This window comes from Rhizobium sp. 1399 (assembly GCF_031455475.1).
GTDB lineage: Bacteria > Pseudomonadota > Alphaproteobacteria > Rhizobiales > Rhizobiaceae > Rhizobium.
Window position 1 is genome coordinate 340,528 of record NZ_JAVDSU010000005.1, and the last position, 57,671, is coordinate 398,198.

52 protein-coding genes and 2 riboswitches (2 of these 54 only partly in view) are annotated in these 57,671 nt (G+C 60.0%); of the genes, 15 read left to right on the plus strand and 37 right to left on the minus strand.

Features of this window, described 5'->3' with window-relative positions:
* Together J2X71_RS19030 and J2X71_RS19035 are read right to left on the minus strand one after the other, a co-directional pair.
* Positions 1-6 carry the start of a bifunctional helix-turn-helix domain-containing protein/methylated-DNA--[protein]-cysteine S-methyltransferase gene (locus J2X71_RS19030; protein ID WP_310383860.1) on the minus strand. Its footprint begins 867 nt before the window's first position, so the window shows 6 of its 873 coding nt (coding positions 1-6); its start codon is at positions 4-6; its stop codon lies off the left edge, out of view.
* Positions 7-89: 83 nt separating this feature from the next.
* The gene (locus tag J2X71_RS19035) at positions 90-587 is read right to left on the minus strand and encodes a DUF2244 domain-containing protein (RefSeq protein WP_310383994.1); all 498 of its coding nucleotides are present in this window, start codon (positions 585-587) and stop codon (positions 90-92) included.
* 22 nt (positions 588-609) lie between these two features.
* On the opposite strand from J2X71_RS19035, the gene nth reads away from it, so the two are divergent.
* Complete coding sequence (nth, locus tag J2X71_RS19040) at positions 610-1,392, plus strand: endonuclease III (RefSeq protein ID WP_310383862.1); 783 nt, start codon at positions 610-612, stop codon at positions 1,390-1,392.
* Here nth and J2X71_RS19045 read toward each other — a convergent pair.
* Positions 1,357-1,935, minus strand: coding sequence for a TetR family transcriptional regulator (locus J2X71_RS19045; RefSeq protein WP_310383864.1), 579 nt, complete (start codon positions 1,933-1,935; stop codon positions 1,357-1,359). The two genes, nth and J2X71_RS19045, sit on opposite strands and share 36 nt — an antisense overlap.
* Before the next feature lie 81 nt (positions 1,936-2,016).
* On the opposite strand from J2X71_RS19045, the gene J2X71_RS19050 reads away from it, so the two are divergent.
* Entirely contained in the window at positions 2,017-2,442 is a 426-nt protein-coding gene (locus J2X71_RS19050) for a VOC family protein (RefSeq protein WP_310383866.1), read from the plus strand.
* Between the two features lie 53 nt (positions 2,443-2,495).
* Here the strand turns inward: J2X71_RS19050 and J2X71_RS19055 are convergent, their stop codons facing one another.
* Positions 2,496-3,209 (minus strand): sulfate transporter family protein, encoded by a 714-nt coding sequence (locus tag J2X71_RS19055; protein ID WP_310383868.1) that lies wholly within the window; start codon positions 3,207-3,209, stop codon positions 2,496-2,498.
* Positions 3,210-3,444: 235 nt separating this feature from the next.
* On the opposite strand from J2X71_RS19055, the gene J2X71_RS19060 reads away from it, so the two are divergent.
* Entirely contained in the window at positions 3,445-4,299 is an 855-nt protein-coding gene (locus J2X71_RS19060) for a MurR/RpiR family transcriptional regulator (protein ID WP_310383870.1), read from the plus strand.
* 1 nt (position 4,300) lies between these two features.
* Here J2X71_RS19060 and J2X71_RS19065 read toward each other — a convergent pair whose 3' ends face one another.
* The 9 genes from J2X71_RS19065 to J2X71_RS19105 form a co-directional block, all read right to left on the minus strand.
* Positions 4,301-5,884 (minus strand): FGGY-family carbohydrate kinase, encoded by a 1,584-nt coding sequence (locus J2X71_RS19065; protein ID WP_310383872.1) that lies wholly within the window; start codon positions 5,882-5,884, stop codon positions 4,301-4,303.
* On the minus strand, positions 5,884-6,573 hold the full coding sequence (locus J2X71_RS19070) for an HAD family hydrolase (RefSeq protein ID WP_310383874.1): 690 nt from the start codon (positions 6,571-6,573) through the stop codon (positions 5,884-5,886). Before J2X71_RS19070 ends, J2X71_RS19065 begins: the two co-directional genes overlap by 1 nt.
* A 91-nt stretch (positions 6,574-6,664) precedes the next feature.
* Positions 6,665-8,146: a mannitol dehydrogenase family protein gene (locus tag J2X71_RS19075; protein ID WP_310383876.1), complete on the minus strand. Its 1,482-nt coding sequence runs from the start codon at positions 8,144-8,146 to the stop codon at positions 6,665-6,667.
* Positions 8,147-8,251: 105 nt separating this feature from the next.
* Positions 8,252-9,250 (minus strand): ABC transporter ATP-binding protein, encoded by a 999-nt coding sequence (locus J2X71_RS19080; protein WP_310383878.1) that lies wholly within the window; start codon positions 9,248-9,250, stop codon positions 8,252-8,254.
* Positions 9,251-9,268: 18 nt separating this feature from the next.
* Positions 9,269-10,099 (minus strand): carbohydrate ABC transporter permease, encoded by an 831-nt coding sequence (locus J2X71_RS19085; RefSeq protein ID WP_113325006.1) that lies wholly within the window; start codon positions 10,097-10,099, stop codon positions 9,269-9,271.
* A gap of 1 nt (position 10,100) precedes the next feature.
* Complete coding sequence (locus tag J2X71_RS19090; protein ID WP_310383880.1) at positions 10,101-10,973, minus strand: sugar ABC transporter permease; 873 nt, start codon at positions 10,971-10,973, stop codon at positions 10,101-10,103.
* A gap of 132 nt (positions 10,974-11,105) precedes the next feature.
* Positions 11,106-12,416, minus strand: a complete 1,311-nt coding sequence (locus J2X71_RS19095; RefSeq protein WP_310383882.1) for a sugar ABC transporter substrate-binding protein — start codon at positions 12,414-12,416, stop codon at positions 11,106-11,108.
* Between the two features lie 145 nt (positions 12,417-12,561).
* Positions 12,562-13,515 carry a sugar-binding transcriptional regulator gene (locus tag J2X71_RS19100; protein WP_310383884.1) on the minus strand — a complete coding sequence of 318 codons (954 nt, stop codon included), beginning with the start codon at positions 13,513-13,515 and terminating at the stop codon, positions 12,562-12,564.
* 99 nt (positions 13,516-13,614) lie between these two features.
* Positions 13,615-14,193, minus strand: a complete 579-nt coding sequence (locus J2X71_RS19105; RefSeq protein ID WP_310383995.1) for an exopolysaccharide biosynthesis protein — start codon at positions 14,191-14,193, stop codon at positions 13,615-13,617.
* Between the two features lie 261 nt (positions 14,194-14,454).
* Between J2X71_RS19105 and J2X71_RS19110 the strand changes: the two genes are divergently transcribed.
* Entirely contained in the window at positions 14,455-15,366 is a 912-nt protein-coding gene (locus tag J2X71_RS19110) for an ROK family protein (RefSeq protein WP_310383886.1), read from the plus strand.
* 54 nt (positions 15,367-15,420) lie between these two features.
* Here the strand turns inward: J2X71_RS19110 and J2X71_RS19115 are convergent, their stop codons facing one another.
* The 5 genes from J2X71_RS19115 to J2X71_RS19135 all read right to left on the minus strand — a co-directional run bounded on the left by J2X71_RS19115 (position 15,421) and on the right by J2X71_RS19135 (position 23,043).
* Complete coding sequence (locus J2X71_RS19115) at positions 15,421-17,334, minus strand: family 20 glycosylhydrolase (protein WP_310383997.1); 1,914 nt, start codon at positions 17,332-17,334, stop codon at positions 15,421-15,423.
* A gap of 153 nt (positions 17,335-17,487) precedes the next feature.
* A complete protein-coding gene (locus J2X71_RS19120; protein WP_310383888.1) occupies positions 17,488-20,637 on the minus strand; it encodes an efflux RND transporter permease subunit in 3,150 nt (1,049 codons plus the stop codon).
* A 26-nt stretch (positions 20,638-20,663) separates the two neighbouring features.
* Entirely contained in the window at positions 20,664-21,803 is a 1,140-nt protein-coding gene (locus J2X71_RS19125) for an efflux RND transporter periplasmic adaptor subunit (RefSeq protein WP_310383890.1), read from the minus strand.
* Between the two features lie 50 nt (positions 21,804-21,853).
* A complete protein-coding gene (locus J2X71_RS19130; protein WP_310383892.1) occupies positions 21,854-22,462 on the minus strand; it encodes a TetR family transcriptional regulator in 609 nt (202 codons plus the stop codon).
* A 149-nt stretch (positions 22,463-22,611) separates the two neighbouring features.
* Positions 22,612-23,043 carry an OsmC family protein gene (locus J2X71_RS19135; protein ID WP_310383894.1) on the minus strand — a complete coding sequence of 144 codons (432 nt, stop codon included), beginning with the start codon at positions 23,041-23,043 and terminating at the stop codon, positions 22,612-22,614.
* Positions 23,044-23,233: 190 nt separating this feature from the next.
* Between J2X71_RS19135 and J2X71_RS19140 the strand changes: the two genes are divergently transcribed.
* From J2X71_RS19140 to J2X71_RS19155, 4 genes are all read left to right on the plus strand, one after another.
* Positions 23,234-23,974 carry a FadR/GntR family transcriptional regulator gene (locus tag J2X71_RS19140; RefSeq protein WP_310383896.1) on the plus strand — a complete coding sequence of 247 codons (741 nt, stop codon included), beginning with the start codon at positions 23,234-23,236 and terminating at the stop codon, positions 23,972-23,974.
* A gap of 78 nt (positions 23,975-24,052) precedes the next feature.
* Entirely contained in the window at positions 24,053-25,201 is a 1,149-nt protein-coding gene (dgoD, locus tag J2X71_RS19145) for a galactonate dehydratase (protein ID WP_310383898.1), read from the plus strand.
* A 95-nt stretch (positions 25,202-25,296) separates the two neighbouring features.
* Positions 25,297-25,692, plus strand: coding sequence for a DoxX family protein (locus J2X71_RS19150; RefSeq protein ID WP_310383900.1), 396 nt, complete (start codon positions 25,297-25,299; stop codon positions 25,690-25,692).
* A gap of 77 nt (positions 25,693-25,769) precedes the next feature.
* A complete protein-coding gene (locus J2X71_RS19155) occupies positions 25,770-26,549 on the plus strand; it encodes an SDR family NAD(P)-dependent oxidoreductase (protein ID WP_310383901.1) in 780 nt (259 codons plus the stop codon).
* A 487-nt stretch (positions 26,550-27,036) separates the two neighbouring features.
* On the opposite strand, the gene J2X71_RS19160 is transcribed toward J2X71_RS19155, so the two are convergent.
* Together J2X71_RS19160 and J2X71_RS19165 are read right to left on the minus strand one after the other, a co-directional pair.
* On the minus strand, positions 27,037-28,254 hold the full coding sequence (locus tag J2X71_RS19160) for an adenylate/guanylate cyclase domain-containing protein (RefSeq protein ID WP_310383902.1): 1,218 nt from the start codon (positions 28,252-28,254) through the stop codon (positions 27,037-27,039).
* A 71-nt stretch (positions 28,255-28,325) separates the two neighbouring features.
* The gene (locus J2X71_RS19165; protein WP_310383903.1) at positions 28,326-29,348 is read right to left on the minus strand and encodes a LacI family DNA-binding transcriptional regulator; all 1,023 of its coding nucleotides are present in this window, start codon (positions 29,346-29,348) and stop codon (positions 28,326-28,328) included.
* Between the two features lie 106 nt (positions 29,349-29,454).
* Between J2X71_RS19165 and J2X71_RS19170 the strand changes: the two genes are divergently transcribed.
* The 3 genes from J2X71_RS19170 (at position 29,455) to J2X71_RS19180 (ending at position 32,609) form a co-directional block, all read left to right on the plus strand.
* Positions 29,455-30,642, plus strand: a complete 1,188-nt coding sequence (locus J2X71_RS19170; protein WP_310383905.1) for a phytanoyl-CoA dioxygenase family protein — start codon at positions 29,455-29,457, stop codon at positions 30,640-30,642.
* Between the two features lie 79 nt (positions 30,643-30,721).
* Complete coding sequence (locus J2X71_RS19175) at positions 30,722-31,543, plus strand: SDR family oxidoreductase (protein WP_113320438.1); 822 nt, start codon at positions 30,722-30,724, stop codon at positions 31,541-31,543.
* 154 nt (positions 31,544-31,697) lie between these two features.
* Positions 31,698-32,609, plus strand: a complete 912-nt coding sequence (locus J2X71_RS19180; protein WP_310383909.1) for an SMP-30/gluconolactonase/LRE family protein — start codon at positions 31,698-31,700, stop codon at positions 32,607-32,609.
* 2 nt (positions 32,610-32,611) lie between these two features.
* On the opposite strand, the gene J2X71_RS19185 is transcribed toward J2X71_RS19180, so the two are convergent.
* The 6 genes from J2X71_RS19185 to J2X71_RS19210 form a co-directional block, all read right to left on the minus strand.
* Entirely contained in the window at positions 32,612-32,893 is a 282-nt protein-coding gene (locus J2X71_RS19185) for a MurR/RpiR family transcriptional regulator (protein ID WP_162747911.1), read from the minus strand.
* Between the two features lie 71 nt (positions 32,894-32,964).
* Positions 32,965-33,714 (minus strand): ThuA domain-containing protein, encoded by a 750-nt coding sequence (locus J2X71_RS19190; protein ID WP_113118099.1) that lies wholly within the window; start codon positions 33,712-33,714, stop codon positions 32,965-32,967.
* Between the two features lie 46 nt (positions 33,715-33,760).
* Complete coding sequence (locus tag J2X71_RS19195; protein ID WP_310383912.1) at positions 33,761-34,843, minus strand: sn-glycerol-3-phosphate ABC transporter ATP-binding protein UgpC; 1,083 nt, start codon at positions 34,841-34,843, stop codon at positions 33,761-33,763.
* A 19-nt stretch (positions 34,844-34,862) separates the two neighbouring features.
* On the minus strand, positions 34,863-35,774 hold the full coding sequence (locus J2X71_RS19200) for a carbohydrate ABC transporter permease (RefSeq protein WP_310383914.1): 912 nt from the start codon (positions 35,772-35,774) through the stop codon (positions 34,863-34,865).
* Position 35,775: 1 nt separating this feature from the next.
* Positions 35,776-36,663: a sugar ABC transporter permease gene (locus J2X71_RS19205; protein WP_310383916.1), complete on the minus strand. Its 888-nt coding sequence runs from the start codon at positions 36,661-36,663 to the stop codon at positions 35,776-35,778.
* Positions 36,664-36,751: 88 nt separating this feature from the next.
* Positions 36,752-38,044, minus strand: coding sequence for an extracellular solute-binding protein (locus J2X71_RS19210; RefSeq protein ID WP_310383918.1), 1,293 nt, complete (start codon positions 38,042-38,044; stop codon positions 36,752-36,754).
* Positions 38,045-38,246: 202 nt separating this feature from the next.
* Here J2X71_RS19210 and J2X71_RS19215 point away from each other — a divergent pair, with 202 nt between their 5' ends.
* The 3 genes from J2X71_RS19215 to J2X71_RS19225 all read left to right on the plus strand — a co-directional run bounded on the left by J2X71_RS19215 (position 38,247) and on the right by J2X71_RS19225 (position 42,609).
* Positions 38,247-39,251: a Gfo/Idh/MocA family oxidoreductase gene (locus J2X71_RS19215; RefSeq protein ID WP_310383920.1), complete on the plus strand. Its 1,005-nt coding sequence runs from the start codon at positions 38,247-38,249 to the stop codon at positions 39,249-39,251.
* A gap of 10 nt (positions 39,252-39,261) precedes the next feature.
* Entirely contained in the window at positions 39,262-40,260 is a 999-nt protein-coding gene (locus tag J2X71_RS19220) for a LacI family DNA-binding transcriptional regulator (RefSeq protein WP_007820370.1), read from the plus strand.
* Positions 40,261-40,365: 105 nt separating this feature from the next.
* Entirely contained in the window at positions 40,366-42,609 is a 2,244-nt protein-coding gene (locus J2X71_RS19225) for a glycoside hydrolase family 2 TIM barrel-domain containing protein (RefSeq protein WP_310383923.1), read from the plus strand.
* A gap of 108 nt (positions 42,610-42,717) precedes the next feature.
* On the opposite strand, the gene J2X71_RS19230 is transcribed toward J2X71_RS19225, so the two are convergent.
* From J2X71_RS19230 to J2X71_RS19245, 4 genes are all read right to left on the minus strand, one after another.
* On the minus strand, positions 42,718-43,833 hold the full coding sequence (locus tag J2X71_RS19230; RefSeq protein ID WP_310383925.1) for an ABC transporter ATP-binding protein: 1,116 nt from the start codon (positions 43,831-43,833) through the stop codon (positions 42,718-42,720).
* 3 nt (positions 43,834-43,836) lie between these two features.
* Positions 43,837-44,784, minus strand: coding sequence for a carbohydrate ABC transporter permease (locus J2X71_RS19235; RefSeq protein ID WP_310383927.1), 948 nt, complete (start codon positions 44,782-44,784; stop codon positions 43,837-43,839).
* Positions 44,781-45,734 (minus strand): sugar ABC transporter permease, encoded by a 954-nt coding sequence (locus J2X71_RS19240; protein ID WP_310383930.1) that lies wholly within the window; start codon positions 45,732-45,734, stop codon positions 44,781-44,783. The genes J2X71_RS19235 and J2X71_RS19240 overlap by 4 nt, the downstream gene beginning before the upstream one ends.
* Before the next feature lie 76 nt (positions 45,735-45,810).
* Positions 45,811-47,070: an ABC transporter substrate-binding protein gene (locus tag J2X71_RS19245; protein WP_310383932.1), complete on the minus strand. Its 1,260-nt coding sequence runs from the start codon at positions 47,068-47,070 to the stop codon at positions 45,811-45,813.
* Positions 47,071-47,380: 310 nt separating this feature from the next.
* Here J2X71_RS19245 and J2X71_RS19250 point away from each other — a divergent pair, with 310 nt between their 5' ends.
* Positions 47,381-48,433, plus strand: coding sequence for a LacI family transcriptional regulator (locus tag J2X71_RS19250; RefSeq protein ID WP_310383934.1), 1,053 nt, complete (start codon positions 47,381-47,383; stop codon positions 48,431-48,433).
* Here J2X71_RS19250 and J2X71_RS19255 read toward each other — a convergent pair.
* The 7 genes from J2X71_RS19255 to J2X71_RS19285 form a co-directional block, all read right to left on the minus strand.
* A complete protein-coding gene (locus J2X71_RS19255) occupies positions 48,430-49,677 on the minus strand; it encodes an adenylate/guanylate cyclase domain-containing protein (protein WP_310383936.1) in 1,248 nt (415 codons plus the stop codon). The two genes, J2X71_RS19250 and J2X71_RS19255, sit on opposite strands and share 4 nt — an antisense overlap.
* A gap of 93 nt (positions 49,678-49,770) precedes the next feature.
* On the minus strand, positions 49,771-50,745 hold the full coding sequence (gene nrdF, locus J2X71_RS19260) for a class 1b ribonucleoside-diphosphate reductase subunit beta (protein ID WP_310383938.1): 975 nt from the start codon (positions 50,743-50,745) through the stop codon (positions 49,771-49,773).
* A 16-nt stretch (positions 50,746-50,761) separates the two neighbouring features.
* On the minus strand, positions 50,762-52,966 hold the full coding sequence (gene nrdE, locus J2X71_RS19265; protein ID WP_310383940.1) for a class 1b ribonucleoside-diphosphate reductase subunit alpha: 2,205 nt from the start codon (positions 52,964-52,966) through the stop codon (positions 50,762-50,764).
* Complete coding sequence (nrdI, locus tag J2X71_RS19270; RefSeq protein ID WP_310383942.1) at positions 52,945-53,358, minus strand: class Ib ribonucleoside-diphosphate reductase assembly flavoprotein NrdI; 414 nt, start codon at positions 53,356-53,358, stop codon at positions 52,945-52,947. Before nrdI ends, nrdE begins: the two co-directional genes overlap by 22 nt.
* Before the next feature lie 13 nt (positions 53,359-53,371).
* Entirely contained in the window at positions 53,372-53,593 is a 222-nt protein-coding gene (gene nrdH, locus J2X71_RS19275; RefSeq protein WP_310383943.1) for a glutaredoxin-like protein NrdH, read from the minus strand.
* Between the two features lie 266 nt (positions 53,594-53,859).
* Positions 53,860-54,088: riboswitch (cobalamin riboswitch) on the minus strand.
* A 176-nt stretch (positions 54,089-54,264) separates the two neighbouring features.
* A complete protein-coding gene (gene metE, locus J2X71_RS19280) occupies positions 54,265-56,589 on the minus strand; it encodes a 5-methyltetrahydropteroyltriglutamate--homocysteine S-methyltransferase (protein ID WP_310383944.1) in 2,325 nt (774 codons plus the stop codon).
* Positions 56,590-56,695: 106 nt separating this feature from the next.
* Positions 56,696-56,901, minus strand: a riboswitch (cobalamin riboswitch).
* 41 nt (positions 56,902-56,942) lie between these two features.
* Positions 56,943-57,671 carry the end of a heavy metal translocating P-type ATPase gene (locus tag J2X71_RS19285; protein ID WP_310383946.1) on the minus strand. The gene runs 1,581 nt beyond the window's last position, so 729 of the gene's 2,310 nt are visible here — the last part of the coding sequence; its start codon lies off the right edge, out of view — the gene reads right to left on this strand; it ends in the stop codon at positions 56,943-56,945.

Consider the following 57,671-nt stretch of genomic DNA (forward strand, 5'->3'; position numbering starts at 1 on the left):
GTTCATCGTCTTTCTCCTTTACAAAGGAGATAATCAAGGGCGGGCAGCCAAACCACCCGTTTCTTGCGCCCCGATTCTTACGCAATGCCTCAGATACGCTGTTTTACCGTTGCCAGCGCGCGCTTGAAAGCCTTGGCGAAGCTCTCCCGATCGTCGGGATTGAGGAAGGAGCCGACATCCGTACGTTTGCCCTCCCCGAAAATATGCATGGAGAGAATGCCGATTTCCTGATGCCGCCGCACGAGGAAGCGCGTCCAGAATGGATTGAAGTGGTGCTCGATCATACGGCCGGACGGAGAGAACTTGCGCACGGACACATCTGTGCGCGAAACCGTCACCTCTTCCCGCACCCTGCCGGATCGGTAGCTCAGCCAGAAGGCGCCGTAGAGCAGCAGGAAATCCAGCCCGAAAAAGAAGCCGATCGGCCAAGCACCGGTGACGATGAAAAACATGCTGTACACGAAGCAGATGGCGCCGGAAACACTGAGCAACACCTTGAAGCCCTTCCGGCCGAGCGAGCGGTAGGGAAAGAGTTCGGCTGCGAAAACAGGCTGATCGTTACGGCTGTCGGCGTTGCTTTCCATCATGGCCAGTGAGTATAGATTTTCCATGGCGAATCCGAAACTCAAATCCGTTACCAAATCGTCGCAAAACTCGAATGTGATCGTCCGCCGCAAGCCAGCGGCGGCGGTGAAAACCGCCTATTCATTGGCCGAGCGCGAGGAAATCTTCCGGCGTTTCTCCATCCAGCGTCCCGAGCCGCGAGGTGAGCTGGAACACACCAATCCCTTCACCCTCGTCGTGGCAGTGGCACTCTCTGCGCAAGCGACGGATGCCGGCGTCAACAAGGCGACTCGCGCGCTCTTCAAGATCGCCGATACGCCGCAGAAAATGCTCGATCTTGGCGAGGAGAAGGTTCGCGAATACATCAAGACGATCGGCCTATACCGCAACAAGGCGAAGAACGTCATCGCGCTTTCGCAGATGCTGGTCGATGAATTCGGCGGCAAGGTGCCGGAGACGCGCGAGGAACTGGTTCGCCTGCCGGGCGTCGGCCGCAAGACCGCCAATGTCGTGCTCTCCATGGCCTTCGGCCAGGCGACGATGGCGGTTGACACCCATATCTTTCGCATCGCCAACCGCATTAGGCTGGCACCCGGCAAAACGCCGGACGAGGTTGAAGATCGGCTGATGAAGGTGGTGCCGAAGCAATACCTCTATCACGCCCATCACTGGCTCATCCTGCATGGCCGCTATACCTGCAAGGCCCGTCGCCCGGAATGCGAACGCTGCGTGATCGCCGATATCTGCAAGTCGCCGGAGAAGAGCGGCGATATCCCCGCACCGCTGGTCGAGCTACCGCCGCAGGTGATCGGCGAGGCCGTCGAGTAGGGCAGCGATCCCCCGCTCGTAGTCCTCACGACTGCCGCCTGCTTCGATGGCGATCGCCGCGCGATCGAAAGCCGCTGACAGCATCGTCGTCAGTGGTCCGAGCAAAGCACTGGCCTGCGGCAGCAAGGCTTCGAGCCCTACCCGCAATGTCGCCTCTGCACTCTCGACATCGATCTGCGCAGTCGCGGGCAAGCCGATGACCGCCGGCGCCTCGAGCAGAAGCAGCCGCGTCCGCCCTTCCACTTCCATTGCATCGAAATAGGCGGCCGCGCCTTCAAGCAGCGCGTCACGCGGTTCGGTTTGCCGCTTTGTGCGCCGCTCGATCTCGTCGGCGACATCAGTCGCCTCCCTTTCAATCACGGCCCGGAAGAGCGCTTTCTTGTCTTCGAAGTGATGATAGAGCGCACCGCGCGTGACACCGGCCTGTGCCACGATATCGAACGTGGCCGTCTCTGCATATCCCTTCTCGACGAAAAGCCGGCGCGCGGCATCCATCAGGGCCTGCCTGGTCTGTTCGGTTCTTTCGCGATTGCTGCGGCTCATCACTCCTCTTTACATACAATCTGCCTGTATGTTAAATACAAAAACATACAGAGTGTACGTAAAATCAAAGGAGGAAAGACGATGAAATCGACGAGCTATTATCCCGTCATCATGACGGACGATGTTGCCGGCACTGCGGCCTTCTATTGCTGTCATTTCCGCTTTCAGCCGCTGTTCGAAAGCGACTGGTATGTCCATCTGCAATCGACGGAGGATGAGCATGTGACGCTTGCCGTGCTCGACGGCAGCCACGAAACCATCCCAGCCGCCGGCCGCGGCAAGGTTTCCGGCCTTCTCCTGAATTTCGAGGTTGAGGATGTGGACGCGATCTACGCCGTCTGCACAGAGGCGGGGTTGCCGATCCTGCGCGAGATCCGCGACGAGGATTTCGGCCAGCGCCACTTCATTACCGCCGATCCCAACGGCGTCTTGATCGACATTATCAAGCCGATCCCGCCGAGCGCCGAATATGCGGCTATGTATGAGACGACAGCGCTGCCCGGCTAAAGCAATTCCAGCAAAAGTGTCGCGCGGTTTTGCGTTCGGAATTGCGTGAAAAACTAAGCTCGGAAATCGGGATCACGCGCCGAGATCAGCTTATGCAGATGCACCATCATGCCGGCGGCAAAGAGCGGCGTGAGCAGATTGACGATCGGGATCGCCAGGAAAAGCGCAATCACCAGACCGCCAAGAAAGACGGTCGGGCCATGCTTGGCGCGAAACAGCCGCGCCTCCGGCGGCGAACGGAAGCGCATCGCCGCGAATTCGAAGAATTCCCGCCCGAGCAGATAGCCGTTCACCAGGAAGAAGGCCACGATATTGACGCCGGGAATGAAGAGCAGGAAGAGCGCGATAATATTGCCGATGATCACGACGCCGAGGAATTTGATCGAGCTCGCCATCGCAGGGCCGAGCGGCATGGCCTTGCCCAGCGCATCCTGTGGATAGTCCCTTTTTTCGATCACCTCGGCGACATCGTCGAGAAAGAGGCCGGCAATCAGCGCCGTGACCGGCGACAACAGCAGCGCCAGCCCGAGCGCAAGGCCGATCCCGGCGGCAATCAGGAAAACGAAGCTGAGCCAGCCGGCCCAGTCGGGCATCTCGGGAAAGAACCCGACCACCCAGGGAAATATAAAACTGATGAACAGGCCGCGCAGCGCAAACCACAAGCCGATCAACACCAGCACCGTCAGTCCCAGAACCTTCCAGAAAGCCGACCGGGTCTCCGACGCAAACAGGTTGGCAAGCGAAAGGCGAGCGGCGTCAAGGATCATTCTCTGGCGTCTCCGTTACGCAGCGTGATGTAGGGAGCCGGTGCCCTCCCGGCAAGTCAGTTGAAAATTACATGCTTGAATAGAAAACTTGTCGAAAATTACATGCTAATATATAGTTCGTAATGTTGGAAATACGTGTGGGCCTAAGAAGAGCTTCCGGAAAATATTAAGAAACAAGGATTCGGCTCTGCATGAATCCGCGGAAGGCCTCTGAGGAAATGGGGGAGGCTGCGACGTGGAAGACTTTGTAGAGAAGCTTAGGCAATACGCGAAATCCGGCACGCCTGCCGAACGACGCATCGCGAAATATTTCACCGAACATTTGAACGATCTGCCGTTCGAAACCGCTGCGTCGGTTGCCGACCGGCTTGATCTTTCGCCGATGACGGTCGGCCGTTTCCTGCGAGCGCTCGGCTACCAGGGGCTGGACAGCGTCAAGGTGGAGATCCGCGAGACGGCAACGACCTCACCCGTCCAGTTCCAGAGCGCGATGACCGAGCTGCAGACGGATGCATCGGAAGGCAAGCCGCTCGCCGTTCTCGTGGCGGAGCAGATACAAGCGCTGCATCACATCTATCATCTGACCGCACAGCCGCATTGGGGTGAAGCCGTCGCGATGATCGGCGCCTCCAGAGAGGTTTTCGTCGCCACCCATGCCAGACTTGCCGGCTTCTCCAATCATTTCTGCCAGCGACTGACGCTGGCCCGCGACAGCGTGCGTGCGATCGACGGCGCGGGTAACCGCTTTACGGAGCTTTTCGCCCGTTCCTTCGTCGAGGACGCCGTGCTCGTCATCATCGATTGCCGGCGCTTCGCCAGGTCACGACTGCTTGCGCGCACTGCCCGGCGTTACGGCTACAAGGTGATCCTGATTTCCGCTCAGCATGCGGACTGGCTGCCAGAACAATCAAACGTCGTCCTGCCTTTGCCGCCTGCCCGTGCGCCCGACATGGATAACCTGCCGCCGCTGATCGCCTTGCTCGACTGTCTGTCCGAGGCGGTCATTTTGGGCGCCGGCGAAGAGGCGAGCCAGCGGCGCCGACGCATGGTGGAATTTGCAGCCATCCTCGGCGAAACGGCAAATCGCTGAACTATTCCACCGCTTCCAGTTCCGCCCGATGGCGATACATGGCAAGAAACCGGCGATAGTCGCGGTCGTAAAGCGCCTGCTTGCTCCTGTCGGGAAGCCGCACAGAGCCGCCAGGATACATCGCCTTGCCAGCCGTCGCCAAATCCTTGTGTAAGCCGCAGGCAACCGATGAGGCGATCGCGGTGCCGAGCAGTACCGCCTCGTTCATGTCAGGTACGATGACCTTGCAGCCCGTCACATCCGAATAGAGCTCCATCAGAACGGGGTTCTTCACATGCCCGCCGGCCACATGCAGCGTATCCGGCACGTAGCCGTGATCTCTCATCTTTTCGAGGATGTGGCGGATGCCGAGCGCAATCCCGACCGCGGTTCGCCAATAGAGCGCGCAGAGCCCGTCAAAGGACGTGTCAAGCGTCAGGCCGCTGATGACGCCGACAGCATGCGGGTCGGCCAGTGGTGACCGATTGCCGTGAAAATCCGGGAGAACGAAGATCCGCGCACCAAGCGCGTCACCCTCTTCTGTTCTGAGTTCAGCGATGCGGGCGACGATCCTTTGATGCAGCGCAGCGGTCGGCTCACCGCCGGCCGCGTGCATGCGCACGATATGATCGAGCAGCGCACCGGCGGCCGATTGGCCAGCCTCGACGAGCCACGATTGCGGAAAAACCGCCTCGTAATAGGGGCCCCACATTCCCTCGCTCGGCTTTCGCTCGAGGGAAAAGGCGACGATGCAGCTCGATGTTCCTGCAATCAATGCAAGCTGCTGCTCGAGCTTCGCCGGATTGCCAGCATAGCCGCTGAGTGTACCAAGGGCGCCGGCATAGGCATCGATCATCCCGGCCGAAACATGGCAATCGGTGGTCAGGCCCAACGCCTCGGCGGCCTGCGGCGTCAGTTTAGCGATGCTCTCCCCAACTGCCACCGTCTCCTCCGGCAGCCTGCCGCGCGGCAATAAATCCTCAAGACCGATCTGCTGCAGGAAATCCTCCTGCCAGCCCCTCTCCTGATGAGCTAGGTAATTCCATTTGGCCGTCAGCGTGCAGCGGGATCGGGCAGGCGAACCAGTTGCCTTCCAGGTCAGGAAATCGGCAAGGTCGAAGAAGTATCCGGCTTTCTCCCAGGTCGCCGGCAGCTTCTTCTTCAGCCAGATCAGCTTGGGCATTTCCATTTCCGGCGACATGACATTGCCGGAATGTTCCAGCACTTCATGCTTCGTCGCCGTACAGAAATCGGCTTCCTTCAGCGCCCGATGATCGAGCCAGACGATCGTATCGAACCGCGTTTCGCCGCCGGTGGAAACGCTGATCTGTCTTCCTTCGGTATCGCGCACCACAAGCGAACAGGTGGCGTCGAAACCGATCGCGCCGATAGCGGCAGCACCGATGCCGGACTGGCCCATAGCCCTACGCACGGCAGTGCAAACGGCCGACCATATATCCTCGGAATCATGTTCGGCATGGTTCTCGCGCGGCCGGTTCATGACGATCGGATGTTCAGCCTTGGCAAGCAGGCGGCCATGCGTATCGAAGACACCGGCGCGTGCGCTGCTCGTGCCGATATCCACCGCAACCACATGATCACGCATCAATGCTGAGTCCCGTCCAGCTTTTGTTTGCGGACAAGGTGTATCAATTCCGGCATGGCGTCAAACACGACTTCCGGTGAAAGACGGTCGAGTTCTTCACGGTAGCCGGCAAAGTTTGCATGCGAGCCGCCGGTAAAGGCAAAGACCGTCATGCCCGCCGCTTTGGCTGCAGCAATACCCGCCGGACTGTCCTCGATGACGATGCAGTCACGAGGCTCCACATGCATCTGGTCGGCCGCATAGAGGAAGAGATCAGGCGCTGGCTTGCCGCGCTTGACCATGCTGGCGCTGAAGATGTTCGGCAGCTTCGGCAGCAGCCCGGTGACAGAGAGCGACAATTTGATCCGCTCGACCTGGCTGGACGAGGCAACACAACAGGGAAGGCCAAGCGCATCGATCGCATCGCCAATACCTGGCATGGCCTTCAGCTCGGTGCGGAAACGGGCATAGAGATTGGTGCGGATGCTTTCCAGGAATTCCTCGTTGGCATGCACGTTGAATTCCGTCTCCAATATGGAGATGAGGGTTGCGAGGCTCTTGCCGAGGAAGCGTTCATAGGCCTGGTCCTCGGTAATCGTCACGCCGAGATCGGCCATCGCCTTGACGAGAACGCTGATCGAAATCGGTTCGCTGTCGACGAGCACGCCGTCGCAATCGAAGATGACCAGCCGTGGTTCAGCATCAGCCATGAAAGACCCAACCTGAGTTCAGTTCGGACGCAACCGTCCTGCTTTGTCCGCAAGGCCGGGATGGCGGCAGAAATGCCGCCATCGTAATTCCTTACACTGCGAGCTTGCCGTCGAGATAGAGCTGCAAGGTTTCCTTCGTGCCCTTTTCCCACAAGGTTTTCAGCGCATGGGCGAAACGCTTGCGGAAAAGATCTGATTTCGCCACGTCGCCGAAAATATCGTCAAAGACGAGGAAGGCCGCCGGATCGTCCTTTGCCTTCACCGCTGCCTCATGCAGACGGTCGGCGCTGGCATCGTTGAAGACGATCTCCTTGCCGCTGTCACTCTTGCCGAAGAAGTAGCGGCACCACAGCGCCGAGACGAACGCGAGGCCGACGACATCCCTGCCCTGACGAAGATTATCGAGCGTCGAGGGCAGGATGAATTTCGGCTGGCGGTTGGAACCGTCCTGCGCCAGCCGCGGGATCGTGTCGGCGATCTTCGGATTGAGGAAGCGGTGCTCGATCAGCTTGAAATAATCGGCGAGCGACGTATCCGGCACCGACGGCACGATGGGGATGATTTCGTCGTTCTCGAGCTTGGCGAGGAAGGCGCGGATCAGATCATTCTCCATCGCCTCATGTACGAAATGAATATCCATCAGCGCCGCCGGATAGGCGATCGTCGCATGGCCGCCATTAAGGATGCGGATCTTCATATGTTCATAGGGCGTGACATCGGGCACGAAGGTAACCCCGACCTTTTCAAGCGCCGGGCGGCCCATCGGGAACTTGTCTTCCAGCACCCACTGCTTGAACTCTTCGCAGTAGACCGGCCAGTTATCCTCAATATCGAAATTCTCCTTGAGGAAATCGATCTCGCGCTGGCTGGTTGCCGGCGTGATGCGGTCCACCATGCCGTTCGGGAAGGAGACATTCGCCTTGATCCAGTCGGCAAAAGCCGGATCGGAAAGCTTCGCCGTGCCGACGACGGCATTCGCAGTGACGACGCCATTATGGGGAATGTTGTCGCAGGACATGACGGTGAAGGGCTCGATGCCCTTGTCTTTACGCGCCTTCAGGCCGGCAACGATCAGACCGAAGACCGTTTTCGGCGTCGCCGGGTTCTGTCCGTCGGCGGCAATCGCCGGATGCGCCGGATTGAACTTGCCCGAGGCATCGATGAAGTAACCGCCTTCGGTGATCGTCATTGAGACGATCCGGATCTCAGGATCGGCAAGCTTGGCGATGACAACAGCGGGTTCACCGACCGGCAGAATATCGATCATCGGCCCAGTCACGCGCGCCGCCGTCTTGTTGTTGTCCTGCTCGACGACGGTCGTCAGGAAATCCTGCGCCGCGAGCTTGTCACGCATGGCCGCATCCGAAGGCAGGACGCCGGCGCCGATGATTGCCCAGTCGTGGTCACTGCCGGCGTTGAAGAGGTCGTCGAGATAGATCGCCTGGTGGGCACGATGGAAATTGCCGACGCCGAAGTGCACGATGCCGGCTTTCAGCGACGCCCGCTCATAGGCCGGAATGGCTGCAGTCTTTGCTGCCTCGGCGAGCGTTGCCAGCGATAATTTGCACGTCATGTTTCAGTCCTCTTGAAGGTCTTGCGAAAGGGCTTTCGCCCTTCCGGTAGCGCGGGCCGGACGAGACCGCCCGGTCCGCATATCTGCCCCCAGCCGGTGGCCGCCTCAGATGGCGAGGCCGCTCTCGTTGAATTTATGGATGCGCGTCTTGTCCGGCGTCAGGTAGACCGTGTCACCGGCCTTGGAAGCAAAATCGCCGTTGCTGCGCGCCGTCACCATCCCGATACCCTCGACATCGACATGCAGGAACGTATCGGAGCCGAGGTGCTCGGCCACCGTGACCCTGCCCTTCCAGTCGCCACTTTCGGTCGACAGCAGCACATGTTCGGGACGGATGCCGATCGTGTGCGCACTCATCTGCGCAGCATTCTGGCCCTTGATGAAGTTCATCTTGGGTGAGCCGATGAAGCCTGCGACGAAGAGGTTTCGCGGGCTGCGATAAAGCTCCAGCGGCGAACCGACCTGCTCGATGTTGCCCCTGTTGAGCACCACGATCTTGTCGGCCATGGTCATGGCTTCCACCTGATCGTGGGTGACGTAGACCATCGTCGTCTTCAGCTGCTGGTGCAGCTCGCTGATTTCGATGCGCATGTTGACGCGCAGCGCCGCATCGAGGTTCGACAGCGGCTCGTCGAAGAGGAAGGCCGAAGGCTGGCGCACGATGGCGCGGCCGATGGCGACGCGCTGACGCTGGCCGCCCGAGAGCTGGCGCGGCTTGCGATCCAGATAATCGCCGAGATTCAGCACGCGCGCGGCATCATCCACCTTGCGGTCGATCTCCGCCTTGTCCATGCCGGCCATCTTCAGCGGGAAGGCAATGTTGTTGCGCACGCTCATATGCGGATAGAGCGCGTAGGACTGGAAGACCATCGCCAGACCCCGCTCGGATGGCGCCTTCTCGGTCGCATCCTTGCCGTCGATGACGATCTTGCCGCCGGAGACATCTTCGAGGCCGGCGATCAGGCGCAGCAGCGTGGACTTGCCGCAGCCCGACGGGCCGACGAAGACGACGAATTCGCCGTCCCGGATATCGAGATCGATCGAAGGGATGACCTTGGCCTCGCCGAAGACCTTCGAAACCTTTTGAAGGGTAATACTGCCCATGTTTCTCTCCCTATGATCTTATTTCACCGCGCCAAAGGTCAGGCCGCGGACAAGTTGTTTCTGGCTGAACCAGCCGAGGATGAGGATCGGCGCAATCGCCATGGTCGAAGCCGCCGAAAGCTTGGCGTAGAACAGACCTTCCGGGCTCGAGTAGGATGCGATGAAGGCGGTGAGCGGTGCGGCCTTGGAAGCCGTCAGGTTCAGCGTCCAGAACGCTTCGTTCCAGGCAAGGATAATGTTGAGCAGCAGCGTCGAGGCAATGCCCGGCACCGCCATCGGCGTCAGCACGTAGATGATTTCCTTGGCGAGCGAGGCGCCGTCCATGCGGGCGGCTTCCAGGATTTCGCCGGGGATTTCCTTGAAGTAGGTGTAGAGCATCCAGACGATGATCGGCAGGTTGATCAGCGTCAGAACGATCACCAGACCGGTGCGCGTATCGAGCAGGCCCGAATTGCGGAACATGAGGTAGATCGGGATGAGCGCGCCGACGGGCGGCATCATCTTTGTCGACAGCATCCACATCAGCACATCCTTCGTCCGCTTGGTCGGCGCAAAGGCCATGGCCCAGGCGGCCGGAATGGCGATGATGAGACCGATCAGCGTCGAGCCGAAGGAGATCACCACGGAATTCATGAAGTGGCTGAGATAGTTTGAGCGGCTCTGCACCTCCGCATAGTTCTCCGTCGTCCAGTGGAAGAACAGGAACTGCGGCGGCGAGGCGATGGCATCCGCCTCCGTCTTGAAGCTCGTCAGGAACGTCCAGAGGATCGGGAAGAAGATCAGGATGCCGAGCGCCCAGGCGATCGCGGTCATGATGACCTTGCGTTGGGTAGTAACCTTCCTAGCCATCTTAAGCCTCCAGATTCTTGCCGACGAGGCGGACGAGGAAGATCGCGACGATATTGGCGAGCACGACGGCAACGATGCCGCCTGCGGATGCCCCGCCGATGTCGAACTGCAGCAGCGCCTGGACATAGACGAGATAGGTGAGGTTCGTGCTCTGCGTGCCCGGACCGCCATTGGTGGTAACCAGGATTTCGGCAAAGACCGACAGCAGGAAGATCGTCTCGATCAGGATGACCACGGTGATCGCTCGGGCCATGTGCGGCAGGATGATGTAGATGAACTTCGAGATCGGGCCGGCGCCATCCATTTCGGCCGCTTCCTTCTGCTCTTCGTCAAGCGACTGCAGCGCGGTAAGTAGGATGAGCGTGGCGAAGGGAAGCCACTGCCAGGCGACGATCAGGATGATGGAGAACAGCGGCACGCTGGCCAGCCAGTCGATCGGCTGCAGGCCGACAGCCTTCGCCATATAGGCGAAGAGGCCGTTGACCGGGTTCATGAACATGTTCTTCCAGACGAGCGCCGCCACCGTCGGCATGACGAAAAAGGGCGCGATGACCAGAATGCGCACGATGCCCTGGCCGTAGATCGGCTGATCGAGCAGAAGCGCGAAGAGAATGCCGCCGACCACGGTGATAACAAGCACGCCTGCAACCAGAACCAGCGTGTTGATGAGCGCGGCAAAGAAGGCCGGGTCGGTGAGGAAGTATTGGTAGTTTAAGAGACCGACGAAATTCTCCATGCCCGGGCTGAGCAGATTGTAGTTCAGCAGGGAGAAGTAAATCGTCATCGCCAGCGGGACGATCATCCACGCGAAGAGCAGCACCACGGAAGGTGCTATCATCAGGCGTGCTGCGGAGCGAGTGTGGAACGTTGCCATAGCAATCACCGGTCTGATCTGAAGCGGAAATGGCTGCGAAACAGCTTTAAAAAAGCGGCCGCCGATGCAGTTCGGGCAATCGGCGGCCCAGAGGTGCGGAATGTCAAGCATTCCGTACGTCTCAGGAGGTTTTTACTTGATGTAACCCGCCTTGGTCATTTCGCGGGTGGTCAGCTGCTGCGCGCTCTGCAGGGCCTGGTCGACCGAGATCTGGCCGGCAAGAGCTGCAGAAAACTGCTGGCCAACGGCCGTGCCGATGCCCTGGAATTCCGGGATCGCCACGAACTGGACACCGACGTAGGGAACCGGCTTCACAGTCGGCTTGGTCGGATCGGCGGAGTTGATGCTGTCGAGCGTCATCTTCGCAAACGAAGCGGCCTTCTGGTAGTCCGCACTGGCATAGAGCGAGGTGCGGGTGCCGGGAGGTGCGTTCAGCCAGCCTTCCTTTTCGGCGACGAGGTTGGTGTAGTCCTTGCTCGTTGCCCAGGCGATGAACTTCTCGGCTGCTTCAGACTTCTGAGAGCCTGCCGGGATGGCGAGGTTCCAGGCCCAGAGCCAGTTGCCGCGCTTGCCGAGGCCCTTGTCCGGAGCCAGCGCAAAGCCGACCTTGTCGGCAACCTGCGACTGCTTCGGATCGGCCACGAAGGAAGCAGCAACCGTTGCGTCGATCCACATGCCGCACTTGCCGGTCTGGAAGAGCGCCAGATTTTCGTTGAAGCCGTTGGAAGAAGCACCGGGAGGGCCGGCTTCCTTCATCAGGTTGACGTAGAAGGTCAGCGTGTCCTTCCACTCCGGCTGATCGAACTGCGGCTTCCACTGTTCATCGAACCAGCGGGCGCCGAAGGAGTTCGACATAGCCGTCAGGAAGGCCATGTTTTCGCCCCAGCCAGCCTTGCCGCGCAGGCAGATGCCGTAGATTTCCTTGTCCTTGTTGGTGATCTTCTTCGCAGCATCTGCGATCAAGTCCCAGGTCGGCGCGTCGGGCATCTTCAGGCCGGCAGCGTCGAACAGGTCCTTGCGGTACATGACCATGGAGCTTTCGCCGTAGAACGGAGCTGCATAGAGCTTGCCGTCCTGGCTGATGCCGCTGCGGATTGCCGGCAGCAGATCGTCCACGTCATAGTTGGCGCCGAGGTTGTCGAGCGGCAGGAGCCAGCCTTTCTTCGCCCAGATCGGAACTTCATAGGTGCCGATCGTGAGCACATCGTACTGGCCGCCCTTGGTCGCGATGTCGGTCGTGACCTTCTGGCGCAGAACGTTTTCTTCGAGAGTTACCCATTCAAGGTCGATACCGGGATTCTTCGCCTTGAAGTCGTCCGTCAGCTTCTGCATCCGGATCATGTCGCCGTTGTTCACGGTCGCGATTGTCAGCGTTTCGGCCGAAGCCATGCCGGCAAACGCCATTGCCGAGCAGGCGCCCAGCAGGAGAGTTCTCAATGTCATATCTTCCTCCCAGAAGATGAGTGTGAGCATTCGCTTTGCTCATGGGCAATTACTCATCAACAGAGAAAGTTTGTCAATTGGCAATCGTTGCTGCGATGCCGAACAATTGATTTATGTTATTGATTTAAAATGACAATATTTTTGCTCAACTACCGAGCAAAAACTCAGCCGTCTCTTCGTCGGTAATCAAACCATTCACCTGATGGCCTGTGATGGCAGCTCTGATCGCCTTGAACTTGCGCTTGCCCTTGGCAATTCCGATGACCGTGGACGAATCGCGCGGCGGGATGGGAGCGGAAGCAACACGCTCGTTGATCGGGTTGTCGAGCAGCCTGCCGTCCACGTCGAAAATCCAGCCGCAGATCTCACCTACAGCGCCGCTGCGCATCAGTTCCATCATCTCGTCTTTTTCGAGGAAACCATCGACGCAGAGCGGGCCGTCAATGCCGAGTTCGCCGATACCGACGAAGGTCACATCCGCCTGCGCGCTGATCGCCAGCGTCGAGCGCACGAGTTGCTGACCGTGCAGAAGCTCCCGCTCCTCGGCCGAGGTGACGAGAACCGGCAGCGGCATCGGATAGTGCCGCGCCTTGACGGCATCGGCCATGCTGAAGATGACGTTGTAATAGGCCGCCGAACCGTCCGGCGCGATATTGCCCGTCAGCGAGACGATGCGGTGATTGGGACATTCGATCGCCGGCAGCTGGTCGACAGCCGCTTTCAGCGTTCGCCCGGTGCCGACGGCAAGCACGATCGGATCGGGGCGTTTCAGCCAGCGCTCGATTTCGGAAGCAGCCGCTTCGGCAATGCCAACCGTCGTCGACGATGAGCCGGGATCGCTCGGAACGATCTCGACATGGCGCAGACCGAATTTCTTGCGCAGCTGGTTGCCGAGTTCAAGGCAGGCAGCAATCGGGTGGTCGAGCCGTACCTTGATCAGCCGCTCGGCCACGGCAAGCGAAACGAGCCGCTGCGCCGACTGGCGCGAAATACCCATCGAGGATGCGATTTCATCCTGTGTGCGGCCGGCGACATAATAAAGCCAGCCGGCGCGCGCCGCATCGTCCAGCCGTCCGGAAGTCTCCGCTCTTTTTACCATCTATCGCCGCCGATTAATTTCTTTGAGTCTATCTGGCGCCAGATCAAAACAAAAATCGGGCAAATGTCGAGGGCGTTGAAAAAATGAGCAACCGCTTCCTTATCCAAACCACTGCATGACGATGTAGATAGCCGCCTTGACGAGACCGTAGATCACCCCGCCGGCAACGATGAGCGAGACGGCCGTCATGGCAAAGCCGAGAAGCGAAAACAGCCCGTCTCGGCCAAGAATGGCAAACGCGAAGACCGAAATCGCAATCGCCGGCAGGATATTGCCGAGTGGCACCGGCAGCACGAGAACGATCGCCAGCACCAGACAGCAGAAGCCCGCCAGATATTCCGCCGGCGGCTCGACGAAAATGCTCAATCGTGGCTGCAGCATACGCTCCGCCCAGGCAAGCCAGGGATGAATGCGTCCGACGATCGTCTCGAAATCCTCCCGCCGCATGGAGCGCGCCGCAATCGCCTTCGGCAGCCACGGCTTCAGGCCGAAGGTAAGCTGTGCGGCAAGGAAGATCAACGGTGCTCCGAGCAGCGACGAGGTGCCAGGCGGCGTCGGAAAGGCGTTCGGCAGCGCAAAGATCAGCATCAGCGCGCCGATCGCCCTGTCGCCCATCGTCTGGAACAGGTCGCCGATCGACAGGCGTTCGCGGCTTCGATCCGCCGCCATCTGTCGCAGGATGGACGACAGGCGCTTGCCTTTCGGACGCGGCCTGCGGGCGGTGGTTCTGTGAGTTTCGGTATTTTCGATTGTCATGAATCCGGCGTCGGAAGGGTGAATGATAGGAAGCTTGCCCATGCAATATGCCAATAGCATGACCTTGGCGGATGAAATTATCAGCTCATAACGATCAGGCTTTGTTCATTTATCGAATAATCCTTGTAATTCACCGCCAAGAGTGCGAGCAGACGCCGAGCACAGACAATTGGCAGACATCAGATGATTATTTCATTCGATATCGGAGGCTCCGCCATCAAGGGCGGGATTGCGCGTTCGGAATCCGACATCGTACCGCTTGGCCGCCGCCCGACCCCCAAGGATGACTTCCCGGCTTTCGTCGAGACGCTGAAGAGCATCATCGCCGAGACCGGCGAACAGCCCTCGCGCATTGCGCTCTCGATTGCCGGTGTCGTCGACCCGGACACGCAGCGCCTCATCGTCGCCAATATCCCCTGCATCCACGACCGCAACCTCGCCGCCGACCTGGAGGATGAACTTGGCCTGCCTGTGCTGATCGCCAATGATGCCGATTGTTTCGCCATGGCGGAAGCCGAACTCGGCGCCGGTCGCGGCCATCGTATCGTTTTCGGCGCCATCCTCGGTACTGGCGTCGGCGGCGGCGTCGTCTCAGATGGTCGCCTCATCAATGCGTCGGGCGGCTTTGCCGGCGAGTGGGGCCATGGCCCGATCATCGCATCGCAGGCCGGCACTCCGCCAGTTGCCATCCCCGCCTATGCCTGCGGCTGCGGCCAGAAGGGCTGTGTCGATACCGTCGGCGGCGCGCGTGGTCTGGAACGCCTGCACAAGACGCTGCACGATCTCGACTTCTCCAGCGAGGAAATCATCGCCAACTGGCGCAATGGCGAGGAAAAGGCCAATCGCACGATCGACGTCTATGTCGATCTCGTCGCCTCGCCACTAGCACTCGCCATCAACATCACAGGCGCAACCATCGTGCCCGTCGGCGGCGGTCTTTCGAATGTGGAGCCGCTTCTGGCGGAGCTGGATCAGGCGGTGCGCGCTCGTATCCTGCGGAAATTCGATCGCCCGCTGGTCGTGCGCAGTGAATGCCGTATCGAACCGGGCCTAATCGGCGCGGCACTTCTGGGCCTCAAGGCTGAAGCTGCATAGTGAAATTCCAATAAAACGGTGCGGCGCTTTGCTGGATCGCGTAGAAACAGAGTTCTAAAGCGTCGGCCACATCCGGACGATCGCGGCAAAGCGCAGCCAGTCCTTCCGCAGACAGGGAGTCCAGGCCGCCTCGGCGATGGCCGGCAGCCGCGGGAAGACCAGCCTGTTGAAATAGGCCCGCGAGACGAAATTCTCGCCCCATATACAGGCCTGGATACCGCGCATCCGCTCTCTCAGCTCCTCCGGCAATTCGCCTTCGGCTTCGTAAGCATAGGTCTTTTCCGGTGGCGTGAAGCCGGCCCAGCTGGCACCCGGCTCTCCCCAGTCTTCGGCCTGCGCCATGTCGAGATAGTAGGCCTGACCCGGCGTCATGACGATATCATAACCCTCACGTGCCAGCTCGATGCCGACTTCAGGTTTTTCCCAGGCCATCAGCAGCGTGCCCACGCGATCGACGCCGCCGCCCTGAGAAACCTCGTTCCAGCCGGCAAGCTTCTTGCCGCGCTCGGCAAGCATCGCCTTGATCCGCCGGAGGAAATAGGATTGCAGTTCGGCCGTGCCCGCAAGCTTCTCACGCTCCATCAGCGTTCTGCAAAGCGGCGAGGCAAGCCAGGAGCCATGTGGCACCTCGTCGCCGCCGATATGAATATATTCGGACGGAAAGAGCGGGAGCATTTCGTCGAACACTTTGCCGAGGAACTCATAGGTGAATTCGACCGCTGGATTGAGCGCATTGTTTGGATATCCCTGCACCGACCGGTAGCCGTCCGGCGCCTCTTGTCCATCGACGAGCTGCGGTAGGGAGAGAAGTGCTGCGGAGCTGTGACCGGGTATATCGATCTCCGGCACGACTTCGACACGCAGCATGCCTGCATGAGCAACGATCCCTCGGACATCATCCTGGCTGTAAAATCCTGAACGCGGCTCCGCGCCATCGCCGAGCTGCGGCAACAGAACTTCGTCAGGCCCGCGCTTTGCACCGATCTCCGTCAGCTCAGGATAGGCCTTGATCTCCAACCGCCAGGCTTCATCGTCGGTCAGATGCCAGTGAAAAATATTGAGCTTGTTCCAGGCGAGGATATCGATCAGCCGCTTGATATCAGGGACCGGATAAAACTGCCTGCTGACATCGAGATGACAGCCGCGCCATGTGTAGCGGGGCTGATCGGCGATAGTGCCGAAGACCGGGAACTGGAAGGTTTCCGGATCATGGCGCGCTCCATGCAGCAGTTGCGCAAGACTGATCAGCCCGTAAAGCAGCCCTGCCGCATCATCGGTACCAAGAATGATCTCCTGTGCCGTGAAACGCAGCTCATAGGCCGCCTCCATGATCGAGGATTCCCCCTTGAAGCGGATCTGTCGGCCCCCCTGAATCGGCTGCAGCGTGAAAGGCACGTTGTCCGCCGGAAAGAGCCGCTGATAGAGGGCGAGCACCTTCTCCACGGCCCTGATATTCTTGGCACTCGAGCCGGCTGCCGGATAAAGTGCGACGGGCGGCACATCGCCCGGCCGCAGCGACAGGTGTAGGGGCCAGGGCAGCAGCGAATATGGCTCAGTCACCTCACCCTTCGGCAGAAGCTCTGGCAATTCGCCGCGCTCCGCACCATCGAGCATCAGATCGCCAAAGCTGACGGGCACGTGCCGGCCATCGGCTAGCGTGAGGTAGGCGGATTTGATGCCCGACGTGACATGTTTCGGGCCGTTCGTCAGGCCTTCCACCGTAAACTGCCAGCTGCCACCTGGCTTGATGGTGAGCCCCTCGGGCGGAGAATACTCATGAAAATTCGCCACACGCCGCCTCAGTGTCGCACCCTCGGCGACATGCTCGTCCGCCACGCGGGTTAATGACGTGTAGGCAAGCGTAAAGCCGGACAGCGGCTTGGCGGACAGATTGAATAGCGTGAAGGTGAAACGCCCAAAGCTTCCTTCGACCGGACTCCAGCTCGCTTCCAGACGGTAATCGGCCACGGTCATACCTCCCTCCAGCTTATATAGAGCGATCTTTACTCCCGTTTAGCGCCACCGTCTTCTCGGCCGCTGGAAAATATCAGGCTGTACCGGCTACCTGCCGAACCCTATGGGCCGAAACAAAAATGGCGCGGCCTCGACCGCGCCATTGCCTCATTCGGCTGCCAATGCCGGCGGATGATGGATATCCCCATCCGCCTCTTCCTGGTTGGCATTGGCATGTTCGTTATTCCTGGCCTTCGGCTCACGACCGAAGAACAGGGCATAGCCGGCCGGCAGCACGAGGATGGTCAGCACGGTGGCGACCAGGATGCCGCCCATCATGGCGTAGGCGAGCGGACCCCAGAAGACGCCGCGCGAGATCGGGATCAGCGCCAGCACGGCCGTCAGCGCCGTCAGCGTGATCGGCCGGAAGCGGTTCACGGCAGCCCCGATGATCGCCTCCTGCCTGTGCATGCCCGCCTTGATGTTCTGGTCGATCTGGTCGACGAGAATGATCGAGTTGCGAATGATGATGCCGAGCAGTGCGATGACGCCGAGGATTGCCACGAAGCCGAAGGGGGCGCCGCTGATCAGCAGGGCCGAAGCCGCGCCGATGATGCCGAGCGGACCGGTGGCGAAGACCAGCATCGCCTTGCCGAAGTGCTGCAACTGGGCCATCAGCAGGATCATAATGACGACGAGCATGATCGGCGCCTTGGCCGCGATCGAGGCCTGGCTTTCGGCCGAATCCTCGGCACCACCCTGGATCTCGATCTTGTAGCCGGCAGGCAGGCTGTCGCGCAGGTCCTGCATATCGTTATAGAGCTTGGTCACGACGTCGTTCGACTGGACATTGTCGGGCAGGGTTGCACGCACCGATATCGTCGGCAGGCGGTCGCGCCGCCATTCGAGACCCTGTTCAACGACAGGCACGACCTTGGCGATCTGTGAGACCGGAACGAAGCCGCCGAAATCCGTCGGCACATAGACCGAGTTGACGGCCGAGAGCAGCGAACGGTTCGCGTCCGGCTCGCGGGCGACGATCGAGACCGTCTCCTCGCCGTCGCGGAAATCGTCGAGCGGCGCGCCGGACATGGCGGTCTGCAGCATCTGGCGAACGCGCTGCGAGGTGACGCCGAGTGCGCGGGCACGGTCCTGGTCGATGACCAGCTTCATCGCCGGCACCGGCTCCAGCCAGTCGTCATGGACAGCACCGAGTATCGGATCCCTGGTGAAACGCTCCTTCACCTGATCGGCAATCCTGCGCACTTCGGCACGATCCGGACCCATCACGCGCATCTGCACCGGCCAGCCCGTCGGCGGGCCGAGGAAGAGACGATCGACCTTGCCGCGGATGTCGGGGAAATCTTCCGCGAGGATCGTCCTGAGCTTGGTGATCAGCCGCTCGCGGGCCGGCTCGTCATTGGCCATGATCAGGAGCTGGGCATAGTTCGGGTTGCTAAGCTGCTGGTCGAGCGGCAGGAAGAAGCGCGGCGCGCCTTCGCCGATATAGGTGGCGATGAACTTCTTGTCGGGATCGTCCATCATCTTGGCTTCCAGCGCCTTGGCCTCGACTTCCACCTGCTTGATGCTGGTTCCCTCCGGCAGCCAGAGATCGACGAGGATTTCCGGACGCGAGGACTGCGGGAAGAAGTTCTGCGGAATGAACTGGAAGCTCCATAGGCTGGTGACGAAAGTGGCAAGCGTCAGCGCAAGTACGATGACGCGATGGCGGACCGCCCAACCGACTGTACGACGCAGGCCGCGATAGAAGCGCGTGTCGAACACGTCATGATGATCGCCGCCCGCATGTTTGCGCTGCTTGAGGATCATGTAGCCGAGCCAAGGCGTGAAATAGACCGCCACGAACCAGGAGGTCACCAGCGCAATGCCGACGACATAGAAGAGCGAGCGCACATATTCGCCGGCCGTCGATGCCGCAAAGCCGACGGGAATGAAGCCGGCCGTGGTGATCAACGTACCCGTCAGCATCGGGAAGGCGGTCGAGGAATAGGCGAAGCTCGCCGCGTCGATCTTGACGAGACCTTCCTCGAGCTTTCGCTCCATCAGTTCGACGACGATCATCGCATCGTCGACCAGCAGGCCGAGCGCGATGATAAGCGCGCCAAGCGAAATGCGCTGCAAGTCGATACCGAGCTCGTACATGATGGCAAAGGTCGCAGCCAATACCAGCGGAATGGCGATAGCGATCACCAGACCCGAGCGCCAGCCGATCGACAGGAACGAGACGATGAGCACGATGGCAAGGGCTTCGCCGAGCGCATGCATGAATTCGCTGACTGCGTCGGTCACGACGTCAGGCTGGTTGGAAATCTGGTCGACAGAGACACCATAAGGCAGCGAGTCCTCGAAGCGCTTGTAGGTCGCGTCGACGTCCTTGCCGACGTCGGTGACCTTGAAGCCCTTAGCCATGACGACGCCGACCTGCACGCTGTCGTGACCATTATAGCGGTACTTGCGCTGGTAGGGATCTTCGAGGCCGGAGGTGACGGTGGCAATATCGCCGAGGCGTGTCACCTGATTGCCGGAGCGCAGCCGCAGTTCGCGGATATCTTCCACCTTGTGGACATTGCCTTCGACCGAGATGCGCACCGAACGCAGACCGGTATCGACATTGCCCGCAGGATCGACGGCATTCTGGCCCTTGATGGCATTCTGCAGGTCGAGGATCGTCAGACCGCGCTCGGCGAGCGCCTTGGAGGAGACGTCGATATAGATCTTCTCCGGCTGGTCGCCGATGATGACCGCCTTTTCGACACCCGGCGTTGTCAGCAGCATGTCACGCGCCTGGATCGCGTACTTTTTCAGCTCAGGATAGGAATAGCCGTCGCCGCTGATCGAATGCAGCGTGATGAAGGTATCGCCGAATTCGTCGTTGAAATACGGGCCGAGCAGGCCCTGCGGCAGGTCGCCGCTAATATCGCCGACCTTCTTGCGCACCTGGTAGAAGGCATCGGCCACTTGGGCGGAATCCGTATCACCCTTTACCTGCACCGTGATGATCGTGCTGCCGGCACGTGTATAGGACTTTACCCAGTCGAGATGCGGGGTTTCCTGCAGCTTGCGCTCGATCTTGTTGGTGACCTGGTCTTCCATATCCTGAAGGGAGGCGCCCGGCCAGAGCGCTTGGACGACCATGACGCGGAAGGTAAAGTCCGGATCTTCCTTCTGGCCCATGCGCGTCAGGCCGAGCACGCCGGTGATCAGGATCAAACCGAAAAGGAAGCGTGCGATGCCCGGATGGCCGATCGCCCAGCGCGAAAGATTGAAGGGGCGCTTTTCAGTGCTGTTGGCGTCCATGATCCTGTTCCCTCTCCTTGAGCCGTTCAGCGGACGGCTGCGTCCGTTTCGGCCGAAGCCGATTGCTGATCGGGAAGCTTGACCTTCAGGTTTTCGCTCATGAATTGGGTACCAGCGGCAACGACGAGATCGCCATTGTCGAGCCCATTGGTTACGCGCACGCCATCACCAGTGAAATCGGCGACCTCGATGCCACGGGAGTGTACGGTCGCCGTCCCGCGATCGACGGTCCAAACGACCTTCTTGCCGTCCTTTTGCGCCAGCGCGCTGAGCGGAATGGAGACATAGGTATCGCTGTTGCTGACATCGGCCTCGATCGTCGCCGTCATGCCGAGCAGCACGCGCGGGTCGTTCGGCAGGCTGACACGCACAGCGAAGGTGCGCGACTGCTGGTCGGCGCTGCCCGCGACCTCGCGAACGGTGCCATCAAGCACAAGCTTGTCATCGGACCAGAAGCTCGCCTTCACGGTTTTGCCGGGCTTGAACTGGGCGATATCGTTTTCCGGCACCGCGATCTGCACTTCCTTCTCGCCATCGACGGCAACGGCAACGACCGGCGTGCCGGATCCCATGACCTGTCCGACATCGGCATTGATGGTGGTCACGATACCGCTATGGTCCGCCTTGAGTTCCGTGTAGCTCACCTGGTTCTTCGCCTGGTCGAGCGCGGAAGCGGCAGCATCCCGGCTCGAAATCGCCTGGTCATGGCTGAGCGAAGCCTGCTCGACCTGGGATTTCGGCGCGACATTCTTGTCGAACAGCTGCTCGGCGCGGCGGTTGACGAGATCAGCGGTCTCGACGGCTTTTTCGGCAGCGGCGAGATTGGCGTCGGCAGTCTTCACCGCAAGCTGGTAGTCGGTCGAGTCGATCCGTGCGAGAACGTCACCCGGCTTCACCTGCTCGCCGATATCGACGAGACGCTCGGTGATCTTGCCGGCGACGCGGAAGCCAAGGTTCATTTCCGTGCGCGCCCTTACCGATCCGGAATAATCCAGCGTACGGGTATCGCCGGCCTTGGCGATTTCGACCACCTTGACCGGACGGATAACGTCCTTGACCTCTGCCTTTTCTTCCGTGCAGCCGGCGACGCCGAGCCCGACCGCGCTAAGGAGCGCGAGGCTCATGACGGACGGCACGCGGTTGCTGAAGGTCTTGAGCGAAAACATCTTTCGCACTCCTGATCGTTTCGGGTTTTTCTTGACGGTCTTTGCCGCGCTTATTTTCTGAGTGCCCTGATCGCGAATTCGATCAGTTCGTCCACAGCCGCCCGGTTTGTCTTGGCAAGACATTGGGCAACCATTTGCGGGTGGCAGAGATTGATGGTCGCCGCTCCGAAGCAGCGAGAGGCGACCTCGGGATCCTGGTCGACGAATTCACCGGCAGCGATGCCGTCGCGGATAACGTCGGCAATCAATGCGTGAATGGAGTCGATGTGCTTCTCGATGACATGCCAGTCGCGTTCGATCGCGACGATCACCATCTCATGCACTTTCTGCTGATCGAGCATGGTGTCGAGCGTCAGCTGGTACTGGCTGCGCACGTACTGACGCAGCCGGTCGGAAGCGCTGATCTTCTGATGGCAGATATTGGCTGCAAGCTCATAGCTCATCGCCAGCATGCGTCCGCAGATCGCCTGGTGGATCTCAACCTTGGAGGCGAAGAACCGGTAGATATTGGCAGGCGACATGCCGAGGTCGCGGGCCACATCCGCGACGGTCGTCTTGGAATAGCCGTAGTGGCGGAAAAGCCGCTCGGCCGCATCCAGGATGCGGGTGATATTTTCCTGCCGTGTGACGTCCAGCGTGTTTTCCGCGATGTCATTCATGGTTTCAGGCCCGATATTTACGACTGACGAATTTTGAATTTCGTCAGTCGTAAAACATCATCCTTCATTTGTCAAGGATTTTGCGATGCAAACGAAAATGCCGCAGCCTGGGCAGGCCGCGGCATCGCAACGAAAACAGGTTTGAAAGATCAGGTGAGCTTGACGTCGAGCGTGATCGGAACGGCGGAAAGTGCCTTGGAAACCGGGCAACCAGCCTTCGCCATACCGGCGAGTTCTTCGAACTTCGCCTGGTCGGCGCCGGGAATGCTGCCCGATAGCGACAGGTGGATGGCGGTGATGGCAAAGCCGCCTTCGACGCTTTCCAGCGTCACCTTGGCCGAGGTTTCCATGCGGTCGGCCTTCAGGCCGGCTTCGCCGAGGATCAGCGACAGCGCCATAGTGAAGCAGCCTGCATGGGCAGCGCCGATAAGCTCTTCCGGGTTCGTACCGGCAATGCCTTCGAAGCGGCTTGCGAAGCCGTAGGGATAATTGCTCAACGCGCCGCTCTGGGTCGAGATCTGCCCCTTTCCGTCCTTGAGACCACCCGACCACTGGGCCGAAGCTGTACGATTGATCTGCATGCCGTCCTCCTGTTTCGATTGATTTTCGAAGCGTTGCGCCGCTCCACCGCGAAGGACATTCTGCCCTTACGACCGGCAATATAGTCCTCTATCCGCGGAAGACGACACCAGATTGAATGTCAATCATCATACAAGAGCATTGTTTATGTATGATGATTACTTTAAAAGACCGGTCACGAGGAGCCTTTCGATGCAGCCTGCAGCAAGACGCGACGAAAAGAGCTCGGCACCCGAGCGCCGGCCGCGCGTTCGCCGTAACGTCACGGCGGCGATTGCCGAAGATATCTGCGCCAACCGCTATGCCGTTGGTACGCTGCTGCCGCGCGAAAACGATCTCTGCGAACTCTACGGCGTCAGCCGCACCGTCATCCGTGAATCCCTGAAGGTTCTGGAATCCAAGGGACTTGTGCGCGGCAAGCCGCGCGTCGGCACCACCGTCTGCGACAAGGACGACTGGAATATCCTCGATCAGGATGTGCTGGAATGGATGGGACCGCATCTGCGCGATTTCGACTTGCTTGCCAGCATTCTTGAAGCCCGCCGCACCATCGAGCCGGCTGCCGCCGAATATGCTGCAAGCCGCGCGACCGCTCAGGAAATCGCCAATCTCGACGATGCCTGGCAGCGCATGCAGTCGGCGAACGACGATTCCGAGGCCTTCACCGAGGCCGACCTCCTCTTCCATACGGTGCTTCTCAAGGCGAGCCATAACCAGGTCTTCCATCGCCTCTCCAGCGCCATCCATGCCGCCCTGAAATTTGCGCTCCACGCCTCGAACCTCGCCATGCCTGATCACCGCGAGGCGCTTGCCCTGCATGGCAAGGTAGTCGAGGCACTGCGTCTGCGGGACGCGGCGGGCGCGCGCGATTGCGTCAACCGAATTCTCGACCTCGCCAAACGCGACCTGACCGCCGCCGGCCGAACGAGATAACGAAATAACAGAACTCAGAACAATATCGGCGGCTCGGCCGCTGATGGGAACACGAAGCGAAACGAGAGCACGATTTCCATGAAGATCACCAAACTGACCACTTACATCGTCCCGCCGCGCTGGCTGTTTCTGAAAATCGAAACCGATGAGGGCATCGTCGGCTGGGGCGAGCCGGTCGTCGAAGGTCGTGCTCTAACCGTCGAGGCCGCCGTTCACGAGCTCGCCGACTATCTTGTTGGCAAGGACCCCTTCCTGATCGAAGACCACTGGACAGTCATGTATCGCGGCGGCTTCTACCGCGGCGGCGCCATCCACATGTCGGCAATCTCTGGCATCGACCAGGCGCTTTGGGACATCAAGGGCAAGGCACTCGGGCAGCCGATCCATTCGCTGCTCGGCGGCCAGGTGCGCGACCGCATCAAGGTCTATTCCTGGATCGGCGGCGACCGCCCCTCCGACGTCGCCCGCAACGCCAAGGACGTCGTCGCCCGCGGCTTCAAGGCGATCAAGCTCAACGGCTGCGAAGAGATGCAGATCGTCGATACCAACGAGAAGATCGACAAGGCGGTCGAGACTATTGCGACCATCCGCGAGGCGATCGGCCCGCATATCGGCATCGGCGTCGATTTCCACGGCCGCGTCCACAAGCCGATGGCAAAAGTGCTCGCCAAGGAGCTCGAGCCCTACAAGCTGATGTTCATCGAGGAACCGGTCCTCTCAGAGCATCGCGAAACCCTGAAGGAAATCGCCAATCATTGCTCGACACCGATCGCGCTCGGCGAACGCCTCTATTCCCGCTGGGATTTCAAGTCGGTTCTCTCCGACGGCTATGTCGATATCATCCAGCCCGATCTTTCCCATGCCGGCGGCATCACCGAATGCCGCAAGATCGCCGCCATGGCCGAAGCCTATGATGTGGCGCTCGCTCCGCATTGCCCGCTCGGTCCCATCGCGCTCGCCGCCTGCCTGCAGGTCGACGCCATCTCCTACAATGCCTTCATCCAGGAGCAGAGTCTCGGCATCCACTACAACAAGGGCAACGACATCCTGGACTACATCTCCAACAAGGGAGTCTTCCAGTACGCAGACGGTTTCGTCTCCATTCCGCAAGGCCCCGGCCTCGGCGTCGAAGTGGACGAAGCCTATGTCATCGAGCGCGCCAAGGAAGGCCATCGCTGGCGCAACCCGATCTGGCGCCACGAAGATGGCAGCTTCGCCGAATGGTAATCAGAAGGGCCGCGAAAGCGGTCCTTTTTCATTCGCCCTGTCGGATATCGGGCGCTTCACCCGTCATAGTGGAAGCTCAAAGAGGAGATTTCAAAATGGCTAGAGCAATCGCAATCATCATTGCCCGCATCATCTTCAGCTTCATCTTTTTCATGGCTGCCGGCTTCAAGTTTGCCGATATCGGCGCGACGACAGCCTATATCACCGCGGCCGGCTTTCCGGAGGCGACATTCTTCACCTGGATCGCCGCCTTCTTCGAGATCGCGCTGGCGCTCGCCTTCATCACAGGCGCCTTCTTCACAGAGGCGAGCCTGCTTGCCGGCATTTACGTGATCTTCCTCGCCTTTTCCTTTCATGGCCCGTCGCTTTGGCAGCAGAACCAGGCCGAGTTCGGCTTCTTCGTCGATCACTTCAGTTTCCTAGCGGGCCTTCTCTTTGCCGCCGTCCACGGGCCGGAAAAGTGGGCGCTTCGCCATAGCCTCCTGAAATAGTCCTCAACGCCACGCGCTCCGGAACCAAGAGCCGCCCCGATCATTGCCTTTCCGGCAACAGCAAAGAGGAGCAGCCAATGGAGTTGCAGGGAAAGACCGCATTGGTGACCGGCGCAGGCTCCGGCATCGGCAAAGCAGCCGCATTGAAGCTCGCCGCCGAAGGCGCAAAGGTGGCGGTGCTGAGCCGCACCGAAAGCGAGGTGCAACAAACCTGCCAGGAGATCATTGCCGCCGGCGGCCAGGCGATCGAACTGACCGCCGATACCAGTGATGAAGCGCAGATGCGCAAGGCCATCGACAGGATGACCGAAAGCCTCGGCGGCATCGACATCGTCGTCGCCAATGCCGGCATTAACGGCGTCTGGGCGCCGATCGACGACCTCAAGCCCGACGAGTGGGATCAGACCATGGCCGTGAACCTGCGCGGCACCTATCTAACCCTGCATCTGACCGTCCCTTATCTGAAGATGAACGGCGGCTCGATCATCGTCGTCTCCTCGATCAACGGCACACGCACCTTCACCACGCCGGGCGCCACGGCCTATGCTGCCACCAAGGCGGGCCAAGTCGCCATGGTGCAGCAACTGGCGCTGGAACTCGGCAAACACGGCATCCGCGTCAATGCCGTCTGCCCCGGCGCGATCGAAACCAGCATTTCAGCCAACACCACCACGCGTCACCGTGAAGAAACCGAGGTGCCCGTCATCTGGCCGGAAGGCGAAATCCCCATCACCGGCGGCAAGGCGGGGTCGAGCGACGATGTCGCCGAAACGATCCTCTTCCTGGCCTCCGAACGTGCCCGACATATTACCGGCACGCCCGTCTGGATCGACGGCGGACAGGGATTGCTGCGTTAAAGCAGTTGCTCGGAGCAAACAGCCGACCGGATGAGCGGCACTGTGCATAGGCAGCAGAGGCTGCATAGGCATTTTTGGTCGTATGTGGAAAAATGTCAGACATTCACATGACGGATACATAATCCGACATTTCCTATAAGGCGTAGGGAAGTGCCTATGCGACCCCTGCAGCCTATGCAGGCACTCAAGCCTCGCAGATCTTGCCGAAGCGTGAAGCCTGTCTTGCGAAAACGCGAAGCGATCCGCGACGGATCCGGTCCATCGCTCGGGCATCGAATTCGAGTCGCTTTGCATACCTCAGGCCGACCGAACCATCAGCAGAGTGCATAGGATGCATAACTTGCATAGGTTTCTTCCTACCTTCGCGAAGAAATGTCAGACATTCACATGACACACGACGAATCTGACATTTCCTAGAAGGCGTGGGAAACTGCCCCTGCATCTTATGCATCCTATGCAGGCTCTGAACGCGGATGGATCTTGCTGGTCAGCCGTTCAGCCGCGCACTTTCCAGCGTATACAGCAACTGCGGGCGCTTGACGCCGCGCAGAGCATAGCGGCCGATACAGGCGAGAAGATTGCGCTCCGCCTCGGGGATCGCCGCTTCGAAATCCGACGACATCAGCACGTTGAGATCGACCGAACGGCAAATCGAGGCAATGCGGCTCACCTCGTTGACGGCCGGGCCGATGACCGTGAAATCAAGGCGGTCCTGGCTGCCGATATTACCGTAGAAGACATCGCCGATATGCAGGCCGATATAGACATCGGTCGTCGGCCGCCGGTCCACCTCGCGCGCCGCGTTCAGCGCCGCAAGCTTCTGCCGCAGCAGACGCTCCGCCTGCAGGGCCGCAGAACAGCTTTGCGCCGGATCCTCGCCTTTGAAGATGGCAAGCACGCCGTCGCCGATCAGCTTCAGCACATTGCCGCCGGCCTCATGGATCGCGGTGATCACCACCTCGCTATATTCATTGAGCAACGGAATGATCTCTTCCGGGGCCGAATTGTCCGAAATCTTCGTGTAGTTCAGCAGGTCGGAAAACCAGAGCGCGGCCGAAATCCGCTCGGTCTTGCCGCGCGAGATCTTGCCGTCCATAACCTGGCGCGCAGCATCCTCGCCGAGATAGACCTCGGCGATGGTGCGCGCGATGCGGGCGAGCGCCACGCATTTGATCGCGAGCCCCAGCACCGGCACCAGCTTGCGCAGGATGGCGAGATCATGCTCCGAGAAGCCTTCGGGATGCTTGGTGGAAAAGTGCGAGAAGAAACAGTCCATCTCGCCGATCGTGCCAGCCTCAGCGAAGCGATGCGCCATGGCAACATAATCGGTATGGCCCGACGCATGGATCTGTTCCAGCATGATGAAATCAGTCGGATCGCCGAATCCTATTCTCCGTCGCACCTCTTTGGTGCCTGTTGTCCAGAGATGATAGAAAGCCGAGCGACGCCAGGTATCCAGTCCCTGACCTTCGCTCGAAGGTCCGTATTCGAACTCACCCTCGAAAGCCTCTGAATTGTCCCAGCGGAAGGCCCGGCCTTCATGGACAGGATGAAGCGTGTCCATCAGCGCCATGGCACGATCGAGCCGCATGCCCGCCTTGCGGCAGGCCTGGCAAAAGCCGATCAGCAACTCCGCTTCAGACACGCCATTCAGGCCCTGTTCCGTCACCCAAGCTGCAATTGTGCTGACGTCGCTATAGTCCATGCGCGCTCCTCATTATCACCAAGCTGTAGCGTGAATCTGCCGCTGATGGAAAGACAATCAACCCGAACAGATTATTGCATAGCCGGCATATTGTAGGGCGTGACGATTTCGACGGCCGAAAACGCCGCCTGCGCCGTCCTGCCGGCAGGGATAGTGCGGGCCATGATGGCGCGAAAGGCCGAACGCGCATCTGTCCTCAGATCGTGATGCAGCACGAAATCGATCCGCCGTTCCGCAAGCAGAGCGCGGTTGTCGGAATCGAGATCATGCGCCACGAAAATCGAGACCGGCCGGCCCGCTGCCTCGAAGGCCGCAAGCACCGCGCGATTACCGCCGCCGACCGAATAGACGGCATTGATTGCAGCATCCTCCGCAAGGGCGGCAGCAACGAGCGTGCCGGTCGCAGCATCTGTGCCATGCCCTTCGCTCACCTCGATAATGCCGATCGACGGATAATGGGCTCGGATCACCCGGCGAAAGCCGATCTCCCGCTCCTCCTCGCCGCGGAACCGGCCGCTCGACAGCGTAACCAGCACCTTGCCGCCGGTAGCCCCGATGAGCCGGCCGATGAGATAGGCGGCCGTCCCGCCGGCCGCCCGGTTATCGGCGCCGGCATAGGCGGAGCGCGCCGAATTCGGCAGATCAGTGACGAGGGTGACGACCGGAATATCGACAGCATCGAGCCTTGCGACGGCCGCGACGATATCGGGCACATCGGGCGCCTTCAGCACGATGCCATGCGTGCCGCGCAGCCGGATACGATCGAGAAGCTGCACCAGTTCCGCCGCCCGCATCACTTCGGCAAAATGAAACCGGCAGCGGAAGATGGTCGGCAGGAATGTCGCGACCTCTGCTTCGAAAGCTGCCCGCACCGCCGTGCTGAACCTGTCAGGCGTCTCCATGACGATATCGATGGTGAGCTTGCGGCCGGCCACATCGGCGCCCGCCTGTTTCTCGAGCTCGGCGATCGCCGCCTTGACCCGCATCTCGGTCTGCCGCCTGACACCCGGCCGGCCGTTCAGCACCCGATCGACGGTCGCGGTGCTGACGCCAGCCTGGAAAGCGATATCCTTGACGAGAAAGGGATGGGCCATGCCGCAGTCATACCCCGGCGTTCTGATGGATTTTTGATGGATTCCTGATCTATATCAGGATCGTCAGCGGCGTATAGTCCATCCATCGGAAATGGAGGATCACCCGATGAAAACCGACGACCCGCAAAGACTGCGCGCCGACCGCGTCTGGCTGACCGAAGACGCCTGCGATCTCGACGATTTCCGCGCACTCGCCGAAAAGACCAGTACCCTTGCCGACTATCCGACGGCCTCAGCCGTCGAGAAGAACGTGCTGATCTATGACAGCCGCAAGGTGATCGAGGCTGTATCGACGCAGGACGGCAGCCGCGCCATTCTCGCCGAAATCTGCGAGGCCTTCGGCATCGGCCCCGGCGTGGTCGTCTTCAAACATGCCTACGAAGACACCGGGATCATCGACCGGGCGAGCGTGATCTTCGACGAGATCATCGAGGAGCAGCACCTCACGTCGACCGGCGGCGGCGACCATTTCGCCAAGCCGGGCGCCAATGACCGCATCTGGAACTCGCTGGAAAAGCATTGCCTTGCTGATCCGGAAAATTTCGCTCGCTACTACGGCAATGCCATCGTGGCGCTGGCAAGCGAGGCATGGCTTGGCCCGCATTATCAGATGACGGCGCAGGTCAACCGCGTGAACCCCGGCGGTGCCGCACAATCGGCCCACCGCGACTATCACCTCGGCTTCCAGTCCTCCAAGGTAATCGAGCAGTTTCCGGCGCATGTTCACCGCCTCTCGCCGGTGCTGACGCTGCAGGGCGCGGTTGCTCATTGCGACATGCCGCTCGAAAGCGGTCCGACGCTCTTCCTGCCGCACAGCCAGACCTATGAGCCGGGTTACCTCGCCCTCAAGCGTCAGGAATTCAAGGATTACTTCGACCAGAACCATATCCAGCTGCCGCTGGAAAAGGGCGATGTCGTCTTCTTCAATCCCGCCCTCTTCCATGCCGCCGGCACGAACCGCTCGAAGGATATCAAGCGTGTGGCGAACCTGCTGCAGGTCTCCTCTGCATTCGGCCGGGCGATGGAAACCGTCAATCGCGAGCGCATGAGCGCAAAACTGTTCCCTGCCCTCAAGGCGCTGAAGGGCAAGCTTTCGGCCGGCGAGATCGCGAATGCCGTCGCCTCCTGCGCGGAGGGCTATTCCTTCCCGACCAATCTCGACCGCGACCCGCCGCTCGGCGGCCTCGCGCCGAAGACACAGGCCCAGCTGATGCACGAGGCCCTCGCCGAAAACTGGAGCGACGACACCTTCACCGAGGCACTTGCCGAACAGGCAGCCAGGAAGCTGAGCTGACACGGCCATCACAACACCATCATCCCAGAGCCCCTTACCGCCGGTAAGGGGCCATTCGCATATCAGGAGGAAAAGACACATGAGCACGGATTACGCCCGCCTCGACGGCAAGATCGCCATCGTCACCGGCGGCACACAGGGCCTCGGCGCCACCATCGCCCGCCTCTTTGCCGAACGCGGCGCCAAAGGCATCGTCATCTGCGGCCGCAACGAGGCCAAGGGCAAGGCGAAAGCCGAGGAGATTTCGTCAAAGACAGGCGCGAAGGCAGTCTACGTCAAGGCCGATCTCGGCAAGGTCGAGGATGCGCAAAATGTCGTCCATGTCTGTGATCAGACCTTCGGCCGCGTCGACGCGCTGGTCAATGCCGCTGCCATCACCGACCGCGGCACGATCCTCGATACCAGCCCCGAACTCTTCGACGCCATGTTTGCCATCAATGTCCGCGCCCCCTTTTTCCTCATGCAGGAAGCGGTCAAGGTTATGCGTCGCGAGAAGATCGAAGGCACCATCGTCAATATCGGCTCCATGTCCGCCAAGGCCGGCCAGCCCTTCATCGCCGCCTATTGCGCCTCCAAAGGTGCGCTGGAAACGCTGACCAAGAACACTGCCTATGCGCTGCTGCGTAACCGCATCCGCGTCAATGGCCTGAATATCGGCTGGATGGCTTCCGAGGGCGAAGACCGCATCCAGAGAGAGTTTCACAAGGCTTCGGATGACTGGCTCGCCAAGGCCGCCGCAAGTCAGCCTTTCGGCCGGCTTGTCGACCCGGAAGAAGTGGCTCGCGCCTGCGCCTATCTCTCGTCAGCCGAATCCGGCCTCATGACCGGCTCCGTCATCTGCTTCGATCAGTCGATCTGGGGCGCCTATGACGGTTCGCCGCATCCTGTTGCCGCGCTTTGAAAATTCACGAGCAATTCCAGCAAAACTGTGCAGCGGCTTTGCGTTCGGAGTTGCGTAAAAACACCCATAGCCCGACGCTTTCTGTCGTCGGGCTATGGCAGATTCAATCGTTTGCCGCTACGAAGATGCAATATCGATCCGGGAGGAATCGGGCATGGCTGGAAGCGAGCTTTATGACGTCAGAGACGAGCGCTTCGGGGCGCTGATCGCCGGTAGCGCGGTACTGGAAGAACTGTACAGAGGCTGCCGCTGGGCCGAGGGTCCGGTCTGGTTTTCCGATCTGAACTGCCTTCTTTGGAGCGACATTCCGAACGAGCGCATGATGCGCTGGGTGCCGGATGGAACAGTCTCCGTCTTCCGCTCGCCTTCCAACTACGTCAACGGCAATACCCGTGACCGGCAAGGCCGTCTCGTTTCCTGCGAGCACGGCGGACGCCGTGTGACCCGCACTGAGCCTGATGGACGCATTACCGTTCTCGCCGACAGCTACAACGGCAAACGGCTGAATTCGCCGAATGATGTCGTGGTCAAGTCCGACGGCTCGATCTGGTTCACCGATCCGAGCTACGGCATCATGTCTGACTATGAGGGCCACAAGTCGCCGGAAGAGCAGGAAACCCGCAACGTCTACCGCATCGATGCCGCGACCGGCGAGATCGAGGCCGTGGTCACCGATTTCATCCAGCCGAACGGGCTGGCCTTTTCACCCGATGAACGCCAGCTCTTCATCGCCGATTCCGGCTCGTCCAATCACGAAGTCCCACGTCATATCCGCGTCTTCGATGTCGTGGACAGCCGCAAGCTTACAAACAGCCGCTATTTCTGCTCGATCGACAGCGGCGTACCGGATGGCTTTCGTTTCGATGTCTCGGGGAATCTCTGGACGAGCGCGGCAGACGGCGTGCACTGCTTTGCGCCTGACGGCACGCTGATCGGCAAGATCAAGGTGCCGCAGACCGTCTCCAACATCACCTTCGGCGGCCCGAAGAAGAACCGCCTCTTCATCACCGCGACGCAATCGCTCTATTCGATCTATACGACGACGAACGGCGCGCAGTACCCGTAAACCTATCCTTTGCGGGCTGCGGCCCTGAGACCTTGTTGGAAAACCTGCTTCATCTCGGCAAAACCGTCAAAGCCGAGATGATGCGCAAAGCGGATGACGCTGGTCTGCGAGACATTGCAGCGCTCGGCAATCTTCTGGCTGCTTTCGAAGGCGAAGACATCGGGCCGCTCGGCGGCAAGCCTCGCCAGCGTATCGAGCCGCTGCGGCAGATCGCGATGGATGGAAACCCAGAATGCCTTGCTGAGAAAGGCATCTCCATCAGCCTTCATCGAAACAGTCTGCATTTCTGCCTCCATCGTTTACCCCTCGCGGAGGCCGAAGCCATCATGACCCCAGCCCCCCGCGGAGGAACTATTTAAGCCTTCACCTTGTCCGGCCGGCCGTGAAGCGGCTCCTTGCGGTGCCAGTTTTCGAGGATGCGGCCATCCGTGTGTTTCTGCTGCGCCCAGCGGATGCCGTTCGAAATGACCTTGTGCACCGTCTTGTCGTGATAGATCGGATAGGTCTCGTGGCCCGGGCTGAAGAAGAAGATGCGCCCGCGGCCGCGCTGGAAGGTGCAGCCGCTGCGGAACACTTCGCCGCCGGAATACCAGGAGATGAAGACCAGTTCGTCCGGCTGCGGGATGTCGAAGGGCTCGCCATACATTTCCGAGGCGTTGACCTCGAAATAGGGCGGCAGGCCCTCGGCGATCGGATGCGAGGGATTGACCACCCAGACACGCTCCAGATCACCCTCAGGCGTTTCGCGCCACGAGAGATTGGCATTGGTGCCCATCAGCCGGCGGAAGAGCTTGGAATGATGGCCGGAATGCAGGACCAGCAGGCCCATGCCCTTCAGCACCCGCTGCTGGACGCGGTCGATCAGCCCGTCGCTGACCTCCTCATGCGCCATGTGACCCCACCAGAGCAGCACGTCGGTATCGTTGAGCACGGAATCCGGCAGGCCTTCATCCGGATCGTCGAGCGTGCCGCGGCGGATCTCGAAATCGGGATGGGCGATACCGGCGGCGATCGCGCCGTCGATACGATCAGGATAGATATCCTGAACTTCCTTGTGGACCTGCTCGTGGCGTCCTTCGTTCCAGATCGTGACCTTGATTGTCATGCTATTCCTCGATGTTCTGGGCCTCGATGTTTCAAGCCCTAATAGTTCAGGCGGTTGCCGAACGGATGACCCGGCCGGCGGAATCAAACAGATGGCAACCGGCGCGTTCCGCCGTCAGCGACACACGATCGCCGGGACGGATGGTCATGTCGCCCTCTGTGCGCACGACGATCGGCTGCTGCTGCGAACCGACCGTCAGATAGGTCTCGACGCCAAGCCGCTCGACGATCACGACCTCGGCCGAAAAATCACCCTGCCCCTGCGGCGCGAGCTTCAGATGCTCCGGCCGGATACCGAGCTTCGCCTCGCCCTGCGGCACGGCGCCATTGGCATCCGAGAGATCGATGGCAAGGCCGAGCGGGCTTTCCAGATACACCTTGCCGGCATCCCGACGCGTCGCCGTCATCGGCAGCACATTCATTTTCGGCGAGCCGATAAAGGTCGCGACGAACTCGTTTTCCGGCTGGTGATACAGCTCCATCGGCGCGCCCTGCTGGGCGACCACGCCCTTGTTAAGCACCACGATGCGATCGGCCATCGTCATCGCCTCGACCTGGTCGTGCGTGACATAGACGACGGTTGCCTTCAGCTCGCGATGCAGGCGCTGCAGCTCGGCGCGCATCTGCACGCGCAGCGCCGAATCGAGGTTCGACAGCGGCTCGTCGAACAGGATCAGCGACGGCTTCTTGATGATCGCGCGGCCGATCGCCACGCGCTGACGCTGGCCGCCGGAAAGCGCTCCCGGCTTGCGACCGAGGTAGTCCGTCAGCTGTAAAATCTCGGCGACGCCCTCGACCTGCTTCTTGATGTCCGCTTCCGGCACCTTCTTGAGGCTGAGCGAAAAGCCGATATTTTCCGCGACCGTCATATGCGGATAGAGCGCGTAGGACTGGAACACCATGGCGATGCCGCGCCTGTCTGGCGGCACATCGTTGATGCGCTGGCCGTTCAGCACCAGATCGCCCTCGTCGATACCTTCGAGGCCGGCGATCATGCGCAACAGTGTGGACTTGCCGCAGCCGGACGGGCCAACGAACACGGCGAATTCGCCGTCTTCCACTGTGATATCGACGCCCTTGATGACTTCGAGCGCGCCGTAGAATTTGCGAACGTTTCTGAGATTGATCATTCGTTTCTCTTTCTTGATCTCAGCCCTTCACACCGCCCGCGAAGGTCTGGACGAGGAAGCGCCGCGCAAAGCCGAAAGCGACGACGGCCGGCAGCAGGTAAATGAAGGCGAGAGCCGTCAGCAGGCCGTAGTCGATCTCATTGATACGCAGGAAAGCGCGGAAGAGACCGAGCGGCAGCGTCTGCAGCTCCGGCGACGACAGGAAGATCAGCGGCAGCAGGAAATCGCCCCAGGCCGACATGAAAGCGAAGAGGCCGGCAGCCGCGAGCCCCGGCATGGCAAGCGGGATCAGCACGCGGCGGATGCGCTGCATCATCGTCGCCCCGTCCATGACGGCCGCTTCCTCATAGTCGCGCGGCAAGCCGTCGAAGAAGGTCTTCATGATCCAGAGGCCGAGCGGCAGCTGCATGGTGGCAAGCACCAGCATGATGCCGAGATAGCCGTCGATGAACCCGGTCCACCGCATGATATCGCGGGCATAGCTGCCGAAGATCGGCCGCAGGATTGCAGCCTCGCCATTGTTCAGCGTCAGCAGGAACTTGTAGAGCGGCACGACGAGTGCGGTCGGCGGCAGCACACGGATTAGCAGGATCGCGTAGAGGAAAGGCAGCTTCCACCAGGCCCGCGTGCGCGACAGCGCATAACCGCCGAGCCCCGCCAGAACCATGACGATGAGTGTCGCGCCGCCGACCACGAAGAGCGAGTTGAACAGCCATTTCGCCCCGTCTTCCTTGGTGAAGACGCGCACGTAGTTTGCGAAGGTCCACTGCTCCGGCCAGCGCAAGAAGAGCTGTGCATTGCCATCGAAGGAGGCGAGCAGCACCCAGAAGAAGGGCACGGCGCAGAAGATCGAGATGATCGTCAGCGTGGCATAGGCAAGCAGATCGGAGCGGGTCTTGTTAGCCCCTTCGCTCGGAGAAATAACGGCCATGTCAGACCTCCACTTTCATGGCGCGCACATAGCCGATGCCCAGGATCAGCGAGATGAGGAGCGCGACGACCGCGACTGCAGCGCCGTAACCGAGCTGGAAGGCCGTAAACGACTGGTTATAGATATAGATGCTGACCACCTCCGTAGCTCCGCCAGGCCCGCCGCGCGTCAGCGCATAGACGAGGCCGAAGACGGCAATGGTGGAGACGGCCGAGATCAGCATGTAGAGCAGGATCGTCGGCATCATCAGCGGCAGGGTGATGCGGCGAAACATCTGCGAGGGTGTTGCGCCATCCATGCGCGCCGCCTCGTAGATCTCGGAGGGAATAGTGCTGAGGCCGGCCGTCAGCAGGATCATCGCGGTGGCGATGCCGCGCCAGGTATTGACAATGATGATCATCGACAGCGGAAAAGCGTTCAGCCAGTCGGCAGGATCGATGCCGAAGAAGGCGACGATGCGCGACAGTGTGGCATGCTCGCCGCCGGCCAGCATCGAAATCCACATGAAGCCGGCAACGACCTCAGGTGCCGCGTTCGGCAGAAGAATGATCGAGGAGAAAAACCGCCGAAAACGGATCGGTCGGCGCAGCGCCATGGCCGAGATCAGCCCGAGCACGAACTGCCCGATGACGGCCGAACCCATGACGAAGACGAAGGTAACGAACAGCGAATTCCAGAACTTCGCATCGTTAAGCAGACGCGTGTAGTTGCGAATGCCGACAAAGCGCGGCCGCAGCGCCGCAGCCCCCGTCAGCGCCTCATTGGTAAAGCTCAGATAGACGGAATAGAGAGCGGGATAGATCACGAAGGCCAGAAGCAGGATCAGCGACGGCAGCAGAACCAGCAAGAGTTGGCGCTCGGTTCGCTTTTCATGAGAGTTTCGGGCCATTGAAGCTCACAACCTTATCGAATGAAAGCGGGAAGACGCGGCGATCATGCCGCGTCCCCGTCCTGGGCGGGAGAAAGATATCAGTGGCTTACTTGACCATGTCGTCGCCGAGCGTTTCCTTGACGTAGTCGACAAGGATCTTCTGGGCGCCGGCAGCATCCGTTTCCTTGCGCAGCAGGGCTTCCGTGGCGCGCGCCACGCCTTCGGCAACAGTGCCGAAGCCGGAAGCCTGTTTGAGGAAGACGCCGTTTCCGGCAGCAGCATGGATCGGAACCAGTTCCGTCAGCTTCTGGAATTCCGGATCCTTGGCAGCATCCTTGCTGGCCGGAATGTTGCCGATGCGGGCAGCATAGGAAACCTGCGTTTCGACCGAGCCGATTTCCATCAGTGCCTTCTTGGCAAGTTCCACATTGGCGGACTTGGAGTTGACGGCCCACGGAGCGGCGAGGTTGGCAAGCACGTACTGGCCGCCGCTCTGGCCCGGAACGGTCCAGGTGCCGACGATCTTGGTCACGTCAGGGATCGGGTTCTTGCTCTCGCGACCCCAGTCGAAGATGTAGCACCAGGAACCGCAGGTGGTGGCGGCAAGCTTGCCGGCCGGGAACATCTCGTACTTCGGCACGACCCAGGGCTCCGGCCCGAGAAGCGGCTGCACCGGCATCAGGTCCTTGTCTATCAGCGTCTTGTAGACGTTGAAGACATCCTTTACGCCTTCGCCATTCAGATCGAGCTTGCCGTCAGCATCGACCAGCTGTGGCGTCTTGGAACCGACGATCAGGTGCTGGAAGCCTTCATCGAAGGCACCGCTGCCCCAGGAAACGCCGGCCGGGAAGAGCAGGCCGTAAGAGCCGGTCTTCTGCTTGACCTCGGCGGCGCGATCGAGCAGCTCCTGCCAGGTCTTCGGCTGTTCGGTGGAAATGCCGGCCTTTTCGAGAACGTCCTTGCGATAATAGATTTCCTGAATGCCGAGCATGAACGGCATCACATAGGTTTCTCCGTCAGGGCTGACGGCGAGCTGCTTGGCAACGTCATAGAAGTTCGCGTAGCCGTCCCAAGCTTTGAATTCGGCGGTCACAGGAGCGAGGTAGCCGGCTTCAACCATATCGGCGACGGCAGCCGTCGTCGGGATGGAGAAGAGATCGGGTGCATTGCCGGCACCGAGCTCGGTCAGAAGCTTGGTGAGATAGTCTTTGTCCGGCGCCGGATATTCGACAACCTCGACCGTTACGCCGTATTTTTTCTCGATCCGCTCAACGGTCGACTTCATCGCGTCGATGCCGGCCTGACCGTGATTGGCGATACGAATTGTTTCAGCATGCGCCAGCGTCGAAACCGCGCTGAGCAGGATGGCGCACAGGCCACCGATAACCGTCTTCTTCAACGGAAGTCCTCCCTTTTTTCGAGCCACGGCGCCCTCCAGCACCGGTGAGGAAAATGTACACGCATTCTGAATGCTGACAAGATGATTTTTAAATCCTTTATCGCCGCAAAATTATCTAATTGATTTTACTGTATTATTTATGACTTGCATCAAATGTACCGTTTGTGTAATCGTTTGCACAACGATATCAGGGAGGATTTCGATGTCTCAGAAATTGCGCCTCGGCGTCATCGGCGCCGGCTTGAAAGCGGCTGAATATGCAGAGAGCTGGGCGAAGATGCCGGAAATTGAATTCGTAGCGCTTGCTGACACCAGCGAAACCTCCCGCAAGCGGCTGATTGACGTCTGCACGGCGGCCGGCGCGCCGGAGCCGAAGGGCTTCGCCGACTACCGGGATCTGCTCACAAAATGCCGCGACGAACTCGACATCATCTATGTCTCGACCCCGCACGCTTCCCATGCCGAGCAGGCAACGGCCGTTGCCGAAGCCGGCCTCGATCTCTTCCTTGAAAAGCCGATGGTGACCACAGTCGCCGAGGCCGAGACGCTGATCGCGGCACAGAAGAAGAGCGGCGTGACAATCGTCACCGCCTTCCAGGGCGGCCTCTCACCACTAGTGCTCAACACCCGCAAACGCGCTCTGTCAGGCGAATTCGGTGAACTGATCGCCATCTCCGGAATGATCTGGGAAAGCTGGTCTTCAAATTATGAGGGCCACTGGAAGCAGCAGCCCGAAATCTCCGGCGGCGGCTTCATGTTCGATACCGGCGCGCACATGATGAACACCGTCTGCCTGCTCGCCAATTCCGATTTCGACAGCGTCTCCGCTTATATGAACAATCACGGCAAAAAGGTCGATATCGCCACCGCCGTCTCCGCCCGGCTGAAGAACGGCGCGCTGGCGACGCTGACGGCCGCCGGTGAAGGCCCTCCCGGCTGCGCCTCCTACATCACCTTCTTCTATTCGAAGGCGATCGTGCGCATCGACGCCTGGGGCGGCTGGCGTGAAATCAGCGTCGGACGCACCAGCGAACCGCGTGAAGAGGCCGAGATTCTCGGCAACCCGATGAAGAATTTCCTCGCCATCCGCGCCGGAACGATGGAAAACTCCGGCTCCGTTGAAATGGGTCTCAGATTCGCTAGGCTCTGGGATGCAATCAAGGAATCGGCAGCGGCCGACGGCGTACCCGTCAGGATCACCGCATAGGCGCAAGACGATGAGCGGAACGAATAGACGGCGGATCACCTCGAAGGAACTGGCGAAACTCGCCGGTGTCTCCTCCGCGACGATATCGAGGGCCTTTTCGCCGGATTCCAGGATCGGCAGCGCCACGCGTGACCGCATCCTCGCCGTTGCCCGTGAATATGGCTATCAGCCGAATGCGATCGCCCGTTCGCTGAACAACCAGCGTTCGCGCCTCGTCGCGCTCGTCGTCAACGCCATCGGCAACCCCTGCGAGGCCGAGGAGCAGCAGCTTCTCGTCCATCGCCTGCAGGCCCGCCAACTCCTGCCCATCATTCTCTGCTGCGCCGATCATTCGGACCGGCTGCAGCTCATGCGGCTTGCCTCGACCTACCAGGTGGATCACGTCGTCATCTTCTCCGACATGGTGTCGATGCAGGACGCCGTCGACATCTTCCACACCACGAAGCCGATTATCGTTTCCTTCGAGCCGCTGGAAAACGAGGATGTCTCCAACATCCGCATCGACGGCGCGGTCGGCGCTGGCGAGATCATCGACAAGATCGTCGGCGACGGAAAACGGCGCTTCGCCTATCTCTCCGGCACCAAGTCGAGCTGGATCGACAAGCTGCGCCGCAAGTGGTTTGCCGACGCTCTGGCGCGTCACGGCCTTGCCTTCGAAGCGGAAGCCTTCGGCGATTATTCCTACGATTCCGGCTTCAAGGAGGCCGTTCTCTTGCTGCACCGTTCCAAGGTCGATGCCATCATCTGCGGCAACGATGTGATGGCGATCGGGGCGCGCGACGCCGCCCGCCGCGTGCTCGGAAAGAATACGCCTGAGGATATCGCCATCGTCGGCCAGGATGGTATTGCCATGGCCGCCTGGGACTGCAACGACCTGACGACGCTGAGCCTCGACCACGTGGCTTTTATGGACGCGGTCGTCGAGGTGATCGAACGCCATGAGGCCGGCGATGAGGGCCCGCACAGCATTACGCTTGCCTGCACACCCCGCTGGGGTTCGACCGCCTGAGGGGCGGCTCCAGTCATTCGCATCGAGGAGGAATATCGATGATCACCCTTTCACGCGCCGCTGCCAGGCGCCGCCTCTCCCCTGCCGCCTGCCGGGGAGCCTGAGATGCGTTCCGTCGTTTCCCTCAATGAATCCTGGAGCTTCCACGAAGGCTTTGGCCAGCACCTGACCGAGGCTTTCGACGGCGACCATATCGTCAGCCTGCCGCATACGGCTGTCGAGCTGCCCTTCAACTATTTCGACGAGAAGCGCTATCAGCGCGCCTTCACCTATCAGAGGGTACTGCGCTGGCTGCCGGAATTCGAAGGCCGCGAAGTCTCCATCCTCTTCGATGGTGCCATGGCCGACAGTGTCGTCTATCTGAACGGCGAAGAGATCATTGCCCATAAGGACGGATATACGCCCTTCGAGGCCCGCCTGACCGGCAAACTCATCAAGGGCGAGAACCTGATCACCGTCAAGATCGACGGCAGCGAGAACCCCGCCATCCCGCCCTTCGGCGGTCGCATCGACTACCTCACCTATGCTGGCATCTATCGCGACGTCTGGCTGAAGGTCACCGACAAAGTCTCCATCCGCAATCTCAAGATCGAGACACATGACGTTCTGTCCGACATAAAGTCGGCCACGGTCCGCGTTGATGTCGCCAAGCCGCAGAGCCTGACCTATGCCGCGACCGTTACGGCCTCGCTGAAGGGTGCCGATGGTATCGTGCTCGCAAGTGCTGCCGGTGAAACGATCGGCTCCGTGACGACGCTCTCGTTCGGCGGACTGACGGGCATCGAACTGTGGGACCTGTCAAACCCGGCGCTCTATGAAGTTGTCGTCGATCTCAGAACCGAACATGGCTCGGATAGGGCATCTGCCCATTTCGGCTTCCGCACCGCCAAATTCACGCCGGAAGGCTTCCTGCTCAACGGTCGGTCCGTTAAGCTTCAAGGCCTCAACCGCCATCAGGCCTACCCTTATATCGGCTATGCAGCCGGCCGCTCCGCACAGGAGCGTGACGCCGACATCATGAAAAAAGTGCTGAAGTGCAATATCGTGCGCACCTCGCACTATCCGCAGTCGAAATGGTTCCTCGACCAGTGCGATCGCATCGGCCTGCTCGTCTTTGAAGAAATCCCCGGCTGGCAGCATATCGGCGATCTCGATTGGCAGAGAGAGTCCATCGAAAACGTTCGCCGCATGATCGAGCGCGACTGGAATCATCCCTCGATCATCATCTGGGGCGTGCGCATCAACGAGTCGCTCGACAGCCACGACTTCTATACCGCGACCAACCGGCTGGCCCATGAGCTCGATTCCACGCGCCAGACTGGCGGCGTTCGCTACCTGACCGAAAGCGAGCTTCTGGAAGACGTCTATACGATGAACGACTTCATCCTGGGCAATGAGGAACTGCCGGGCGCCAATCGCTCGCGCACGGCGCTGCGCGGCCAGCAAGAAAATACCGGCCTCTCATACAAGGTCCCCTACATCATCACCGAGTTCAACGGCCACATGCATCCGACCAAGATGTATGATGCCGAGCAGCGCCAGGCCGAACATGTGCGCCGCCACCTGGAAGTGCTGAATGCCGCCTATGGCGATCCGGATATTTCGGGCGCGATCGGCTGGTGCATGTTCGACTACAACACGCACAAGGATTTCGGCTCCGGCGACCGCATCTGCTATCACGGCGTCATGGACATGTTCCGCGAACCGAAATTCGCGGCCTATGTCTATGCCAGCCAGTGCGACTCCTCAGATGAAATCATCATGAAGCCGGTCACCTTCTGGGCGCGCGGCGAACGCAGCATCGGCGGTGTGCTGCCGCTGATCATCCTGACCAACTGTGACGAGGTTGAGCTGAAATACGGCTCGCTGACCAAGCGCATCGGTCCGGATCGCGAGAACTATCCGCACCTGCCGCATCCACCCGTCGTGCTCGACCACCGCCATTTCACCCAGGATGAACTCGGCCGCTGGGGTCTGGAATGGATCGACGGTGAATTCACCGGCTTCATCAATGGCGAGCCCGTGGCCAGACTGACGCTGGCAGCCGATCCGCTGCCGACCGCACTGGAAGTCGCGCCCGACAGCACCACGCTGAAGGCCCGCGAACGCGACACGACCCGTGTCATTATCCGCGCGCTCGACCAGCGCGGCCAGCGCCTGCCCTTCCTGAACGATGCTGTAACGCTGACGATCAAAGGCCCTGCCAAGATTGTCGGTCCGACGACCGTATCGCTCCAGGGCGGCACGACGGGCTTTTGGCTGGAAGCAACCGGCTTGACAGGCGAAATCACGGTCGAAGCGACATCGAGCCACTTCGCACCGGTAACGCTTTCGGTGGCGGCCGTCTGACGGCCGACAGAGCATTTCCGTTTTTCTTCGAATTACGGAAATGCTCTGCCTCTTTGCTTTCACGCAATTCGGGACGCAAAACCGCTACACACTTTTGCTGGAATTGCTCTACGCGATCCTGAGCTGGCTGGCGGGATCGAAGAACACCGCCTTGTCGAGATTGAAGGCAAGGCGGGTGTTCTGACCAGGCAGAATGCCGGTATCCGCTCCAAGGCGCGCCACCACCGACTTGCCGCCGAGCTTGGTGACGGCAAACGTATCCGAACCGGCCGGTTCCACGACTTCGATGGCGCAGTCGCCATGAACGACCGACTTCGCCTTGCGGTCGGCCCCGTCAGGGTCCGTCAATGCTTCGGGACGAATGCCGAAGATCACTTGCTTGCCCGCGTAGCCGGTAAGGCTATTACTGCCCGAATTGACCGGTAGCTTCAACGGCTCGGCATTGGGCCGCTCCAGCGAGACGTGCAAGCCGCCGTCGCCGTTTTCGACGGTCGCGTTGAGCAGGTTCATCGCCGGTGAGCCCATGAAGTCTGCTACGAAGACATTGGACGGGCTGTTGTAGATTTCCGCCGGCGTACCGAACTGCTGCAGCACGCCGTCCTTCAGCACCGCGATCTTCGTCGCCAGCGTCATCGCCTCGATCTGGTCATGGGTGACGTAGACGATCGTCGTTCCCATGCGCTGGTGCAGGCGCTTGATTTCCGTGCGCATATCGACGCGCAGCTTCGCATCCAGGTTGGAGAGCGGCTCGTCGAACAGGAACACTTGCGGATTGCGCACCAGCGCACGGCCCATCGCCACGCGCTGCCGTTGGCCACCGGAAAGCTGCGAAGGCTTTCGATCCAGGAGATGGCCGATCTGCAGCATGTCGGAGACCTGCTTGATCGCCTTCTCGCGCTCATCCTTCGGCACACCGCGGATTTCCATGCCGAAGGCGATATTGCCGGCAACGGTCATGTTCGGATAGAGCGCATAGCTCTGGAACACCATGGCGATATCGCGCTTGGACGGGTGCAAGCCGTTGATGGAGCGGCCATCGATGCGGATCTCACCCGAAGTGATCGCTTCGAGCCCGGCGATGGTGTTGAGCAGCGTGGACTTGCCACAGCCGGACGGGCCGACCAGCACCAGGAAGCCACCCTTTTCGAGTTCCAGGTCGATCCCCTTGAGAATGTCGACGGCGCCGAAGCGCTTCTTGAGACCGGAAATTTCAAGGAAAGCCATGGATCACCCTTTGACGGCGCCCGCCATCAGACCGCGCACGAAATAGCGGCCGGCGAGGATATAGACGATGAGCGTAGGAACGGCCGCGATCATCGCCGCAGCCATGTTGACATTATATTCGACCACGCCGGTCGAGGTATTGACGACATTATTGAGCGCCACCGTCATCGGCATGGAGTCACCCGTACCGGCATAGGCCGAGGCGAAGAGGAAGTCGTTCCAGATATTAGTGAACTGGTAGATGACCGTCACCACGATGATCGGCAGCGAATTCGGCAGCATGATACGGCGAAAGATCTGAAAGAAGCTCGCGCCATCGACCTGCGCGGCCTTCACCAGTTCGGTCGGAAAGGCCTCGTAGAAATTGCGGAAGAACAGCGTCGTGAAGCCGAGACCGTACACGACATGCACGAAGACGAGGTTCACCGTCGGATTGCCGAAGCCGAAGCTGAAACCGGTCGCGTTCTGAAGCGTCATACCGAAACGGCCGAGCGTGCCGAGAATGGTCGCCATCGGCAGCAGCACCGACTGGAACGGGATGAAGCAGGCAAAGAGCATCAACCCAAAGACCAGCGTATGGCCGGGAAAACGCCATTTGGTTAGCACGTAACCATTGAGCGCACCCATGATGGTCGAGATGGCAACCGCCGGCACGACCATCTTGATCGAGTTCCAGAAATAGCCCTTGATACCGGCGCAGGTGAGGCCCACGCAGGTCTCGCCCCAGGCCTTGAACCAGGGATCGAGTGTCGGTGCCTGCGGCAGGGCCAGCATGTTGCCGTTCTGAATCTCGTCCATGGTTTTGAACGAAGTGGTGAGCATCACGAAGAGCGGCATCAGATAGAGAATGGCGAAGATCAGCAGCAGGCCGTAAATGATGACCCGGCCGACCCAGCGGCCGCTATTGCCGCCCTGGGGGACTGCGATGTCAGAAGAGGTAACGCTGCTCATCGCGCCTTCTCCCTCAGTTCGGAATAGAGATAGGGCACGATGATCGCCGAGATGGTCATCAGCATGATGATGGCGCTTGCCGAACCGACAGCCATTTCATTTCGCTTGAAGGTGTATTCGTACATGAAGTTGGACGGCAGCCAAGCCGAGCCGCCGGGACCACCCGATGTCAGCGCCACCACGAGGTCATAGGACTTGATCGCCATATGGGCGAGCACGATGAAGGCGGACAGGAAGATTGGCCGCAGCATCGGAATGACGATGCGCCGGTAGAGCTGGAACGGTGTGGCGCCATCGATCTGAGCCGCTTTCATGATCTCGCCGTCGATGCCCCGCAAGCCCGCGAGGAACATCGCCATGACGAAGCCGGAAGCCTGCCAGACACCGGCGATGACGACGGTGTAGATGACGAAGTCCTTGTTCTTGATCCAATCGAAATGAAAGCTCGTCCAGCCGAGATGATGCAGCGTCTGCTCCAGGCCGAGGCCCGGATCGAGGAACCATTTCCAGGCAACACCGGTCACGATGAAGGACAGCGCCATAGGATAGAGAAAGATCGGCCGCAGCACGCCTTCGCCGCGAATCTTCTGGTCGAGAAGGATCGCCAGCAGCAGGCCGAGCCCCAGACAGATGAAGATGTAGAGGAAACCGAAGATCCCCATATTGGTGATCGATGTGTACCATGAGGACGGCGGATCGCTTTCGAAGGTCCAGCGCCAGAGCCGCTGATAAGCGCGCGCCCCCGTGATTGCATAGGACGGAAAAGTCTTGGAATTGGTGAAGGAGAGATAGGCCGTCCAGACGATGAAGCCATAGACGAAGATCACGGTGATCAGAAAACTCGGCGCCAATACGATCTTGGGCAGCGCATCCTGCAGCCGGCCGCGAATGGACGAGCGGGTTGAAGACTTCGACGTCAGGACCGGATCCGTGGTCGCAACTGTACTCATGTGATCATCTCCTCCCTGCACCGCAGGGGCTGTGGCCTCCCCGCAAGAATGCGGGAAAGCCCTGGTCGGTGGAATATTAGCGAGCGTCGTCGATCGCCTGGACGAGCTGGGTGACGGCTTCGTCGGAGGTCTTGATCTGACCATGGACGAACTTCGAGACAACGTCCTTATAGGCGTTGGTGATAGCCGGCGGAGCGCCATAGCCCTGCGCCAGCGAGCCGAACAGCGTGCCGCCTTCGTTGGCAGCCTTCAGGTCGGCAATACCCTTCTTGCCGCAAGCGTCGAAATCCGTATCCGGAACGTCGGTGCGGGCCGGAACCGAACCCTTGACGACGTTGAAGGCAGACTGGAAGCTCTTCGACAGCGTTGCCGTGGCGAGCGCGACCTGAGCGGCCTTGCGGTCGTCAGGAACGTTGAACATGCCGAACATGTCGGAGTTGTAGACCACGCTGCCATCGGTGCCTGGGAAGCGGTAGCACAGGAAGTCGGTATCAGGGGTCTTCTTGGCGGCAACGAATTCGCCCTTTGCCCAGTCGCCCATGACCTGCACCAGAGCATCGCCCTTGATGACCATGGCGGTCGCGAGGTTCCAGTCGCGGCCTGAGAAGTTCGGATCGACATACTTGATGATCTTGGCGAGGTTATCGAACGACTTCTTCATCGTGTCGGACTTCAGCGATTCCTCGTCGAGGTCGTTGAGAGCCTTCTTGTAGAATTCCGGACCGCCGGTCGAGAGCACGATGGAGTCGAACATCGTGGCTTCCTGCCAGTTCTGGCCGCCGAGCGCGAGCGGGATGACGCCGGCTGCCTTTGCCTTGTCGAGCAGGGCGAGCAGGTCGTCGAATGTCTTCGGCTGCGTGCCGCCGATCTTGTCCATGACGGACTTGTTGATCCACAGCCAGTTGACGGAGTGAACATTGACCGGTGCTGCAACCCACTTGCCGTCATAGACGGAGAACTTCTGCAGCGCTGCCGGAACAGACTTGTCCCAGCCTTCCTTCTTCGCTGCCTCGGTCAGGTCACCCATGACGCCAGCTTGGGCATAATCGAGAACGGTATAGCCGAGCATCTGAGAAGCGGTCGGATAGGTACCTGCCGCAACCATCGCCTTCAGCGCGGTCATAGCTGCGTCGCCGCCACCGCCAGCTACCGGAACGTCCTTCCAGGCAAAGCCTTCCTTAGCGAGATCCTGCTTCAGCACGTTGAGCGCCGCGGCTTCACCGCCGGACGTCCACCAGTGCAGCATCTGAACTTCCTTGACGTCAGCCGCGTGAGCGCTGCCGAAACCAGCCATCATCACGACAGCAAGAGCTGCCGAGCTCAAAAACTTGCGCATGAATATCCTCCCATTCGTGAATGAGCGGCGAGACCCTCCTCAGCCGCCCAGATGTCTTCCGCCGCAACGGCGGTCAAACACCACACCGCACCTCCCAGCACGGTTGACAATTTAAAACGTTATAAACGCGGTCACGTCAAGTCCTTCCTCGACTCCCGAGAAAAATATGATTAGTCCGATAAATATTGATTTTATTTGCATTTTTTCTGATCGCCGGAGAAACCGTAAAAATTTAAATCGTTTGCATTGATTGATTGCGTGCGGGTTTCATCGTGTTATTGTAGCCGCGATCCAGCACGGAATGTCCCCAGTGACCGAATCGTCCCAACTGCAACGCGGTGAAAATCCGGATGGTGCGCAAAAGCGCGGCAAGCCGACCTTGCGTACCATCGCGACATTGACCGGTCTTGCGGTGACGACGGTTTCGCGCGCACTCAGCGACGCGCCGCAAATATCGGTCGAAACGCGCGAGCGCGTCCATCGCATTGCCCGCGAGATCGGCTACCTGCCGGACCGGGCTGCCCAGCGCCTCAAGACAGGCCGCACCAACGTCATCAGCATCCTTCTTGATCCGCATCAAGAAGTGGTCGGCTTCGGCACGGCCATTATGTACGGCATCGCCAAGGTACTGAAAGAGACATCCTATCACCTCGTCGTCGCCCCGAACTTCCTGTCGACGACGGATCTCGAAGCGGCAGAATATATTGTTCGCAACAATTTCGCCGACGGCCTGATCTTCACGCGGACGGAACCCTTCGATGCGAGGGTGCGGATGCTGCAGGAGGTCGGCTTTCCCTTCGTGTCGCACGGGCGCACCGAGTTTTCGACACCGCACGCTTATGTCGATTACGACAATTATGCCTTCGCCTACGAAGCCACCCGGCGCCTGATCGCCAAGGGCAGGAAAAGGGTCACAGTCGTCATGCCGCCGAAGCGGCTGACCTTCAGCCAGCACATCCTTCATGGCTTCATGACCGCCGTGCGCGAGGCCGGCGTCGCCTACGAGATATCGGAAGCGGTCACGCTCGATTCACCGGCCAACGAGATCAGAGATTTCTTTCGGGCGCGTGCCGCGGCCCCCGATGTTCCAGACGGGTTCGTCTGTCCGGGCGAGGTTTCGGCGCTGGCGCTCGTCACCGCCATGAATGATGCGGGGCGCGTTCTCGCGGAAGACTATGATATCGTCGCCAAGGAGACCTCGCATCTCCTCACGCATCTGCAGCCGAAGATCGACACCATATACGAGGATCTGGTCGAGGCGGGCGAACATCTCGGCCAGATGCTTCTTCAGCGCATCGGCAATCCGGCAGCAGAGAGCCAGAGCCTGCTCCTGCCGCCGCAGATCAATTTTCCGGTAGCCTAAGCTGCGTCACGCCCTGCTGTCGGCTTTTCGCGGAAAGCGAAGACTTCGACCGGCTCGCCAAGCCCGCGCAGGGGAAAAGTGCCGAGATTGTCCATCTCTTCCGTGCAGGTCGCCATCTCGACGAAAGCGCGAGACAACAGTACCGGCCGCTTAACCTCCTTGGTCAAGGTTTCAAGCCGCGAAGCGACGTTGACTGCCGGGCCGATGACCGTGAAATCCAGCCGCCGGCTCGAACCGATATTGCCGTACATCACGTCGCCGACGTGGACGCCGACGCCGTAGCGCAGGGGATCACGCCCCAGGCGCTGATGTTGCTCATTCACTTTCGCCATCGCCTCCTGCCCTTCCCGGATCGCCGTCAGCAGATCCTCGCAAGCCGAAGGCTTCGACAGCGGGAAGATGGCGAGCAGCCCATCGCCCATGAACTTCAGGATTTCGCCGCCGTGCCGTTCGATCGGATCGGACATGGCATCGAAATAATCGTTGAGCAACTGGATGACGTCGTCGCGCGGCCAGAGATCGGAGATCGCCGTGAAATCGCGCAGGTCGCAGATCATGATCGCCGCGCCGACGGTCGTGCCGCTGCCGCGGGTGATGACGCCGGAGAGAATCTGTTCGCTCGCATGCGGCCCGACATAAGTCTGCAGCAGCGTGCGCGCCATGATGTTCTTGAGCCGGATCTCGCTGACGAGAGTGAGAGCAGGCAGCAGATCGCGCAGGAAATCCACGTGTTCGCCGGTAAAACCGCCTGGCCTATTGGTGGAGAACGTAACGACGTGGCGCTTGTCGAACGTATGATCGATCGGCCAGGCGATATATTCGGAATAGCCGTCGTCGCGCAGTTCCTGGTAGAAGGGATAGTCGTCGCCCTCCCATAAATCCTCAAGGTTCTTCCGCACCTCGTTGGCGCCTTTGTGGATCTCGTTGACCGGGCTATTGAGGAATTGCGGCGTGGTTTCCACCCCGTAAGCAAAGGTGTCGATCTTTGCCTCTTCCATGCCTTCCACCCACAGGATGCGAGCGCCGATCCATTGCGGATGGTTCGTGCGGAAATGCAAGCTCGACCGGTTCACCGGCACGCCGGCTGCCAGCAGCCGCTTGCACATCTCCACCAGGATATTGTCGATGAAACGCTCGTTGCGGGTCTCGTTGATCAGCCAATCGAGAATTCGGCGCCTGCGGATTGGCCAGACGCCTTCGGCAGCTTCACTTGCCGGATCAGTCGCTTCGAAAGAGGGCCTCATAAAAAACTCCCGCTACGCCACATTCAACGAATACACCGCGCTGAATGTGGGCGATAGCGGACCGAATGATAAGAGGCTTCGTAAAGATAAACCTCAGAAATCCCAGTCTTCGTCCTCGGTCGCCACCGCCTTGCCGATGACATAGGAGGAGCCGGAGCCCGAGAAGAAGTCATGGTTCTCATCGGCATTCGGCGAAAGCGCAGACAGGATCGCCGGATTGACCTTGCAGGCGTCAGCCGGGAACAGCGCCTCATAGCCGAGGTTCATCAGCGCCTTGTTGGCGTTGTAATGCAGGAACTTCTTGACGTCCTCGGTCAGCCCGACGCCGTCATAGAGCGCTTCGGTATATTTCGCTTCGTTGTCGTAGAGCTCGAGCAGCAGGTCGAAGGCAAAATCCTTGATCTCCTGGCGGCGCTCTTCGGAGAGCTTTTCAAGTCCGCGCTGGAACTTGTAGCCGATATAATAGCCGTGCACGGCCTCGTCACGGATGATGAGGCGGATCATGTCGGCCGTGTTGGTGAGCTTGGCGCGGCTCGACCAGTACATCGGCAGATAGAAGCCGGAATAGAAGAGGAAGCTTTCGAGGAAGACGCTCGCAACCTTCTTCTTCAGCGGATCGCCGGAAGCATAATGCTCCATGATCAGCGCCGACTTCTTCTGCAGGAACTCGTTTTCTTCCGACCAGCGATAGGCATCGTCGACATCGGGCGTCAGGCAGAGCGTCGAGAAGATCGAGGAATAGGAGCGCGCATGCACGGCTTCCATGAAGGAGATGTTGGAGAGCACCGCTTCCTCATGCGGCGTTGCCGCATCGGCCATCAGCTTGACGGAGCCGACACCGTTCTGGATCGTGTCGAGCAGCGTCAGCCCGGTGAAGACGCGGATCGTCAGCTGCTGCTCGGCCGGCGTCAGTGTCCCCCAGGAGGGAATGTCGTTCGACAGCGGCACCTTTTCCGGCAGCCAGAAATTGCCGGTCAGACGGTTCCAGACTTCGAGATCCTTGTCGTCCTCGATACGGTTCCAGTTGATGGCGCGCACGCGGCTGACCGGTTTGAATTGCATGTTCATCATCATCTCCGGTCGTTTAAAGCGTGCAGGATACGCAGCCCTGCACCTCGGTGCCGGACAGCGCCATCTGGCGAAGGCGGATGTAGTAGATCGTCTTGATGCCCTTCTTCCAGGCATAGATCTGGGCTCGGTTGATATCGCGCGTCGTTGCCGTGTCGCGGAAGAACAGCGTCAGCGACAGGCCCTGGTCGACATGCTGAGTGGCCGCCGCATAGGTGTCGATGATCTTATCGGGCCCGATCTCGTAGGCATCCTGATAGTAGTCGAGATTGTCGTTGGTCATGAACGGCGCCGGATAGTAGACGCGGCCGATCTTGCCTTCCTTGCGGATCTCGATCTTCGAGACGATCGGATGGATCGAGGAGGTCGAGTGATTGATGTAGGAGATCGAGCCCGTCGGCGGCACCGCCTGCAGGTTCTGGTTATAGAGGCCCGAAGCCATCACGGCCTTCTTCAGCTCCAGCCAGTCTTCCTGCGTCGGGATATGAATACCGGCATCGTCGAAGAGCGCCTGAACCTTCTCGGTCGCCGGCTTCCATTCCTGCTCGGTATATTTGTCGAAATAGTCGCCCGAGGCATATTTCGAATTCTCGAAGCCCTTGAAGCTTGCGCCACGTTCGACCGCCAGACGGTTGGAGGCGCGCAGCGCGTGATAGGTCACCGTGTAGAAATAGATATTGGTGAAATCGACGCCCTCTTCCGAACCGTAATGGATGCGCTCGCGGGCGAGGTATCCATGCAGGTTCATCTGGCCGAGGCCGATTGCATGGCTGTCGTCATTGCCCTTCTCGATCGATGGAACCGAGGAGATGTGACTCATGTCGGAAACGGCCGTCAGCGCGCGGATCGAGGTCTCGATCGTCTTGCCGAAATCGGCCGAATCCATCGCCATGGCGATATTCAGCGAGCCGAGATTGCACGAGATATCCTTGCCCATCACCTTGTAGGAAAGGTCGTCGTTGAAGGTGCTCGCTTCGCTGACCTGCAGGATTTCGGAGCAGAGATTGCTCATGCTGATGCGGCCGGCGATCGGGTTTGCCCGGTTCACCGTGTCTTCGAACATGATGTAGGGATAACCGCTCTCGAACTGAATTTCGGCAATTACCTGGAAGAATTCGCGCGCCTTGATCTTCTTCTTTGTGATACGGGCATCCGCCACCATCTCGCGGTACTTCTCCGTCACCGATATCTCGGTGAAGGGCACACCATAGACCCGCTCCACGTCATAGGGCGAGAAGAGGTACATATCCTCATTGTTCTTGGCGAGTTCGAAAGTGATGTCGGGCACGACGACGCCGAGCGACAGCGTCTTGATGCGGATCTTCTCGTCAGCATTTTCGCGCTTGGTATCAAGGAAGCGCATGATGTCAGGGTGATGGGCGTTGAGATAAACGGCACCTGCACCCTGCCGAGCACCGAGCTGATTGGCGTAGGAGAACGAGTCTTCGAGCAGCTTCATGACGGGGATGATGCCGGAAGACTGGTTTTCGATCTGCTTGATTGGCGCACCAGCCTCGCGGATGTTCGTCAGCGATAGCGCCACACCACCGCCGCGCTTGGAAAGCTGCAGCGCCGAATTGATGGAGCGGCCGATCGATTCCATATTGTCTTCGACACGCAGCAGAAAGCACGAGACGAGCTCGCCGCGCTGCTTCTTGCCGGCATTGAGGAAAGTCGGCGTTGCCGGCTGGAAACGGCCGGTAATGATCTCCTCGACCAGATCGCGGGCGAGCTGTTCATTGCCTCGGGCAAGAGCCAGCGCCACCATGCAGATACGGTCTTCGTAGCGCTCCAGATAGCGCTTTCCGTCGAAGGTCTTCAGCGTGTAGCTGGTGTAATATTTGAAGGCGCCGAGGAAAGTCGGGAAACGGAACTTCTTGGCATAGGCCTCGTCGAACAGGTCGCGGACGAAATTGAAGGAATACTGGTCGAGCACTTCCTGCTCGTAATAGCCTTCGGTCACCAGATAATCGAGCTTCTCCCTGAGGTTATGGAAGAACACCGTGTTCTGGTTCACATGCTGCAGGAAATACTGCTTGGCCGCCATGCGATCCTTGTCGAGCTGTATCTTGCCCTGCTCGTCATAGAGGTTCAGCATTGCGTTCAGCGCGTGATAATCCAGCACTTCCACGGCCTTCGAAGACCGCTCGCCAGCGGGCTGAGCTGAACTATGAAGCGGTTTTGCGCCCGCATCCCGCGTCAAATTTGTTCCCGTGTCCAAAATCGTCCCATCCCGTCTTTGACATTGGCGACATCCTCGGCAGTCCCCAAAAGCTCGAACCTGTAGAGATACGGCACCTGGCACTTCTGTGAGATCACGTCGCCGGCAAGCCCGTAGGTCTCGCCGAAATTGCTGTTGCCCGCAGCAATGACGCCGCGGATGTTGGTGCGGTTTTCCGCCTCGTTGAGGAAACGGATCACCTGCTTGGGCACGGCTCCCTTTACGATCCCGGGGCCGCCGTCCCCGCAATAGGTGGGCGAGATCAGCACATAGGGTTCGCGAATGTGGATGTCTTCAGCGCCGAGAGGAATGCGCGCCGCGCGCAGTCCCAGCTTCTCGACGAAACGATGGGTATTCTCGGACCGGCTGGAATAATAGACGATCAGGCCCACCGCTCTTCTCCGATCAGGAGAGCGCGCTGATCATATCAGGGCGGAAGCCCGCCCAGTGCTGCTCGCCGGCAACGACGACCGGAACCTGCATGTAGCCCATGCCGCGCACACGATCGAGGGCGTCGGCATCTTCCGAGATATCGATGATCTGATAGTCTACGCCCAGACGGTCGAGGGCGCGGTAGGTCGCTGTGCACTGAACGCAGGCAGGCTTGCTGTAAACGGTAACGCTCATCATGTTCCTCGTGATGTCAATGGATTCCGGACGCAGAACTAGGATCGGGCGCCTTGCGGCGTCCGGGGCAACGCTTGAGAATGATCTGACAAAGTTGGCGCTTTACACGCCAGGCATTATTCCTCGCAGGATCTGCGCGGGCGGCGGTTTCGATGCTCTCGACATGACTTCAACCCCGAAGTGTTCATGCGGACGTTCAGGGGCAGCGCAACAGGTGCGGATTTGATCCGCCTGACATGCACGCAACCTTCCGGACACCCCGCCCGTGGACGTTTCTCGCTCAAGGCAGGTCTCCTGGCTCGCGGGTCGAAGCACCCTGCCCGCAGCCTTCCCAAAGCATCATGCCTCAGTGACCTGAAATCGGACAGTTGCTCGCCGCTTACAGTTGCGGGGGCAGCTCCGGCCTTGTTTCGCCTTCATGGCAAAACGCACCGTATTCCCGTCTTAGCCTGCGATCCCTAGCGAATCGAAGGAACCTTGAACACTAGATATAGTACTCGAATCGGAGTTGGCGTCAACGGATGGTTTGTGCGTCGCGTTACGGCATGTTTGAAATTGCTACATTCCTGTGAAAAACATGGATAACGGCTGGTTAACAGCAGCAGGCTGTGGAGAAGGCCGCCGAGGCGAGAGCCGGCCTATAGCCGGCTCTCCAGGAATCGAATAGGCGCTCAGGCGCGTGTCGTTGCTGCGGCAGCACGCAACAGCCGAGCAGCCGCCACCATGTTGACGAGCGCCGGGCGCACCTCTTCCCACTTGCGGGTCTTCAAACCGCAATCGGGATTGATCCAGAGCTGTCCATCCGTCAGACGCTCGCGCGCCAGCGTCAGAAGCTCGGTCATTTCCCCGACATCGGGAACGCGCGGCGAATGGATGTCATAAACACCGGGGCCGATCTCGTTCGGATATTTGTAGCTGCGGAAGGCTTCCAGCAATTCCATCTTTGAACGCGAGGTCTCGATGGAAATCACGTCGGCATCCATGGCCGCGATGGCGTCGATGATCTGGTTGAACTCCGAGTAGCACATATGCGTATGGATCTGCGTCTCGTCGGCAACGCCTGATGAGCACAGGCGGAAACTTTCGACCGCCCAATCAAGGTACGTCTTCCAGTCCGCCTTGCGCAGCGGCAGGCCTTCACGAAGAGCGGCTTCGTCGATCTGGATCATCGCCGCACCCGCCTTTTCGAGATCGACGACCTCGTCGCGGATCGCCAGCGCGATCTGCCGGCTGACATCGGCGCGGGAAAGATCGTCGCGCACGAAGGACCAGTTGAGGATCGTCACCGGTCCCGTCAGCATGCCTTTGACCGGCTTTTCCGTCAGCGATTGCGCATAGCGCCACCACTCGACCGTCATCGGCTTCGGCCGGGAGATATCACCGAAAATGATCGGCGGGCGAACGTAGCGCGAGCCGTAGCTCTGCACCCAGGCATGTTGCGTGAAGGCAAAGCCGGAAAGCTGCTCGCCGAAATACTGCACCATGTCATTACGCTCGAATTCACCGTGGACGAGCACATCGAGACCGATCTCCTCCTGCCAGCGGATCGCTGCTTCGGTTTCCTTTTTCAGGAAGGCATCATAATCCGCCTCGCTGATCGCCCCCTTGGTGAAAGCGGAGCGGGACTTTCGAACATCTGATGTCTGCGGGAAGGAGCCGATCGTCGTAGTCGGGAACAGCGGCAAGCGAAGCTTACGCTCCTGCAGTCCGGTCCGCTCGGCAAAATCGCTGCTGCGTGTCTTCATCGCCTCGTCGATCGCGGCAACCCGCTGTCTGACCTTCAGATCATGTACGCGCGTAGATACGGCGCGCGATGCAACGGCCTGCGAGGCTGCCGCAATCACCTGGGAGGCCTTGCCGGCATCACCGAGCGCTGCGAGCTCATCAAGCTTCTGGGCAGCGAAGGCGAGCCATGATTTCATCTCACCATCCAGCCCGCTCTCCAGTTCCAGATCGATCGGCGCGTGCAGCAGCGAGCAGGACGGCGCGATCTGTAGCCGGTCCGCACCAAAGTGCTGGACAAGCGGCTCGATCCTCTCCCGGATCGCCGCAAGGTCTGCCTTCCAGATATTGCGCCCGTCGATGACGCCAAGCGAAAATGTCAGATCGCTGGGTGCCTTGAAAAGGGCATCGATCTGCTGTGGAGCGCGAACGAGATCGACATGCAGGCCGGCAACCGGGAGCGAGAGCGCCGTCGGCAGATTGTCGCCGATCGCGCCGAAATAGGTGGCGACCATGATCTTCAGGTCGGGCACCAATTCATGCAGCGCACGATAGGTATGCTGCAATGCTGCCTGCTCTTCCTGTGAAAGATCGAGCACGAAGCAAGGTTCGTCGATCTGCACCCAGTCGACACCGGCTGCACGAAGTTCTGCCAGTACTTTTGTATAAACAGGCAACAAGCGTGCAAGCAGGTCAATCGGCGCAAAACCTTCTTCGCTTCCCTTGGCGAGTTTCAGGAAGGTAACCGGACCGAGGATGACCGGCCGGGTGTGGATGCCAAGTGTCTTGGCCTCGACGAAGGCATCAAGTGGCTTGTTCGCCGTCAGGGCAAAGGTCTGATCGGGGCCGAGTTCCGGCACCATGTAGTGGTAGTTCGTGTCGAACCATTTCGTCATTTCCAGCGCCGGCGCGCCATGCCCGTGATGGTGCTGATGGCCGCAATCGACATGCGCCTCTTCGCCGGTGGAGCCGCGCGCCATCGCGAAATAGGTGTCGAGAGAAACTTGCCCGCCCTTCCAGCCATAGGCGGCGGGAATGGCGCCGACCATGACCGCCGTGTCGAGCACATGGTCGTAAAGCGAGAAATCGTTCGAGGGGATGACGTCGATCCCCTTCTGCTTCTGCAGGAGCCAGTTTTCCGCCCGCAGCCGCTTCGCGACATCGAGAAGCGCGCCGGCATCGGATTTGCCGGCCCAGTAGCTCTCCAGTGCGAATTTGAGTTCGCGATGCTTTCCGATCCTGGGAAAGCCGAGATTTGCAGTCTTGATAGTCATTTTCCTTACCCCGAAGGTTATGGGCAAGGCTGCGGCGCAACGCATCGACGAGATACGGCCATGGGAATGCCGTCTCGCGCAAGCGGCACACCGGGACACCCCGCCCGTGGACGTTATCTATCGCGGCAGGTCTCCTGGCTTGCGGGTCATCGACATCGTCCAGTCTTCCCGGGAGTCTTCCCAGTGACGTCGAAGGACGGTGTCTATCCGCTTACAGTTGCGGGGGCAGCTTCGGTCTTGGCGATGGCCGCACCGAATTCCCTCTTAGCTTGGGATCAACAGATCCCAAGAACCAACGATGCGGCAAGCATGCACCCGCCGCATCGCAACGTCAATATGATATAAAGAAATCTTTATGTCTTTATCTGAAGAAGCCGAAGTGCATTCATCGTCACCAGCACGGTCGCACCCGTATCGGCGAGGATCGCCGGCCACAGGCCGGTAATGCCGATGATGGTGGTAACCAGGAACACGGCCTTCAGCCCGAGCGCGATGGTGATGTTCTGAAAGATATTGCGCATCGTCCGCTTCGAAAGGTCGATCATCCGGGCTACGTCGCCGACACGCCCATGCAGCACAGCCGCATCCGCCGTCTCCAGCGCCACGTCGGTGCCGCCGCCCATGGCGATGCCGACATCGGCAGCGGCAAGTGCCGGCGCGTCATTAATGCCGTCACCCACCTTGGCGACGAACAGACCTTCCTTCTTCAGTTCGCCAACAATGCGCTGCTTGTCCTGCGGCAGGAGTTCGCCGCGCCAGTCGATGCCGAGATCGCCGGCAACGGCTGCCGCCGTGCGCTTGTTGTCGCCGGTCAGCATGATGGCGCGCACGCCAGCTGCCTTCAGCGTCGCAAGCCCGCTCTTTGCGTCTTCACGAGGTTCGTCGCGCATGGCAATGAGACCGGCGGCGACACCATTGACGAGCAGCACCGAGACGCTCTTGCCCGCGCCGTTCAGCACCGCGACCTGTTCGTCCTGCTCCGCATTCAGCGCCCCGCGCTCGCGCGCAGCCGGCGGCGACAGGAGATCGAGCGTCTCCCCACCTACCTTGCCGGTCATGCCCTTGCCGGGCAGCGCTTCGAC

Bases quoted from the DNA above. Each gene is read 5' to 3' on its own strand.
- J2X71_RS19220 (WP_007820370.1), top strand. From the start codon at position 39,262: ATGAGCGGAACGAATAGACGGCGGATCACCTCGAAGGAACTGGCGAAA.
- J2X71_RS19195 (WP_310383912.1), bottom strand. From the start codon at position 34,843: ATGATCAATCTCAGAAACGTTCGCAAATTCTACGGCGCGCTCGAAGTC.
- J2X71_RS19245 (WP_310383932.1), bottom strand. From the start codon at position 47,070: ATGCGCAAGTTTTTGAGCTCGGCAGCTCTTGCTGTCGTGATGATGGCT.
- J2X71_RS19170 (WP_310383905.1), top strand. From the start codon at position 29,455: ATGAAAACCGACGACCCGCAAAGACTGCGCGCCGACCGCGTCTGGCTG.
- J2X71_RS19050 (WP_310383866.1), top strand. From the start codon at position 2,017: ATGAAATCGACGAGCTATTATCCCGTCATCATGACGGACGATGTTGCC.
- nrdF (WP_310383938.1), bottom strand. From the start codon at position 50,745: ATGAACATGCAATTCAAACCGGTCAGCCGCGTGCGCGCCATCAACTGG.
- metE (WP_310383944.1), bottom strand. From the start codon at position 56,589: ATGACTATCAAGACTGCAAATCTCGGCTTTCCCAGGATCGGAAAGCAT.
- J2X71_RS19175 (WP_113320438.1), top strand. From the start codon at position 30,722: ATGAGCACGGATTACGCCCGCCTCGACGGCAAGATCGCCATCGTCACC.
- J2X71_RS19095 (WP_310383882.1), bottom strand. From the start codon at position 12,416: ATGACATTGAGAACTCTCCTGCTGGGCGCCTGCTCGGCAATGGCGTTT.
- nth (WP_310383862.1), top strand. From the start codon at position 610: ATGGCGAATCCGAAACTCAAATCCGTTACCAAATCGTCGCAAAACTCG.
- nrdH (WP_310383943.1), bottom strand. From the start codon at position 53,593: ATGAGCGTTACCGTTTACAGCAAGCCTGCCTGCGTTCAGTGCACAGCG.
- J2X71_RS19205 (WP_310383916.1), bottom strand. From the start codon at position 36,663: ATGGCCCGAAACTCTCATGAAAAGCGAACCGAGCGCCAACTCTTGCTG.
- J2X71_RS19225 (WP_310383923.1), top strand. From the start codon at position 40,366: ATGCGTTCCGTCGTTTCCCTCAATGAATCCTGGAGCTTCCACGAAGGC.
- J2X71_RS19035 (WP_310383994.1), bottom strand. From the start codon at position 587: ATGATGGAAAGCAACGCCGACAGCCGTAACGATCAGCCTGTTTTCGCA.
- dgoD (WP_310383898.1), top strand. From the start codon at position 24,053: ATGAAGATCACCAAACTGACCACTTACATCGTCCCGCCGCGCTGGCTG.
- J2X71_RS19135 (WP_310383894.1), bottom strand. From the start codon at position 23,043: ATGCAGATCAATCGTACAGCTTCGGCCCAGTGGTCGGGTGGTCTCAAG.
- J2X71_RS19070 (WP_310383874.1), bottom strand. From the start codon at position 6,573: ATGGCTGATGCTGAACCACGGCTGGTCATCTTCGATTGCGACGGCGTG.
- J2X71_RS19120 (WP_310383888.1), bottom strand. From the start codon at position 20,637: ATGGACGCCAACAGCACTGAAAAGCGCCCCTTCAATCTTTCGCGCTGG.
- J2X71_RS19255 (WP_310383936.1), bottom strand. From the start codon at position 49,677: ATGAGGCCCTCTTTCGAAGCGACTGATCCGGCAAGTGAAGCTGCCGAA.
- J2X71_RS19165 (WP_310383903.1), bottom strand. From the start codon at position 29,348: ATGGCCCATCCCTTTCTCGTCAAGGATATCGCTTTCCAGGCTGGCGTC.
- J2X71_RS19085 (WP_113325006.1), bottom strand. From the start codon at position 10,099: ATGGCTAGGAAGGTTACTACCCAACGCAAGGTCATCATGACCGCGATC.
- J2X71_RS19125 (WP_310383890.1), bottom strand. From the start codon at position 21,803: ATGTTTTCGCTCAAGACCTTCAGCAACCGCGTGCCGTCCGTCATGAGC.
- J2X71_RS19160 (WP_310383902.1), bottom strand. From the start codon at position 28,254: ATGGACTATAGCGACGTCAGCACAATTGCAGCTTGGGTGACGGAACAG.
- J2X71_RS19065 (WP_310383872.1), bottom strand. From the start codon at position 5,884: ATGCGTGATCATGTGGTTGCGGTGGATATCGGCACGAGCAGCGCACGC.
- J2X71_RS19185 (WP_162747911.1), bottom strand. From the start codon at position 32,893: ATGCAGACTGTTTCGATGAAGGCTGATGGAGATGCCTTTCTCAGCAAG.
- J2X71_RS19130 (WP_310383892.1), bottom strand. From the start codon at position 22,462: ATGAATGACATCGCGGAAAACACGCTGGACGTCACACGGCAGGAAAAT.
- J2X71_RS19150 (WP_310383900.1), top strand. From the start codon at position 25,297: ATGGCTAGAGCAATCGCAATCATCATTGCCCGCATCATCTTCAGCTTC.
- J2X71_RS19100 (WP_310383884.1), bottom strand. From the start codon at position 13,515: ATGGTAAAAAGAGCGGAGACTTCCGGACGGCTGGACGATGCGGCGCGC.
- J2X71_RS19230 (WP_310383925.1), bottom strand. From the start codon at position 43,833: ATGGCTTTCCTTGAAATTTCCGGTCTCAAGAAGCGCTTCGGCGCCGTC.
- J2X71_RS19235 (WP_310383927.1), bottom strand. From the start codon at position 44,784: ATGAGCAGCGTTACCTCTTCTGACATCGCAGTCCCCCAGGGCGGCAAT.
- J2X71_RS19075 (WP_310383876.1), bottom strand. From the start codon at position 8,146: ATGACGTGCAAATTATCGCTGGCAACGCTCGCCGAGGCAGCAAAGACT.
- J2X71_RS19155 (WP_310383901.1), top strand. From the start codon at position 25,770: ATGGAGTTGCAGGGAAAGACCGCATTGGTGACCGGCGCAGGCTCCGGC.
- J2X71_RS19045 (WP_310383864.1), bottom strand. From the start codon at position 1,935: ATGAGCCGCAGCAATCGCGAAAGAACCGAACAGACCAGGCAGGCCCTG.
- J2X71_RS19180 (WP_310383909.1), top strand. From the start codon at position 31,698: ATGGCTGGAAGCGAGCTTTATGACGTCAGAGACGAGCGCTTCGGGGCG.
- J2X71_RS19215 (WP_310383920.1), top strand. From the start codon at position 38,247: ATGTCTCAGAAATTGCGCCTCGGCGTCATCGGCGCCGGCTTGAAAGCG.
- J2X71_RS19090 (WP_310383880.1), bottom strand. From the start codon at position 10,973: ATGGCAACGTTCCACACTCGCTCCGCAGCACGCCTGATGATAGCACCT.
- J2X71_RS19190 (WP_113118099.1), bottom strand. From the start codon at position 33,714: ATGACAATCAAGGTCACGATCTGGAACGAAGGACGCCACGAGCAGGTC.
- J2X71_RS19200 (WP_310383914.1), bottom strand. From the start codon at position 35,774: ATGGCCGTTATTTCTCCGAGCGAAGGGGCTAACAAGACCCGCTCCGAT.
- J2X71_RS19110 (WP_310383886.1), top strand. From the start codon at position 14,455: ATGATTATTTCATTCGATATCGGAGGCTCCGCCATCAAGGGCGGGATT.
- J2X71_RS19055 (WP_310383868.1), bottom strand. From the start codon at position 3,209: ATGATCCTTGACGCCGCTCGCCTTTCGCTTGCCAACCTGTTTGCGTCG.
- J2X71_RS19240 (WP_310383930.1), bottom strand. From the start codon at position 45,734: ATGAGTACAGTTGCGACCACGGATCCGGTCCTGACGTCGAAGTCTTCA.
- J2X71_RS19080 (WP_310383878.1), bottom strand. From the start codon at position 9,250: ATGGGCAGTATTACCCTTCAAAAGGTTTCGAAGGTCTTCGGCGAGGCC.
- J2X71_RS19140 (WP_310383896.1), top strand. From the start codon at position 23,234: ATGCAGCCTGCAGCAAGACGCGACGAAAAGAGCTCGGCACCCGAGCGC.